At 65.7% G+C, this 52,906-nt stretch carries 66 protein-coding genes (1 of these 66 cut by a window edge); 25 read left to right on the forward strand and 41 right to left on the reverse strand.

The window, feature by feature from the left end; translation table 11 throughout:
* The 35 genes from SSKA14_RS00005 to SSKA14_RS23690 form a co-directional block, all read right to left on the reverse strand.
* Positions 1-2,399 (reverse strand): host specificity factor TipJ family phage tail protein (locus SSKA14_RS00005; protein ID WP_232281346.1); only part of this gene is annotated, 2,399 nt, incomplete at its 3' end.
* Complete coding sequence (locus SSKA14_RS00010; protein ID WP_008266524.1) at positions 2,399-2,794, reverse strand: C40 family peptidase; 396 nt, start codon at positions 2,792-2,794, stop codon at positions 2,399-2,401. The genes SSKA14_RS00010 and SSKA14_RS00005, both read right to left, overlap by 1 nt.
* Complete coding sequence (locus SSKA14_RS00015; protein WP_040006548.1) at positions 2,794-3,255, reverse strand: DUF1833 family protein; 462 nt, start codon at positions 3,253-3,255, stop codon at positions 2,794-2,796. The genes SSKA14_RS00010 and SSKA14_RS00015 overlap by 1 nt, the downstream gene beginning before the upstream one ends.
* On the reverse strand, positions 3,252-3,608 hold the full coding sequence (locus SSKA14_RS00020; protein WP_040006550.1) for a hypothetical protein: 357 nt from the start codon (positions 3,606-3,608) through the stop codon (positions 3,252-3,254). The genes SSKA14_RS00015 and SSKA14_RS00020 overlap by 4 nt, the downstream gene beginning before the upstream one ends.
* Positions 3,609-3,671: 63 nt before the next feature.
* Positions 3,672-7,019 (reverse strand): phage tail tape measure protein, encoded by a 3,348-nt coding sequence (locus SSKA14_RS00025; RefSeq protein WP_008264768.1) that lies wholly within the window; start codon positions 7,017-7,019, stop codon positions 3,672-3,674.
* Between the two features lie 57 nt (positions 7,020-7,076).
* On the reverse strand, positions 7,077-7,433 hold the full coding sequence (locus SSKA14_RS00030; RefSeq protein ID WP_040006554.1) for a hypothetical protein: 357 nt from the start codon (positions 7,431-7,433) through the stop codon (positions 7,077-7,079).
* A gap of 36 nt (positions 7,434-7,469) precedes the next feature.
* Positions 7,470-7,712 (reverse strand): hypothetical protein, encoded by a 243-nt coding sequence (locus SSKA14_RS00035; RefSeq protein WP_232281347.1) that lies wholly within the window; start codon positions 7,710-7,712, stop codon positions 7,470-7,472.
* An 80-nt stretch (positions 7,713-7,792) separates the two neighbouring features.
* Positions 7,793-8,140, reverse strand: coding sequence for a hypothetical protein (locus tag SSKA14_RS00040; RefSeq protein WP_008265925.1), 348 nt, complete (start codon positions 8,138-8,140; stop codon positions 7,793-7,795).
* Positions 8,141-8,143: 3 nt separating this feature from the next.
* A complete protein-coding gene (locus SSKA14_RS00045; protein WP_008266612.1) occupies positions 8,144-8,596 on the reverse strand; it encodes a hypothetical protein in 453 nt (150 codons plus the stop codon).
* A 68-nt stretch (positions 8,597-8,664) separates the two neighbouring features.
* The gene (locus tag SSKA14_RS00050) at positions 8,665-9,003 is read right to left on the reverse strand and encodes a DUF3168 domain-containing protein (protein ID WP_008268262.1); all 339 of its coding nucleotides are present in this window, start codon (positions 9,001-9,003) and stop codon (positions 8,665-8,667) included.
* Positions 9,000-9,401, reverse strand: a complete 402-nt coding sequence (locus SSKA14_RS00055) for an HK97-gp10 family putative phage morphogenesis protein (RefSeq protein ID WP_040006559.1) — start codon at positions 9,399-9,401, stop codon at positions 9,000-9,002. Before SSKA14_RS00055 ends, SSKA14_RS00050 begins: the two co-directional genes overlap by 4 nt.
* Positions 9,394-9,741 carry a head-tail adaptor protein gene (locus SSKA14_RS00060; protein ID WP_040006561.1) on the reverse strand — a complete coding sequence of 116 codons (348 nt, stop codon included), beginning with the start codon at positions 9,739-9,741 and terminating at the stop codon, positions 9,394-9,396. The genes SSKA14_RS00055 and SSKA14_RS00060 overlap by 8 nt, the downstream gene beginning before the upstream one ends.
* Positions 9,741-10,049: a head-tail connector protein gene (locus SSKA14_RS00065; protein ID WP_008267712.1), complete on the reverse strand. Its 309-nt coding sequence runs from the start codon at positions 10,047-10,049 to the stop codon at positions 9,741-9,743. Before SSKA14_RS00065 ends, SSKA14_RS00060 begins: the two co-directional genes overlap by 1 nt.
* Complete coding sequence (locus tag SSKA14_RS23910) at positions 10,049-10,540, reverse strand: hypothetical protein (RefSeq protein ID WP_198283592.1); 492 nt, start codon at positions 10,538-10,540, stop codon at positions 10,049-10,051. Before SSKA14_RS23910 ends, SSKA14_RS00065 begins: the two co-directional genes overlap by 1 nt.
* A 66-nt stretch (positions 10,541-10,606) precedes the next feature.
* On the reverse strand, positions 10,607-11,818 hold the full coding sequence (locus tag SSKA14_RS00075; RefSeq protein ID WP_008265834.1) for a phage major capsid protein: 1,212 nt from the start codon (positions 11,816-11,818) through the stop codon (positions 10,607-10,609).
* On the reverse strand, positions 11,815-12,462 hold the full coding sequence (locus SSKA14_RS00080; RefSeq protein WP_040006564.1) for an HK97 family phage prohead protease: 648 nt from the start codon (positions 12,460-12,462) through the stop codon (positions 11,815-11,817). The genes SSKA14_RS00075 and SSKA14_RS00080 overlap by 4 nt, the downstream gene beginning before the upstream one ends.
* Positions 12,455-13,711, reverse strand: a complete 1,257-nt coding sequence (locus SSKA14_RS00085) for a phage portal protein (protein WP_008267724.1) — start codon at positions 13,709-13,711, stop codon at positions 12,455-12,457. The genes SSKA14_RS00080 and SSKA14_RS00085 overlap by 8 nt, the downstream gene beginning before the upstream one ends.
* Positions 13,708-15,615 (reverse strand): terminase TerL endonuclease subunit, encoded by a 1,908-nt coding sequence (locus SSKA14_RS00090; RefSeq protein WP_232281348.1) that lies wholly within the window; start codon positions 15,613-15,615, stop codon positions 13,708-13,710. Before SSKA14_RS00090 ends, SSKA14_RS00085 begins: the two co-directional genes overlap by 4 nt.
* Positions 15,548-15,781 (reverse strand): hypothetical protein, encoded by a 234-nt coding sequence (locus SSKA14_RS23915; protein WP_232281349.1) that lies wholly within the window; start codon positions 15,779-15,781, stop codon positions 15,548-15,550. Before SSKA14_RS23915 ends, SSKA14_RS00090 begins: the two co-directional genes overlap by 68 nt.
* Positions 15,782-16,615: 834 nt before the next feature.
* The gene (locus SSKA14_RS00100; protein WP_008267637.1) at positions 16,616-16,978 is read right to left on the reverse strand and encodes a hypothetical protein; all 363 of its coding nucleotides are present in this window, start codon (positions 16,976-16,978) and stop codon (positions 16,616-16,618) included.
* A complete protein-coding gene (locus SSKA14_RS00105; RefSeq protein WP_040006568.1) occupies positions 16,978-17,256 on the reverse strand; it encodes a hypothetical protein in 279 nt (92 codons plus the stop codon). The genes SSKA14_RS00100 and SSKA14_RS00105 overlap by 1 nt, the downstream gene beginning before the upstream one ends.
* Complete coding sequence (locus tag SSKA14_RS00110) at positions 17,253-17,456, reverse strand: hypothetical protein (protein ID WP_008265830.1); 204 nt, start codon at positions 17,454-17,456, stop codon at positions 17,253-17,255. Before SSKA14_RS00110 ends, SSKA14_RS00105 begins: the two co-directional genes overlap by 4 nt.
* Positions 17,457-17,511: 55 nt before the next feature.
* Positions 17,512-17,994 (reverse strand): hypothetical protein, encoded by a 483-nt coding sequence (locus tag SSKA14_RS00115; protein ID WP_008267275.1) that lies wholly within the window; start codon positions 17,992-17,994, stop codon positions 17,512-17,514.
* Complete coding sequence (locus SSKA14_RS23920) at positions 17,991-18,434, reverse strand: hypothetical protein (protein ID WP_232281350.1); 444 nt, start codon at positions 18,432-18,434, stop codon at positions 17,991-17,993. The genes SSKA14_RS00115 and SSKA14_RS23920 overlap by 4 nt, the downstream gene beginning before the upstream one ends.
* Positions 18,435-18,442: 8 nt before the next feature.
* Positions 18,443-18,955, reverse strand: a complete 513-nt coding sequence (locus SSKA14_RS00125; protein ID WP_008267306.1) for a glycoside hydrolase family 104 protein — start codon at positions 18,953-18,955, stop codon at positions 18,443-18,445.
* A gap of 71 nt (positions 18,956-19,026) precedes the next feature.
* Positions 19,027-19,791, reverse strand: coding sequence for a DNA adenine methylase (locus SSKA14_RS00130; RefSeq protein ID WP_040006574.1), 765 nt, complete (start codon positions 19,789-19,791; stop codon positions 19,027-19,029).
* Positions 19,792-20,125: 334 nt separating this feature from the next.
* Positions 20,126-20,359, reverse strand: coding sequence for a hypothetical protein (locus SSKA14_RS00135; protein ID WP_040006577.1), 234 nt, complete (start codon positions 20,357-20,359; stop codon positions 20,126-20,128).
* A 31-nt stretch (positions 20,360-20,390) separates the two neighbouring features.
* Positions 20,391-20,894 carry a hypothetical protein gene (locus SSKA14_RS00140; RefSeq protein WP_050413319.1) on the reverse strand — a complete coding sequence of 168 codons (504 nt, stop codon included), beginning with the start codon at positions 20,892-20,894 and terminating at the stop codon, positions 20,391-20,393.
* 46 nt (positions 20,895-20,940) lie between these two features.
* Positions 20,941-21,321: a hypothetical protein gene (locus SSKA14_RS00145; RefSeq protein WP_040006578.1), complete on the reverse strand. Its 381-nt coding sequence runs from the start codon at positions 21,319-21,321 to the stop codon at positions 20,941-20,943.
* Complete coding sequence (locus SSKA14_RS00150; RefSeq protein WP_040006579.1) at positions 21,318-21,863, reverse strand: hypothetical protein; 546 nt, start codon at positions 21,861-21,863, stop codon at positions 21,318-21,320. Before SSKA14_RS00150 ends, SSKA14_RS00145 begins: the two co-directional genes overlap by 4 nt.
* Complete coding sequence (locus tag SSKA14_RS00155) at positions 21,860-22,078, reverse strand: hypothetical protein (RefSeq protein WP_008265933.1); 219 nt, start codon at positions 22,076-22,078, stop codon at positions 21,860-21,862. The genes SSKA14_RS00150 and SSKA14_RS00155 overlap by 4 nt, the downstream gene beginning before the upstream one ends.
* On the reverse strand, positions 22,075-23,508 hold the full coding sequence (locus SSKA14_RS00160) for a replicative DNA helicase (protein ID WP_040006581.1): 1,434 nt from the start codon (positions 23,506-23,508) through the stop codon (positions 22,075-22,077). Before SSKA14_RS00160 ends, SSKA14_RS00155 begins: the two co-directional genes overlap by 4 nt.
* A complete protein-coding gene (locus tag SSKA14_RS22950) occupies positions 23,508-24,296 on the reverse strand; it encodes a helix-turn-helix domain-containing protein (RefSeq protein ID WP_050413320.1) in 789 nt (262 codons plus the stop codon). The genes SSKA14_RS00160 and SSKA14_RS22950 overlap by 1 nt, the downstream gene beginning before the upstream one ends.
* On the reverse strand, positions 24,293-24,568 hold the full coding sequence (locus SSKA14_RS00170) for a hypothetical protein (protein WP_040006583.1): 276 nt from the start codon (positions 24,566-24,568) through the stop codon (positions 24,293-24,295). Before SSKA14_RS00170 ends, SSKA14_RS22950 begins: the two co-directional genes overlap by 4 nt.
* Positions 24,569-24,851: 283 nt before the next feature.
* A complete protein-coding gene (locus SSKA14_RS23690) occupies positions 24,852-25,127 on the reverse strand; it encodes a hypothetical protein (protein ID WP_157635890.1) in 276 nt (91 codons plus the stop codon).
* A gap of 81 nt (positions 25,128-25,208) precedes the next feature.
* Here SSKA14_RS23690 and SSKA14_RS23175 point away from each other — a divergent pair, with 81 nt between their 5' ends.
* The 11 genes from SSKA14_RS23175 to SSKA14_RS00230 all read left to right on the forward strand — a co-directional run bounded on the left by SSKA14_RS23175 (position 25,209) and on the right by SSKA14_RS00230 (position 30,144).
* A complete protein-coding gene (locus SSKA14_RS23175) occupies positions 25,209-25,898 on the forward strand; it encodes an XRE family transcriptional regulator (RefSeq protein ID WP_157635891.1) in 690 nt (229 codons plus the stop codon).
* A 190-nt stretch (positions 25,899-26,088) separates the two neighbouring features.
* A complete protein-coding gene (locus SSKA14_RS00185; protein WP_008267402.1) occupies positions 26,089-26,349 on the forward strand; it encodes a hypothetical protein in 261 nt (86 codons plus the stop codon).
* Positions 26,350-26,634: 285 nt separating this feature from the next.
* Positions 26,635-26,847 carry a hypothetical protein gene (locus tag SSKA14_RS00190; RefSeq protein ID WP_008264857.1) on the forward strand — a complete coding sequence of 71 codons (213 nt, stop codon included), beginning with the start codon at positions 26,635-26,637 and terminating at the stop codon, positions 26,845-26,847.
* Positions 26,848-26,871: 24 nt separating this feature from the next.
* Positions 26,872-27,258, forward strand: a complete 387-nt coding sequence (locus SSKA14_RS00195) for a hypothetical protein (RefSeq protein WP_008266531.1) — start codon at positions 26,872-26,874, stop codon at positions 27,256-27,258.
* Positions 27,251-27,502 (forward strand): hypothetical protein, encoded by a 252-nt coding sequence (locus tag SSKA14_RS00200; protein ID WP_157635892.1) that lies wholly within the window; start codon positions 27,251-27,253, stop codon positions 27,500-27,502. The genes SSKA14_RS00195 and SSKA14_RS00200 overlap by 8 nt, the downstream gene beginning before the upstream one ends.
* Positions 27,499-27,759 carry a hypothetical protein gene (locus SSKA14_RS00205; protein WP_232281352.1) on the forward strand — a complete coding sequence of 87 codons (261 nt, stop codon included), beginning with the start codon at positions 27,499-27,501 and terminating at the stop codon, positions 27,757-27,759. Before SSKA14_RS00200 ends, SSKA14_RS00205 begins: the two co-directional genes overlap by 4 nt.
* Positions 27,756-28,070: a hypothetical protein gene (locus SSKA14_RS00210; RefSeq protein ID WP_157635893.1), complete on the forward strand. Its 315-nt coding sequence runs from the start codon at positions 27,756-27,758 to the stop codon at positions 28,068-28,070. Before SSKA14_RS00205 ends, SSKA14_RS00210 begins: the two co-directional genes overlap by 4 nt.
* The gene (locus tag SSKA14_RS00215; RefSeq protein WP_040006588.1) at positions 28,048-28,527 is read left to right on the forward strand and encodes a hypothetical protein; all 480 of its coding nucleotides are present in this window, start codon (positions 28,048-28,050) and stop codon (positions 28,525-28,527) included. Before SSKA14_RS00210 ends, SSKA14_RS00215 begins: the two co-directional genes overlap by 23 nt.
* A complete protein-coding gene (locus SSKA14_RS00220; protein WP_040006590.1) occupies positions 28,527-29,126 on the forward strand; it encodes a hypothetical protein in 600 nt (199 codons plus the stop codon). The genes SSKA14_RS00215 and SSKA14_RS00220 overlap by 1 nt, the downstream gene beginning before the upstream one ends.
* Complete coding sequence (locus tag SSKA14_RS22955) at positions 29,117-29,752, forward strand: hypothetical protein (RefSeq protein ID WP_157635894.1); 636 nt, start codon at positions 29,117-29,119, stop codon at positions 29,750-29,752. Before SSKA14_RS00220 ends, SSKA14_RS22955 begins: the two co-directional genes overlap by 10 nt.
* Entirely contained in the window at positions 29,749-30,144 is a 396-nt protein-coding gene (locus SSKA14_RS00230) for a hypothetical protein (RefSeq protein WP_040006592.1), read from the forward strand. Before SSKA14_RS22955 ends, SSKA14_RS00230 begins: the two co-directional genes overlap by 4 nt.
* 300 nt (positions 30,145-30,444) lie before the next feature.
* Here SSKA14_RS00230 and SSKA14_RS00235 read toward each other — a convergent pair whose 3' ends face one another.
* Positions 30,445-31,644: a site-specific integrase gene (locus SSKA14_RS00235; protein ID WP_008267382.1), complete on the reverse strand. Its 1,200-nt coding sequence runs from the start codon at positions 31,642-31,644 to the stop codon at positions 30,445-30,447.
* A gap of 369 nt (positions 31,645-32,013) precedes the next feature.
* Here SSKA14_RS00235 and pyrE point away from each other — a divergent pair, with 369 nt between their 5' ends.
* The 8 genes from pyrE (at position 32,014) to SSKA14_RS00275 (ending at position 41,467) form a co-directional block, all read left to right on the forward strand.
* Positions 32,014-32,673 (forward strand): orotate phosphoribosyltransferase, encoded by a 660-nt coding sequence (gene pyrE / locus SSKA14_RS00240; RefSeq protein ID WP_008268115.1) that lies wholly within the window; start codon positions 32,014-32,016, stop codon positions 32,671-32,673.
* Positions 32,674-32,692: 19 nt separating this feature from the next.
* On the forward strand, positions 32,693-33,358 hold the full coding sequence (locus SSKA14_RS00245; protein WP_040006594.1) for a hypothetical protein: 666 nt from the start codon (positions 32,693-32,695) through the stop codon (positions 33,356-33,358).
* 174 nt (positions 33,359-33,532) lie between these two features.
* Positions 33,533-33,625, forward strand: a complete 93-nt coding sequence (locus SSKA14_RS00250; RefSeq protein WP_005407770.1) for a potassium-transporting ATPase subunit F — start codon at positions 33,533-33,535, stop codon at positions 33,623-33,625.
* A gap of 11 nt (positions 33,626-33,636) precedes the next feature.
* The gene (gene kdpA / locus SSKA14_RS00255; RefSeq protein ID WP_040006595.1) at positions 33,637-35,346 is read left to right on the forward strand and encodes a potassium-transporting ATPase subunit KdpA; all 1,710 of its coding nucleotides are present in this window, start codon (positions 33,637-33,639) and stop codon (positions 35,344-35,346) included.
* Between the two features lie 10 nt (positions 35,347-35,356).
* Positions 35,357-37,414, forward strand: coding sequence for a potassium-transporting ATPase subunit KdpB (gene kdpB / locus SSKA14_RS00260; RefSeq protein ID WP_008264829.1), 2,058 nt, complete (start codon positions 35,357-35,359; stop codon positions 37,412-37,414).
* Positions 37,411-38,061, forward strand: coding sequence for a potassium-transporting ATPase subunit KdpC (gene kdpC / locus SSKA14_RS00265; protein WP_008265300.1), 651 nt, complete (start codon positions 37,411-37,413; stop codon positions 38,059-38,061). The genes kdpB and kdpC overlap by 4 nt, the downstream gene beginning before the upstream one ends.
* Positions 38,062-38,112: 51 nt before the next feature.
* Positions 38,113-40,773, forward strand: a complete 2,661-nt coding sequence (locus SSKA14_RS00270) for a sensor histidine kinase KdpD (protein ID WP_040006597.1) — start codon at positions 38,113-38,115, stop codon at positions 40,771-40,773.
* Positions 40,754-41,467 carry a response regulator transcription factor gene (locus tag SSKA14_RS00275; protein WP_008267517.1) on the forward strand — a complete coding sequence of 238 codons (714 nt, stop codon included), beginning with the start codon at positions 40,754-40,756 and terminating at the stop codon, positions 41,465-41,467. Before SSKA14_RS00270 ends, SSKA14_RS00275 begins: the two co-directional genes overlap by 20 nt.
* Before the next feature lie 95 nt (positions 41,468-41,562).
* On the opposite strand, the gene SSKA14_RS00280 is transcribed toward SSKA14_RS00275, so the two are convergent.
* The 3 genes from SSKA14_RS00280 to coaBC are packed head-to-tail and all read right to left on the reverse strand — an operon-like array spanning position 41,563 to position 45,683.
* Positions 41,563-43,911 (reverse strand): phosphomannomutase/phosphoglucomutase, encoded by a 2,349-nt coding sequence (locus SSKA14_RS00280; RefSeq protein ID WP_040006599.1) that lies wholly within the window; start codon positions 43,909-43,911, stop codon positions 41,563-41,565.
* Positions 43,912-43,923: 12 nt separating this feature from the next.
* Positions 43,924-44,397: a dUTP diphosphatase gene (dut, locus tag SSKA14_RS00285; RefSeq protein WP_008266385.1), complete on the reverse strand. Its 474-nt coding sequence runs from the start codon at positions 44,395-44,397 to the stop codon at positions 43,924-43,926.
* Positions 44,394-45,683, reverse strand: coding sequence for a bifunctional phosphopantothenoylcysteine decarboxylase/phosphopantothenate--cysteine ligase CoaBC (gene coaBC / locus SSKA14_RS00290; protein WP_008265288.1), 1,290 nt, complete (start codon positions 45,681-45,683; stop codon positions 44,394-44,396). Before coaBC ends, dut begins: the two co-directional genes overlap by 4 nt.
* A gap of 200 nt (positions 45,684-45,883) precedes the next feature.
* Here coaBC and SSKA14_RS00295 point away from each other — a divergent pair, with 200 nt between their 5' ends.
* The 4 genes from SSKA14_RS00295 (at position 45,884) to SSKA14_RS00310 (ending at position 50,016) form a co-directional block, all read left to right on the forward strand.
* Positions 45,884-46,510: a response regulator transcription factor gene (locus tag SSKA14_RS00295; RefSeq protein ID WP_008264742.1), complete on the forward strand. Its 627-nt coding sequence runs from the start codon at positions 45,884-45,886 to the stop codon at positions 46,508-46,510.
* A 70-nt stretch (positions 46,511-46,580) separates the two neighbouring features.
* Positions 46,581-47,285, forward strand: a complete 705-nt coding sequence (gene radC, locus SSKA14_RS00300; RefSeq protein WP_049457357.1) for a DNA repair protein RadC — start codon at positions 46,581-46,583, stop codon at positions 47,283-47,285.
* Positions 47,286-47,400: 115 nt separating this feature from the next.
* A complete protein-coding gene (argS, locus tag SSKA14_RS00305) occupies positions 47,401-49,089 on the forward strand; it encodes an arginine--tRNA ligase (protein WP_008265083.1) in 1,689 nt (562 codons plus the stop codon).
* A 21-nt stretch (positions 49,090-49,110) separates the two neighbouring features.
* Positions 49,111-50,016, forward strand: coding sequence for an SPOR domain-containing protein (locus SSKA14_RS00310; RefSeq protein ID WP_008266685.1), 906 nt, complete (start codon positions 49,111-49,113; stop codon positions 50,014-50,016).
* Between the two features lie 127 nt (positions 50,017-50,143).
* Here the strand turns inward: SSKA14_RS00310 and SSKA14_RS00315 are convergent, their stop codons facing one another.
* Positions 50,144-50,896, reverse strand: a complete 753-nt coding sequence (locus SSKA14_RS00315) for an SDR family NAD(P)-dependent oxidoreductase (protein WP_008265780.1) — start codon at positions 50,894-50,896, stop codon at positions 50,144-50,146.
* A gap of 113 nt (positions 50,897-51,009) precedes the next feature.
* Here SSKA14_RS00315 and SSKA14_RS00320 point away from each other — a divergent pair, with 113 nt between their 5' ends.
* Entirely contained in the window at positions 51,010-51,477 is a 468-nt protein-coding gene (locus SSKA14_RS00320; RefSeq protein WP_008265228.1) for a DUF1456 family protein, read from the forward strand.
* Here SSKA14_RS00320 and SSKA14_RS00325 read toward each other — a convergent pair.
* Positions 51,446-52,333, reverse strand: a complete 888-nt coding sequence (locus SSKA14_RS00325) for a LysR family transcriptional regulator (RefSeq protein ID WP_008268218.1) — start codon at positions 52,331-52,333, stop codon at positions 51,446-51,448. The two genes, SSKA14_RS00320 and SSKA14_RS00325, sit on opposite strands and share 32 nt — an antisense overlap.
* A gap of 50 nt (positions 52,334-52,383) precedes the next feature.
* On the opposite strand from SSKA14_RS00325, the gene SSKA14_RS00330 reads away from it, so the two are divergent.
* A protein-coding gene (locus tag SSKA14_RS00330) for an MFS transporter (RefSeq protein ID WP_050413322.1) crosses the window boundary here: on the forward strand, positions 52,384-52,906 show its beginning. Its footprint extends 719 nt past the window's final position; the window shows 523 of its 1,242 coding nt (coding positions 1-523); it begins with the start codon at positions 52,384-52,386; its stop codon lies beyond the right edge, outside the window.

A 52,906-nucleotide genomic window follows, 5' to 3' on the forward strand; every position in this document is an offset into this window, starting at 1 on the left:
GAAAACACCGTGTCGCCCTGCACCACCTGGCGCTCGGTGATCCGCAGGTTGCTGGCCACCGGCCGGGTGCCCAGCTGGGAGCCGTTCTCCGGCGGGATGTACTCGCCGGTCTTCACGTAGTGCCAGTACTCCGGGCCCTCGGCCACCACGTCGACCGCGGCGCCCTTTAGATCGTTCTCCGGCTGGATGCCCACCACGCGCACGCGGTAGCCCGGCGTCTGCTTGAAATCGTAGATCCAGATCGTGTCCCATGCCGGGTTGCTGTCGCTGTTGCCCGGCAGCTCGGCATCGGTCGGCCAAGGGTCGGCCAGCTGCAGCTGGTCGCTTTCTCCGGTGAACGGGCGAACCCGCAGGACGCGGTACACCCGCTCGCCCGGGATGCGCAGGCCGATGTAAGCGCTGCCCTGCGCCGGGGCAGGCACCGGCACGTCGAGCTGCAGTGTCACGGCGCGCCCCGGCCCCATCGATGCAAACAGGACCTGACCGCCGAAGCCCCATTGCGTCAGGTCGTGCTGCAACGCCAGCACCGACATGCGGCCGTAGGCCAGATGCTCGATATCGGTGCTGTAGCTGATCGACTTGTACTGGTACAGGCTCTGCGCCAGGTGCCACCGGGCCAGCATTGCGGCATGCGCCTCGCTGGTGACGCCCTCTCCGGTCACCTGTGCCGGATTGAGCATGGTGGTCACGCCTGGCGCAGGCACGCGCAGGGTCTTGGCCTCCCACGTGGCACGGTCCAGGTAGCTGTATTCGATGCCGTCGGCGCCGTTGGCCAAGGTGTACTCGACCTGGAACTGCCCCTTCTTGATCGTGGCCATATTGACCACGCCCGACAGCGGCTGCTCATCGGCGGCCCACACCACGGCCAGTCGACCCTTCGGCCACGCGATCTGGCCGAAGCCTGCCAGCGCGATCGCGTCCATCACAGCCTGGTGGTTTCGCTTCTCGGCCACCTGATAGTCGTAAGTGAAGCCATTGGCCGCGCAGTGCAGCATGAAGGCCTTTAGCGCCTCCACGTCGATCTGGCTGTCGGGCAGGCCCATGCCGGCAATCCGAACGCCCGCCGGCGACTTGATGCCGCGGGCGTAAGCCAGGATCTGTGCGCCCGGGTTGCTGCTTTCTTCGGTGACCCAGCCGATGGCGTCGCCCTTCCACACCGGGATCGGGAAGGAATGCGCCACGCAGCGCAACTCGTCGGGGCTGCCGTTGAGCTGCCCGGAGGCCTTCATGCGGATGCCGATACGCGGGATGCCGTCATAAGTGGCCGTGTCAGGCAGCACACTGACGAGGTTGGTCCAGCTGAAGCTGGCCTGCGCATTGCTCCCGTCGGTGTTCAGACCCGCAGTCCGCACTCGCACTTCGTACTGACCGGGCGGGACATCGAGGCCATAGGTCGCACGGCGGGACTTCTGCGTCCGGCCGGCCACGGTGTAGTTGCCGAACGCGCGCCATCCGCTCTCGCCCACCGCCCGGTACTGGATCTGGATCTGTTCGCGGTTCTCGTAGTCGCGGCCCTTCTTGTCCGCATCGAAGATGCGGAAATCCATGTTCACCTGCAGCCGGATCGCACCCGCCGAGCTGGTGCGCTGGACCCAATTGCTGGGTGTGTGCTTGGGATCGCTGCTGGTGTCCAGGATCACGCCACCGTCGACGCTGCCAGAGTTGCTGTACAGCGGGATGGCCTCATCCGGCATGCCCGGGAAGCCGCTGTGCCAGACCTGCACCCCCTCGTAGCTGCTCAGCAGGGCGTCACCGTTGTACAGCTCGTCCACGCGGGCCACGTTGAGCCCCGGCGTCAGCACCAGCGACAGGTACTGCTCATCGCCCTCATAGTTCATGTAGGGCTTGCTGGCCACGTCCGGCGCGATCCGCACCGTACCGAGCACGAACGACAGCGGCTCATAGGCACGCATCCGGTTGCGTGGCGCCGAGATCGAGAAGAGGGTGTCTGCCGGCGTCGCTGCAGCGGCAGCGGGCAGCTTCGGGCCCAGCACCTTATTGATCAGCAGGCTGCCGGCCGCGTAGACCGCCACGCGTGCAAGCGTCGTCCCCAGCACCGTGGACGTGCCGATGCTGAAGCCGGCAATCGCCGCGCCGCCGAGGGTGAAGTAGGCCAGCGCGACCTGGGCCACCAGCCGGATCGCACTCTTGCCGACCACGCCCCGGATCTCGATCACCTGGCCGTGTTTCGGATACACGTTGCTCCACAGGTGCCGCTCGACCGGGCGGCCGCCAATGGTGACCAGCCACGCCTGCCCGTCCAGACCTTCCACATGGCGCGCAAGGAAGGCATAGAGGCTCTCCCCCGGGCGCAGGTCGGCCTGCAGGTTGCGCTGGCCATCCAGCATCACCGGATGCGGGGTGATGATCAGACGGCCGGCATCGGTAGGCGTGTGCATCAGGCCCATACGTAGTAACCCTCGATTCGAAGCCCGAAGTCGGGCAGATCGCGCACGCGGTGCAGCACGCTGCAGCCGTTGCGCTCGTTGCTGTGAAGAACCCAGCCTTCATGGGCCAGGAAAAAGAAAACCCCGGCGTGGCCGGGGTTTCGGTGTCCCTGATCGATCATCAGGACAAGGTCGCCGTCTTCGGGCGGTCCGTCTCGGCGATGGGCATAGGGCCGCGACAATGCCCCCAGCTCAGCTGCGCCCTGCAGGCCGCGCGGGCGACGCCCCGGTAGGGTGATCGCCCTACCGAACAGCTGCAGCTGCACGAGCACCACCAGGTCGGCGCAGTCGAAGCCGTCTTCGTCGTAGGGGACGCCCACGTACTTCTCTATCTCGGCCAGGCGCATCAGAAGATCCCCGGCAGGGTGAAGGGATTGGCCCGCAACGTCACGGCTTGCTGGCGCGTCAGGAAGTCCACCCCGAGCTGGGCCGATGCCGAGCGGGTGTTCACCACGACCTGCGTCATCGGCAGGTCGTAGCTCGACTCGATCACATTGGCATCGGCGCGGTCGGTAATCATCAGGCGCGCCGTGACCAACTCCCCCGGTTGCAACCGCTCCAGATCCTCGGTGATCGAACGGCCCACATTGTCCAGCACCAGTTGCGCCCGTGGCGCCTGCCCTCCCACGTCGTCAGGCAGCTTGAAGCCGAACGGGAAACCCATGTAAGACTTGCCCTGGCTAACCCAATCGGCCGTGTCGTTGACTATGCGCAGCACCTCCACAAACGACGGGGCGCTCAGTTCCAGCAGAAGCAGGATGCCGGTGGTGTCGTCGGTGCGCTGCCGGCGCTCAGTGAACGTACTCATCGCAGGTACTCCAGCACCAGGTCGCGCTTGGCGAATCGAAACAGCGTGTTGAGCGGCTGCAGCTTGCCGATCTTGCCCCCTTGGAAGCGGGCACGAATGATCTGGCCCGTGCGGGGGTGCTCAATGTTGAACCAGCCGATTCGCTTGAGGCTATCGAAGTACCAGGCTTCGAAGTCAGCCACCGCCTGCGCCGACCTGAACTGCACCGATGCCTCGATGGTCTGTAGGACGTGGGTGTTCAGCAAGCGCTGCCGAGGCACCCCCCGTTCCATTTCCGTACGCTCTACCGCCGGGTCGAATTCCTCTCCATAGTCCGCAAAGCGGATTTCGGCGTAACTGGGGAAAGTTTCCATCTGCTCCTCGCTTCAAACAGTCAATCTCATAGAGGCCGGCGCGGGGATACCGCGCCGGCCCACTCAGCCCATCGCGTCCTGCCACCCGTAGCGGGCCTGGCCTATCCGGCCCCACGAACCGCCATCGAGCTCCTCGTTGCCAATCTGGACGATCAGCTTCCTGATCTCCGATCCATCCGGCAGCGTCTGCGATTCCTCGCGCTGTTGGACCTTGCTGCCGCTGTAGTTGTGGATTTCCACTACCGGCCCGCCTTGACCGCCCTGGCGGCCGCTTAGCGCGACCCGAGCTGGAACCTGCCCGCCGATACCGCCAGCGTCGTAGCCACGTCGCAGTGAGGCGCGTAGCGCCTGGAAAGCCGATGGCCCGCCAAGCGCTCGCATATCGTCTTGGCTGAACACGCCCTCGCCCTTGTGCACGATGCCAGCCGGCTCCAGCCGCCCACCGTGGCCGGTGAAGCCACCGCTATCGAAGCCGGGAATAACAATCTTCTCGCGCTCTACGGCACCCACTGGACCGGCGAAAGCGTTGAACGCCGCATTGAACAGAGCCGACGTCGCCTGCTTGGCCGCGATCCGGGCCAGGTCGGCGATGATCGAGTTGGCCAGCTGGCTGAAACTGAGCTTGCTGGTCATCGCAAAGTTCACCAGCGCGTCTTCCATTCCCTGGAATGCGTTGGTGAATGCCTGATTGCTCAGCTCTGCGCTATTGGCTGCCTGCGCGGAGTAGTCCGCAAACGCGCTGTATGCCCCTTGCGACCAATCGCCAATGTAGCGCTGTCGATGTGCCTGGTACTGCGCTTCCCCCTGCAACGCCTCCTGGTGGTACTTGCCAAGCTCGGCCAACTGCTGCGCATACTGCTCCGCACTGTATCCCGCACCATTGTTGGCACTCGCATTGCGGTCATTCAGCGCAGACAGCCGGCGGTCGTACTCTTCCTTGAGCTGCAGCTGGCGACGCATGCGCTCCATCTGCTCGCTGCCAGTGCCGATGCCGGCCAGGTCGATCGCATTGGCCTGCTGCTGGGTAACGGCAGCCTCATTCAGCTCCTTCTGGAGCCGCAGCATGTCCTGTGCGGCCTTCTTCGCCGACTCTTGCGCCGCCAGAGCCTTGCCCTGAGCGACCGCCTCCTCCAACAGTGCCTTGACCCGCTTCTGCTCTTCCGCGCTCAACTTGCTCTTGGCCGAGGCCATCTCGTTCGTGATGACCACCTGGAGCTTCTGCGCCGCCGTCATGTCGTCGGTCAGGCCCATCTGCTCCTTATCCAGAGCGATCTGCCGCTTGATCCGGTCCATGATCGAGGTGTACTGGTTCTCCTCGGCCTTGTCGGCGGCAATACCAGCGCGGGTGGCCGCAGCGCTAGCCTTCTTCTCTTCCTTCGCCTCCTTATCCGCCGCAGCTTTGTCCCTGGTGAGGCGAATGTACTCCCCACCCGTGCGGATCATCTCCTGTACCTTTGGATCAGCCTGATTGCTGAAATCTACACCGCTCTTGGCCTCAGCTCGGAACCAGTCACGCACGTCCAGTGCAGCAACTTCCCGCGCGCTCTTGCCGATGCGCTCGATCTGCCCGGGCAGGGTGGATATAGCCTCACGGATCTTCTGGCTCGCCGTGCTGGCAGCGTTGCCCATTCCTGTGAGGGCATTGGCGTGGTCGCGGGCAGCGGCCGCACTCGTGGCCTGCTTGCCGGCGAACTGATCCAGTAGCCCACCCTGGCGCTGGTACTCGACTGCCAGGCTGGCAGCAGTGGCAGTTTGGAGGGTCAAGTCTCCAGATATTTGTTTGGCTGCCGGGGATCCCGCGATCATGGCCTTCCATGACTGCTCCAGGCTGGCGGAGAATTCATCGGCGGTTATTTTGCCGGCCTGCAACTGCTGCCGCAGCGCGGTCGTAGACCCGATGAAGGACGAAGCCTTGTCCGCCGTGGCGAAGTTGGAAGCTGCGGCGTTCATCGCCTGGATTGCATCAGCGATGCCGTCATAGTTCGACTTCATCTCCTTCTGCAGCCGCAGAATCTCGCCTGCCTGCTGCTGACGGTTCAGCTCGCGGAACTTCTCGATGGCTTCGGCTGCGGTTCCATTGAAGTCGACCAGCGCGCGGTTGGCCTCCACAGTGTTGTTGCGGAACAGAAGCCAGCTGGCTGCTGCGCTACCTACCATGAAGGCCAGGCCGCCCCAGCCGCCGACGAAGGCCAAGGCGCTTTTGGCCGCCAGCCCCATGCTGCTGGCCGTCGCCGCAACTCCTTGCTGGGACCTCGAGAGACCATCAAGCGCTACCTTGAGCTGCCTGGCTGCCGCCACGCGGTTTGCATCGGCGGCGATGCTCCCGCCGTAGGCCGCTGCCCTTCGAACCTCCATCTCGGCAGAGACGAGGTCGGCGCGAGCCTTTCTCACCTGGGCAGCGGCTGCGGTTTCGGCCGCCATCGCTTGCTCCAGCATCGCCTGCCGGGTTGCTTTGAGGCCTCGGACCCATTCGGCGGCTTGGCCGCCCAGCTTCACCGCCGCAAACGATCCCAGCAGGCCAGTGGCCACCGGGAGAATGGTGTTCATGTTCTCCAGCAGCACCGTGGCTCCGCGCAGGCCCGCCGCCACCGTCTCCGAGAATGCCCCCTCGCTCAGCTCGTTCTTCATGTCCCGCCAAGCGTTGCCGACGCGGTTGGCCTCGGCCTGGATCGACTTCGAGGCATCCTGCCAGCCGGTGGACATTTCGTTGAGCGCCTGAATCATGGCCGGGGTGAACGTCTTGGCGTCCAGCAAGCCGCCCTGCAGCAGCTGGTCAAACGACTTGCCGGCCAAATCGGTGCCCTCGATCATCTTGAGCACTGCATGCTGGAAGCGCGGAACCACACCGGGGAGGGCCTCGCCCAGCTGCTGCCGCAGCTCCTCGGCCTGGAACTTTCCCTTGCCGAACGACTGCGAAAGCGCGGTGATCGCGCGCGACACCTGGTCCGTAGACAGATGCATGGCCGTGGCCGAGCGAGACAGGCCGATGAATAGCTCCCGCTGGGTCGACATAGCGACGCCGTTGGGTGTAGCCGAGGCCGTCAGCTGGGTGAACCCGTCAGCAGCCGTCTTGAGGTCGAGGCCGAGATCCTTGGCTGTCGCCGCGACGAACGCATAGGCATCACGGGCAACCGCGGTGGAGCCGGTGGCACCGCGCAAGGCGTTCTGCATCGCCTCGAACTCCTTCCGAGCATCCACCAGCGCCGACACGCCGCTGCGGATCGACTGGAAGCCCACGAAGGCCACCGCCGCCCTGTTGAGGTTGGCGATAGATGTAGCCGTCTGCGCGGCCTCCCTGCGGATCTGGCCGAGGTTCTGATTCGCCACGCGGGCTGCATCGATCATGCCGGCGCGATAAGCGGCCGTATTCGCGCGCAGTTGCACGTCAATTGTTGCGGCGGTGGAAGCCATGGCACCCTCAAAGAAGAAGGGCCGCCTCTCGGCGACCCCTAATGTGATTTACATGTTCTACCGCTGGAACTGCGGTGGTTCGCCGGAGTATTGCACCCCGTCTACGATGCGTTCGGTCTCGTAGAAAACCGTAAGCATCTTCCATGACTTAGCCTCACTTATGCGGCAAAAAACAATCGCCTCGCCCTTGTCTCGGCCGCGTTCCAACTTGTACCAAAAATCACCACAGCCAGAAACACGATTAACCGCAAGTGTCCTTGCAATCTTGTAGAACGGCGGCCCCTCACCGTGTATCCACTCACCGGGATAGCTCGGACCCCGCGTGCATGCTTTAAACGCAAGCAATATGGAAATCAATAGCCCAAACATGACGATGAGAATTCCGATAGGGATGTTCTTTTCACCCGTGTTCATTCGCTATACCCGTATTCACCAAGCGAAGATCCTACATCAGTGAACCGAGTTCTTTGCCGACGCCGCCTGGAACAGCTCGGCAATCTGTTGTGCACGGGCAGCGCTTTCGTCCACTGGCTGCGGGGGCTCCCGCACCAAGAGGAAGTCCTTCGGGCTCGTCTCGTTGCCGTGGACCCTGGCCAGCACGTCGGTCAGCTGGGCCAGCATCTCCTGCAAGGGCTGGTCCAGCGGCTCAATGCGCGCGAAGGCGTACATCTCCGTCAGCTGGCGGGAATCCATCCCCGCTAGCATCTGGTCTGGATGCGGGAAGCCGAGGCGCCACGCGATGCGAAACTGAAGCCGGCGCTCAGGCCGGCTTGTCAGTTTTTTTCAGCGGCCTCGATGGCGGCATCACCGAGGGCGTTGAGCTTCTGTGCGGCGCGGAACACGCGATCGAGCGCCGCAGCCGACTTCGCACCCAGCTGGGCTACGTCCTTGTCGGTGAACAGGCGGTCGCCCTTCTCATCGACCAGGCACAGCGCCACGAAGCGGGCGCGGAAGTCCTCGGTCTTGGTCTTCTCACCGCCGTAGGTGTCCTGCTCCCACTTGTCGCGGTCGCTGGCCGACATGGTGGAGATTCGGACGGTGCCGCCCCACTCCTTGACCTCCAGGTCTTCGGTCTTGCGGTCGGAGGCGGCGAGGATCTGGCTCTTGTTCAGCAGGGTCATGGCTTATGGTCCGGTCGGGAGGGTGACGATGGTGAAGTCGCGCGGCAGCAGGTCCGCAGTGAAGGTCAGTACTGCGTTGGTGCCCGGGGTGACGTTGAAGCCAGCGACCTTGCCAACGAAGGTGGCGGCGTCGCCGGTTGGCAGCACCATCAGGAAGTACAGATCCTCATCCGGATCCGCATCGCGCAGGATCTCCTGACCGGCCGACTTTCCCACCGGCCAGCGGTGGCCTGCAACCTGCACGGTCTGGCCGCCAGCCAGGCCGGCAATGTTCTCAACCTGCGTGGATTTCAGATTGGTGGCGTCCAGCGTGTTGGCCTGGCCACGGCCGAACGGGAAGCCCGTCAGGCCATCGACCTCGGTATAGCCGGTCGGATCGTTCGGGGTCGTGGGCTCCGTTCCCTTCTTCACGTAGAGCGCAGAGTCCTGCGCGGAGATCGCTTCGTTCTTGGCCATGGTTGGCTCCTTGGGGTAAAGAAAAGCCGCCCGGAGGCGGCCTGTTGGTTGCAGGGGGTAGCGGGGCCTCAGCCCCAGATGGTCACGTCGAAACTCGCGCGGTGGAGCGAGGTGTCGGCCTCGTAATCGTCCGGGTTGTCGGAGAGGTCCCCGACCCTGAGCAAATCCGGCAGACCGTCCTTGAGCTTCTCGGCAAGCTCTCGGACAGCGCCTTTCTTTGCGCCCCATACGTCGATCTGGAAGGTGCCCCGCTCAGCACCGGCGCCAGAGTTGAGGGTGGCGTGTCGCCGGCCGCCAGCACGCTGGTAGGTGACGTACAGCGGTGGCCGGTCCTTCGGAGCGGGAAACGGGTAGAAGGCTGGCGTGATCGTTGCGGCTGCGGCAGTGAGGCGCAGATCCAGGTTCATCGGCGAGCCCTCCGCATTTCGTCCTGAACGGCCTCACCGAGGGCATCGCGCATGGTTCCGACGGCTTCCTCCGTCTTGGACTCAGCTGCCGGACGCATGAAGGGCCACGCCGCCATCTTCGATGTGCCGTACTCGCCGAACTTGCCATAGAAGGCCGAGCGAGGGACCTCCACAGCGAACCGCATCCAGCCCTGGTCGTCGCTCCGCTCCCGGACCCGGATCGAACGCCGGAGCTTACCCCGGGCGATTCGGACACGGTTTCTGGCATCGTTGCGGACCACGATGGCACCGCGCCGCATGCCCTTGCGCAGAGCCCGGCGCGCGGCCTTGTCCGACAACTCCAGCAGTGCCGTTTCAAGCTCGCTCAACCCGGTGATGTGGATATCAAATTCAGACACGCCTGTACCTCGCGATAAGGTTCATCTGGTCAGGGCGTTCACCGTCGCGTACGGCGATGACCGTCATTGGAACACCGGCCCGATCCCCCGTCTGGCGCACTACCTGCCATTCCTCGGCAATATCGCCCCTGTGTCGAATGGTCAACCAGCGCAACACGGGCGCGGTGATCGATCCAGACTCGACTCCGAGGACGGCGGCCGTTCCCCGAAGGGAAAGCGGCTCATCACCGCACATGACCTCGCCTACGTTGACGAACGTCAGCGATTCCTCGCCGTACTCGTCACGTGTCTTCTCGGGGCGCTGCAGCAGAAGCCTCCAGCGCAGTTTTCCAGCACGCATCAGAATGCCTTCCTGTACCAAAGGAGGCGCTCTACGCCGAACTGGATCTCGGTCGAGACCTCGCCGACGATGACCGCCTCGCGGTTGGATACCCAGTGCCCGACCAGCAGCAGAGCTGCCTGCACCACGTCCGGTTCCAGCTTCAGCTGGTCGGGCCCGACAGGCTCACCCTCGACCAGCTTCCGGTCGCAATGCTGCTCGATATGCGCCAACGCAGCTGCCACGTACTGCTGCAGCAGGGCGTCGTCCACGTCGGCAACGATGTTGCACTGCTTGCGCACCAGTTCCAGGTCGAGGGTGACGGCCATTACGCGGGATCCTTCTTCTGGGCTTCAGCCAGCGCCGCTGCCAGGCGGGCAGCGCCCCAACGACGGTCGAACTCGACGCCTGCGGCTTCCAGCTGCTGGATCAGGAGCGCCCGCTCATCGGCACCGCCCTGGTCGGAGGTCGGCGCACTGCCAACGGTGGCATCGGCGGTGGTGGTGGTGGCGGTCTGGCCCGCACCATCGGAGCCTTCACCACCGCCCATCTGCGTGCTTGCTGCGCCTGTCGCGCCGTCGTTGCTGGCTGCGTCGACCACGTCGCGGCCATCGCCCTGCTTGACTTCACTGGGCGCGGCCGGCTTCGTCTCCCGGGGCGCAGCGCCCTCGTGGATCTGCACTACCAGGCCCTTTCCGACCAGCGCGTGTCCGTATTCCGGATCCACGCCGTCGAAAACGTCGTCAGCCTTCACATCGGCGGATGCGGCGTTGAGCTTCGGGGCGTCACCGCGGAAGCCCCAAACAGCTTTGATCTTCATGTTCCTGCTCCGTATCGGAAGAGAGAAGCCGGCGCAATGCCGGCTTCGCTCGGGATCAGCTCGCTATCAAGCCTGCGGCTTGAAGCGTCCCTTCACGAATGCCTCGACGCGGCGCTTGGCCAGGCCCAGGCGCTCTTCGACCAGCAGCACGCGCTGGTTCTTCACGAAGTCGTCGTTGATCAGGCCGACCTTGAACAGGAAGCTCATGCGGTCGTAGATCGTGGCGCCACGCTGGAAGTTGGCGACCAGGAACTCGCCACCGGTGGTGGTGCCGTCGCCCTCGTCCATGCTGTCGGAAGCGACCACCGGGCGCCCCCACAGGATCGGCGTCACGAAGCCCTGCAGGTTGGCGAACAGGTAGCGATTCTGGCTGTCCTTCTCCAGCTCGATGTTCATCCAGTCCAGCTCGGTCATGACCGTGGCATCGGCCGCCAGCTTCGACTGCTGACGCACCTGGTAGATGGCGCGCCGCACGGTGTCGATGGACGTGTCGCCGGCCTTGGACAGGGCCGCATTGAACACCGTGGCGTCGGTCATCAGGCCCGGCAGGTTGTTGCCCAGGCCGTCACCCTTGAGGATCTGCGCCTCTTCTTCCAGCTTCAGGTCGTAGCGCAGCAGCTGCTGCAGGTAGCCGAACAGCTGCGGCACGTCGTCCAGGGCTTCGTCGGTGACCGGGATCCAGACCGCCAGCTTCTTCACCAGGTCGGTCTTCTGCTCGAAGGTGACGTTGCTCTGCGGCTTGGCCGTGCCCTCGCCGACCGGGCCGGCGCCGCGGGTGTGCAGCTTCTCACGGAAGTAGGTGTAGCTCTGGCCGGTGACGGAGATCGACGGGATCATGTCGCGGATGCGCAGTTCCTGGCGGATGCCGGGCTGGATGGTCGGGTCATAGTTCGGAACCACGATGCCGGCGCTGGTGACCGCCTTGGTCTCCTGCATGGCCGCCAGCTCGTCCTTCTTGATCTCGATCTCTGCAGCCGACTTCTCACGGCCCATCAACGACTTGTATTCGTCGTTGCCCTTGATGAAGTCGATGAAGCCCTTCTTCGTGCCGGGCTGGTTGCCCAGGCCGATGCCCTTCTCTTCCAGCTTCAGGACCTTGTCGACAACCTTCTGGATATCGTCGGTGGCGGTCTGGATCTGCTTCTTCAGGTCGGTGGTGACCTGGTTGCCCTTCTCGATCTCGGCCGAGGCGCTGTCGTACTTCTTCTGCAGGCCGGCAAAGCCGTCCTTCAGCTGCTTTTCCAAGCCCTCACGGATATCGCTGATGTTCTCGCTCATTGATGCATTCCTTTGAAAATGGATTCGATGGATGTGCCGAGTTGCTGCAGCTGCTTCACGGTCTCCGTGTCCCCAATGCCACCGTCACGGTGGATCGCGGGAAAGCCGAGCGAGGCGACGGCCGCCGCCTCTTTCTGGGACAGCCCCATGCGTTCGCGCAGGGCCGATTCGAAGGCGCGAACGTCGGACTTGACGCTCATCACCTGTGCTTCCGGGTTCATGCCGAAGGGGACGACCGAGGCCTCCCACAATTCGGCCTTCTTGATGACGCGCACCCGCCGGCCCTCGCGGGTCTCCATGGCGTCTTCCAACGTGTTGAAGCCGACCGACATTTCATCGAGCGTGCCGGCCTTCATCAGCTCGTAGGCGTCCTTGGCGTAGCTGACGTTGAGGTTGACTTTGCCCTTCAGGTGCAGGCCGTTGTCGTCCTGCTTGAACTCGGCATCTCCGATCAACCGCGTCAGGTTGTGGTACAGCGCCAGGCGTAGTCGGCCAGTGCGGGTCGTCTTCACCTTGACGAAGGCACCCGGGACGATCAGGTCCTCACCGAGGTCCACGTTGTTGAACACCGAGGCGTAGCCCTCGAAGTTGCCGGCATCGTCTGCCGCCTTGACCTCGAACGGGCAGGAATACTTGCTAAGCATTGGCGGGATCTCCCGTTGGGTCGCTACTGGAATCGGGTTTATTGCTGGTCCATCGGGTGACCTGGTCGTACTGCTCGCCCTCCAGCACAGGCAGGTTCTCTTTCACCCGAACCTCGTTGATCGTCATCCAGCCCGAGCCGCCTGATCCGCCGAGGGCGGTCTTGTAGTAGGTAGATCGCGCGCCGCTGTCGGCGCGTAGCAGGCCCTCTACAACGGCCTCCACGAACATGTCGCCATCAGCGAACAACTTGTCGTTGATCTCGCTCTCGATAGCGTCCAGGTAGGGCTTCAGGCCGAAGGTGACGAAGCCGCTGGTCTGCTGCTCCAGATTCGAGCCAAGCACGGAAGTGGAGCGGGCGCGGTTCGTCAGGTAGAGCGGGACGCCCCAGATGCCGGCAAGCGCCTCTTCCTGAAACTGCTGCGATTCGATGAACTGGCTGTCTTTCTGGGTCAGGCCGGCCGGCGTGATCGTCGGCCCGCCCTGCAGGATTGCCATCTTGCCCAGGTCGTCCACATCGCCCTGGCGGATATCCGGCAGCTTCGCCTTGATTTGCGCCTGCTGCTCCTTGGTCAGGAACCCCGGATAGATGATGTATCCACCGGTGAAGCCGCCCTTGCGCATGAAGCGGGCCGACCAGTCCTGCGCAGCGCGAGCCAAGCCGATGGTTTCCGCCTGGTACTCGACTGGCGAAAGGCCAACGATGCCGTCCGGACTGAACAGCTTGAAGTGCAGCATGTTCTCCGGAGACACCGGAGTTTCGCTGCCGTTGATGTTGGCCCAGTAGATCAAGCCGTCGTCGGTGTCGATTCGGATGTTGTCCACCGCCACCGGGATCAGGCCAATCCAATCGCCGCTGTAATCGCGTCGAATGATGACGAACGCATTGCCCCGCAAGGCCATGTTCACCACCACCGCTTTGATCAGGTCCAGCCACTTGATGAAGGGGTTGGGCTTGCTCAGCAGGCGCAGGAGCCGCCGCCGCTGCGGGCTGGTTCCCTTGACCAGCGCTCGCACGCCGTTCTTGTCCTCATACAGCTTCCAGGGCAGCCCTGCGGCCGACTCGGTCAGGACCTTGACGCACGACCAGACGATGCTGACCGTCAGTGCATTCTTGGGCGTCACCCGAACGCCCGCCTTCGTGCCGCGGCCACCGGTAGATAGGTCGACCTCCACGTAGTTGCCTGTGGCGGGGTCGTCGTATCCGAGGAACCGCCAGCTCAGCGGGTTGTACCAGCGAAAAGTTGTCATCCGATCAGCCCAAAGAAGCCGTTTTCCAGGTAGTCATCGATGCCGCCGGCATCGGGCGGCATGGCGTGTGCCGCGCCAATGGCCATGCATAGGGCCACCGCGGCGTCGATCTTGTTTGCCGATCTGGCCTTCGACAGCCAGCTGTTGCCCCAGCGGTCCGATTCGATGACGGCGGACATGATTGCGGACACCAGAACGGGGTTCCGGCGCAGGCGCAGGCGGCCTTCCAGCAGCGCCTCTTCCAGCAGACGCAAAGATCCGGGCATCCACATGCCCTCTGGAGCCGGTTGCCCCGACTGCTCCGCGGCCTCGACCGCGGCCTCCAGAGGCTTGCCCTTCTTGCAGCCGCCCTGCGGGTGCTCGGCGAAGGTCACCGACAAGCCAATGTCGTTGACCTCTTCCTCGAACCTGCGGAACGCGTAGCGGTCGTACGCGACCAGCTGCACGTCATACCGGTTGTCGTACTCGGCCATGACCTGGGCCACGTGCCGGAAGTTGATGGCCTGCCCTTGTGGCGCGTGCAGGTATCCACCGTTGACCCACGTGCGGTATGGCAGCTTGTCCTGCAGCTGCCGCGCGTCCAGCGTGTCGCCGGGCGTCCAAGCCTCAATCCAGGCGTCGAACGTCGGCTTCTCGATGACCAGCTTCTCGCCCTCGACTTCAACCTCCACCGGCACTGTGCCGGTCTCCACCACCGCCGCCATCGCGGTGATATCGCGAACCTGCGACAGGTCGAGGCCGAGGTAAACCTTGCGTCCCTCATGCAGGCGCGGGTCGAAGTCGGCCAGCGCCGGTTCCAGCGTTGGACGCGTCATCCAAGCGGTCTCCGCATCGGTCCACACACAGAAGTGCAGACGAAGAATGCCGTTCAGTGACCCGGGGATGGCCTTGGCTTGCGCCACCACGTCCGCCAGGTACTGCTCGGTGATAGTTACCCCCAACAGGGGATTGGCCTTCGCCCAGCAGCTGGGATCCTCAAGCGGGTCGTCCCCGTCGTCCAAGCTGCACACGTAGCTGAAGGTTCGGTCGTCGATCACGTCGCCGACGAAGGTCGGATCATTCACCGCCTCGGTGTGGCCGGCGGCGACCTTGACCGCATGCTCATGCTCTTCCCAGCACACCGAGGTTCGGTCGCTGCCGGAGTTGGTGATCATGAACAGCAGCGGCTCGCGGCGGAACTTGAAGCCGCGCTCCAGCATTTCGATGATTCGCCGGTCGGGAAGCTCGTGCACCTCATCGACCAGCACGAAGAACGGTCGAGGACCAGACCCGGTGCGGCCGGTATCGCGCGACACCGGCCGGAAGAAGCTCGCGCTGGCGTGGTGCGCCATGCTGAACTCACGACCCTCACCGCCAGCGAACTCGATGCGCTTGGCCAGGAGCGGCGACTTCTTGACCATCTTCACCGCGTCGGCGAACAGGATGCCAGCCTGGTCCTTTTTCGCCGCCGCCGAGTAGATCTGTGCTCCAGCCTCGCCTGCGGCCGTCATCCCCAGCAGGCCCAGGCCACCGGCCAGCGGGCTCTTGCCGTTGCCCTTGCCCTGCTCGATGTACGCGCGGCGGAAGCGCCGAAGGCCGTCGGCGCCCTTCCAGCCGAAGAGCGAGCCGATGATGAATGCCTGCGAGGGGTGCAGCTCGAACTTCCGGCCTTCGAACTGCCCCTCGGAGAGCATCAGCACGTTCTCGAAGTACCGGAACGCGTACTCCGCAGCCTCGTGGTCAAAGTAAAGGCCCCTTTCGGGGCCTTCGATCAGATCCTGCAGGTGGCGGCGACAGGCGTTTCGCACGTGCGGCCCGGCAACGATCCGGCCGGCCACCACGTCCAGGGCATACGCCTTAGTGCGGTCGGCCGGCGCTTGGGCCACCGAAGAATTCTTCGCCTTGGTCGTCTTCGTCACCGCCATGCGAGACCTTCGATTCATCCACAGGTGTGGCGCCCAGCTTCGAAAGGATCGAACTGAGCGCCTGGGTTGCTGACACGCCGAATTCGGCTTTGGGGTCTTCCATCCGCGCCGTCCAGAGGCACGCCAGGCGGAGAAGCACCCGGTGGCTGGAGTTGAGCCACGACATTTCCGATGCGAACTCCTTCCACGCCCGCTTCTCGGCCGCGGTCATAGTCTTGAACGGCTCGCCCAATGGGCGCGTGCCTTTCGGTCTCTTCCTCCCGGCATGCCGGCCTGGGTTCTTGATGGCGGCGCCGCTTGTCGCAGCCTTTGCGACGGGCAATCGGGGCCTTGGCATGAATTCCTCGGGAAAATGCGGGATTTCTTGGCAGGAATGGCCCGCTCGAGGGTCGTCCCGTGAATTGTGGATACGCGAATTTAGGGGGACGGTCGGTCTAGCTCGCGGGCGGCGGCATAAATTCGCCCCCCCTACCCTGCGCGACGTGGAACGCGTTGCCGTGGAACCGTTCACGTTCCGACCGGCCACCCGTCGTCGTCGCACCCTCGGACCTGCACCGCACCCCGTTCCAGACGCGCCTGATCGACGTTGTGGCAGTCGGCGCACTGACTGTCGAAGGGTCCAGTCCAGAACATCTCCTCCGTCTCTCCAGGCGGGTGTCCGTTCGTGTGGTTGCATACCGTTGCCACCGTCACATGCCCGCGTGCCTTGCAACGACTGCACAGCGGCTCGCGCTCCAGCTGTGCCTTGCGTGTGCGCTGCCAGCGCGCGGTGCCGTATAGGTGGGCGAAGGCGCTGCCGCCCGTCTGCCGGGTCCTTCGGCCACGAGCCACGCTCACTGGCCAGCCCCTGCAGCCCGGATCACCAAGCCACGGCGTATCCACCACTCCACCCGATCCCAGTTAGGTTCCATGCCCGTTGCCCGGGAGAACCACACCACAGCAGCCAGATACCACCGCAGCCACCAACGCACGCGGACAGACGCGGTCACGGTCGCGTGCATCAGAACTCCTCCACTTCCCAGCCACCACCGTCACGCTTGCGCCTGACCTTCACCGCAATGAAGCGGAACGGGTACATGGCCGCGGCGATCTTGATCTTGGCCCGTGCATCGTCCTGCCAGTGCCCCTTGACCTCGTGGCACTCCATGACCCCGTCGGCAGCCATGACGGCAAAGTCCGGCGTGTAGAACGTGTTGTCTGCCAGCCGCAGCTTCATGCCCTCGAACCGGTGCCACTGGACCCCGCCTGCGGCCTGCAGCGCGCGCAGCCGCTCGGCATACGCGGCCTCGGTCTTGTTCATCTCGCCAGTCTTCAGCCGGCCCAGCGCCAGCACGCGGCGCTCCTGCGCCGTCTGCGGTGCCATCAGCGTGGCTCCGGCACAGGTTTGCCCTGCACCCGGTCAATGGCTTCGAGCTGCGCCTCGTACTGCACCAGGCATCGCTTGCGACCATTGCTCACGTCGAACACCGCCGATGGTGGCGCCTCCTTCACCCATTTGCAGCGCTTGCGCAGTTGGGCATCGATCGGCACGTAAGTGGTCACCGGAACCGTGATGACGGCTGCCGGCGGCGGGTTCGGCTTGGTAGGTGCGGCCTGGCAGGCGACCAGCACCGAAACCGCCAGCAGGAGTGGGAACCTCATGGCGCGATCCTCTTGCCGAGAGTGATGGGCGATTCCAGGGTGCGATCCTCCTGCACGAACGCAGCGGCGATCTCCAGTACCAGGTCCACTGCCATGCACCACAGGTGCAACGCCGGAACCTTCGGGCTGCCGGTCACCTGGGAATCGCTGTCTTCGCGCAACCAAGCAGGTACTCCGAACAGGCGGCCCTCGTGGGTCATCCCGGCCTCAATGGCGCTTTCCCTATCGACGTAGAGCCATAGTGGGAGCCGCATATCAGTACCCCTTCAGTGCTGGGCAGGCGGAATCGAGCAGCTCCAGCGCTGCCTTGCAGGTGTCGGGCCGCTGCTCGTAGCGACCGCGCCAAGTGACGGCCTCCCTCTCGGACGCCTCGATCTTGCCGGCCAAGGCCTGCAACGCAGCCGCGCTCTCTGCCTTCAGGGCTTCCAGCTTCTCGGCTTCAGCTCTCAGCGCGGTGGCGACTTCGGCCAGGCGCTGATCCCGGGTGTCCACGTCGGCCTGCAACCGGGCGGCATCAGCCTGCCAGTCAGCTCGGACCTTGATCACCTGGGCGCTCAAGTCGCGGATCTTCTGCTCCTTCTCCCAGGCAGTCAGCCCGGACACCATGCAGCCGAAGGCCAGCACCGCGCACACCAGCTTGACCTTGCTGCCGGGTTTGCTCAGCCACTGCAGCGCGTCGGCAGCGGCGCCTACGATCAGTGTCCACAGCGCGCGAAGGAATCGAATCACTACGTTCATGGCTTGTCGCCTCCGATGGCGCCGGTGGCTTTCTCCACCATGCGCACGTAGCCGGGCAGCAGCCGGCGGATCAGGACGCCCGAGATGCCTGCCATCGGCAGCTGCGGGGCGCCGGCCAGCTGGGGCCAAATCCATGCCGCGATAGCCACCACCCAGGCCGCAAGGACTGCGTAGGCCACGACCGCAACCGCCAGCGCGGCCCAACGAGCAGCGGTCTGCAGCAGGCGATGCCGGCGAAGTCGACTGGCGTCTGCCGCCACTCGCCCAGCGTCCTTGTCCGGGAGGATCAGCACACCGATCAGGGCGCCGGCCAATGCAAGCAGCAGTACTGACTGCGGAACGCCGAGGATGATTCGCTCGGCCTCACGTAGTGCGTCGGCGGTTGCCGGTGCCACAACGGCGGCAGTGAACGTCCCGACGACGATCTTGAAGGTGCTCACGGGCTCGGTCACGGCGCCACCGTCCCGCCGGCCTTGCGGTACACGCCCAAGAGGTCGGAAAGCGTGTGCTCGGGCTGGCCGTAACCCGCGCCCGGCAGGCTCGCCCAGATGTTTCGAACGCGGGCAATGGCGTCCTCGATCTTGCCGGCCTGGATGAGTGGCAGCGCGCGCCGCTCGCGGATCAGCTGGATCGCCCATAGGTCCTGCGAAAGAGGGCCGAAGTCGGGAAACTTCAGTAGCGACCTGTAGTGGGCATAGTCCTTCAACATGAACTGGTAGCGACCCGATGCATTCGAGGTCAGGCCCTTGCTGTTGATACGCTTGGACTTCCGACCGCGCGAGAAGGGATGCACCGAGTAATCGGTGAACACTTCCGGCACACGATCGGCACCGGTCACGATGACGTCGTAGCCGCGATCCTTCGTCGCCGGACTGGTGCTCGTGCCTTCGGACCAGGCCAGCATGCTGAGGAAGGCCACGACGTTCACGCCGCCAGCCTGTTGGGGTGTGATCTGCGTCATTTCGGTTCCTGCAGAGATTCAACCCCGCCGCATTGGACGGGGCGCGGAATCCCAGCCGGAGCCAATGCCGGCTAGGTTGTGTAGATCAGCTCGCTCCGCGCAACGCCCGCGCCGCCGCCGACCGTGTAGCGGATGGGGACGGAGACCCGGTCGAAGCGATCGAACAGCGCGCGCATGGCGGGATGGTCGTTGATGGTCAGGATTGCCCGGCCTTTGAGCTGGGCCATGACCTCGGCGAGCTGCTCGTATTGATCCATGCCGAACTCGCTTCCATAGCCCGTGGTCTCCCAATAGGGAGGATCCAGGAGGAACAGCGTTTCCGGCCGATCGTACTTCTCGATGCAGCGCTGCCAAGCCAATTGCTCGATCACCACTCCCTGCAGCCGAAGGTGGGCATCACTCAGATCCTGTTCCAGTCGCAGCAGGTTGATGCGCTTGGTCGACGTCGGGCCAACCCCCAGCGTCTGGCCTTCTACCTTGCCGCCGAAGCTGAGCTTCTGCAGGTAGTAGAACCGCGCGGCGCGCTGGATATCGGTCAGCGTGTCGACGTGCTGCAGCTGCGCCCAGCGATACATTTCTCGGCTGGTCAGTGACCACCGGAAATGCCTCACGAACTCGTCCAGGTGATTCGCGACCACCCGGTAGAGCCTGACCAGCTCGCCGTGCATGTCGTTGAGTACTTCAACCTTGGCGGGCGCACGCTCAAACAGCATTGCCGCGCTTCCGGCGAAGGCTTCGACGTAGCAGGTGTGGGGCCGCTCATTGATCAGCGGCAGTAGGTGCTTTGCTAGGCGTGTCTTACCGCCCGGCCATGGGAACAACGTCTTGGTTTTCAAATCTCAGCTCTTGCGACATTAGTTAAGCAAGCTTCACCGGCTCTCCGGAGAGCGGCAGGGCTTGAGCCAATGGCACGCGGCTGAAACGCGTGTACGGCGGCGGCGCTCCGGTGCTTGCAGGCATCGGGGCGTCGCCCTGTTTGTTTCGGAATTGGCGTTGCTGACGGCGGTATGTCCGCCTCTCAACTCCGGGAATCACCGGAATAAAGGGCCAGATACGCGAACGGCCCGCCGATTGGCGAGCCGCGTGGATGGGACTCTCCCCACCTTGCCGAGAACTGTACCAGTTCGTTGGCAACGGTCAAGAGGTGATGGAAGCAAACCCACCCTATGGCTATGCCGATATCAGGGCCGCTTGTAGATCGTCCCGCGCGGTGATGCTGATCTGTCCGGTCAGATAAAGCGCCTTCACGAAACCGAGGCCGAATCCCATGAGGCGCACCGCTTCTTCCCTGTCGTCCTCGCGCCTAGCCGTCCTGCGCTCCGCAAGCAACTCAGCCCAGCGCTGCCGACATGACTCCGGCAACTGCTCGCAGTGATCTTCGATTGGGCGGGGTGAGGCAGGCATGTCGAACTCCTGTTGGTCTGAAATTCAATCGTCACACGAACGGCGGGAACTCCGCGACCCGCTCAAGCGGAAACCCCGCGGTTGGGTCCACGGTGTACTGGTGCTCGCCCAGGTACATGCTGTGCGCCCCAGGCCCGGCAATCACTTCCGCCCCAACCACCGCGCGTAGCAGTACCCCACCGCTGCCGCAGGCATTCAACCCGCTGGCAAACATCTCTGCAGTTTCCCTATCCGGCGTCCATGCGAACCCGAGCTGGCCGAGCCGGAGCCGATCGGTATTCTCGCCCCTGTACAGTTCCAACCGAGCGCCTGCCTCTGCCTTGTAGCGCGGCAGGCTCAGCCAGAGGAACGCGGCCAGCTGGTGATCATCCCCAACCTGCTCTCGTATCCGGTGGCCACCTTCTATCCAGTAGGTGTCGAATGCCGCCTTGTCGAACTGAGGCGCCCTATCCTTCAGTGCACGGGCGACGACGGTTCGCCACCCATTTCCCCCGGTAAGGCGCCTCATCTGCTCGAGCTGCTGGTCGTTGGTCACTGGCGCCCTCCTGGCGGTGCGGGCGCCATTCTACGACTGGAGCGGGTCAGCGAGCAGCAGCGGTTGCCCGCAGTACCCGAAGTGCGCCCGGGCCCAGCTTCTCCCACCGGGCAGCGCCGCGAACCACATCGAGAAACGCCTGGTTGAGCCCGTCCCGGAAGTCGGCGCCCTCGACGGCGTATTCGAAGCGATAGCCCTCCCCGATGACGTAGCGTGATGCCCATTGGCGGCGGAGCCGACGCAAGAGCAGCTTTGCCCTCGATTCGCTCCCTACCCACGCCCACTGTGCGGCAACCACGTTGGGGCGGCGGCGGATGCTGCCCTCGGGGTTTCGGGTCACGCTGATTCGGACTATCCCGTCGGCGCTGCAGGCGGCGCACAGGTACACCGCATCGCGAGCGGTCTGTGCCAATGTCAGATTTCTCATGCGCGCCGCGCCTCCATGAACGCCATCCCCTTGTCCAGCTCTTTCCGGTACTGCCACTTCGTGAACGTGCCCCCCAGCTTCTTCGCTACGGCCGCTGCTCGCTGGGCCTGGCTTCCCCTCCCGGTGAACTCCTCCAGCACCACCAGCGCGCGCAGCATGTTCTGCCGGTAGAGGTCGGACAGCGCGCGATCGATCCACCGATACTCGTCTGGCGAACCCACCATGACGGCGGCGGTGGCTGATCGAGAGACCAACGTGCGAGTTTCGGTGCAGGGGATCGGATCAACCGCCCACGGCGCGACGGGAAGCACGGCGCCGTTGCGATTCACTCGCCCGGCGCCGGCCCCCAACAGCATTCGACGGGCGTGGCCGTCACGAAGCAACGGCGGGCGCTCACGCTTCGTGCCCTGGGCGAACTGCTGAGCGCGTGCCAGCGGGTGTTCGTCCCTGCTTGACGCCTCCTCCGGGGCAAGCGGGGCACAGAACCGATGCTCCTGGTAATGCCCCCAGTGCTTCAATTGCTCCTTCAGCGAGTTGGTCATTTCCGGCCCCCAGCGCGCGCAGCTGCCTGCGTCTCCATCTGTTCCAGCCGCGATGCCTGCTGCCGGGCAAGGGACGCCGACGTGCGGTAGGCCTCGGCAGTGGTTGAGCGCTGCCCGCGATCGCGCCAAAGGAGGCGGTCCCATCTCTCCGCCTGCTGGTCGAGGGTGTCGGCGAAATGCTTGAGCGCCTGGGATCCTGTCGGGATGAAGGTCATCGACCAATCCCCCCGTAGGATCTGCGGCCCGGGCCATAGCTCGTCCGGCGCGACGGCTGGTCATCGTTTGCAGCCTCCGGCTTTCGCGGCAGCGGCCCGTCCCAGTTGTCGATGCGCATCTGGTCGAAGCGATTCTGTAGGCTGATCCTCTCGCCGGCGCGGATATTGCGCCCCTTCGCAAAGTGCATCTCCACTACGCCCTGCAGATGGGTCTTCTGCTCGGGCGTGTCGTAGTAGTCCTCGCGATGCAGCAGCACGACAACGTCGGCCTTTTGCTCGAGCTCTCCAGACTCGCGCAGGTCGGAAAGGGTCGGGCGTCTGTCAGTACGCCCAGTGACGCTCCGATTCAACTGAGCCAATGCCACCAGCGGAATCTTCCACTCCTTCGCTAGGTCCTTGCCCTTCTGTAGGATGCGCCCGTACTCGAAGCGGGCCATGCGCGGATCCACGTCGAAGTCGTGAATGTGGTCAATCACCAGTAGCTGCAGCGGCTTGCGCTGGTGCATGCGCCGGGCGCGGGCCTCGAACTGCCGCACGTTCAGGGAGGCGGTGTCATCGATGTACAAAGGCGCGGATTTAAGGTCGCGGATGGTCGGCGTCATGCGGCTTTGGTAGATCTCGCTGTCCTCGCCGGAATGCCTTGGCCTGGTAACCCACTCGTGGGGAATGTGGCCAACCGACGCGACGTTTCGATCATGGCAGTCGTCGATGCTCATCTCGAGGCTAAACAGCCCGACAGTTATCCCATTGAGCGCGCAGTAGACGGCTACGTTCAGCGCCGCGATGCTCTTGCCCATACTCGGCCGACCAGCGATTAGGTAGGCGGTGGACGGCTGAAGGCCGTGCGTTACGCGGTTGAACTCGGCCCACGGGGTTTCCAGCCCGGTCAGGCCGCCACCGGAGTGATATCGGTCCTCCCAACGCTTGTACCACCCGTACATGGTCTCCCCTGCAAGCCGAAGCCCTCCGCGCTGGGCCGGCTGCAGGCCGGCAATGTCCTGCGTCAGCTCTGCCAGGAGCTCGGGGAATTCGCGGCCATCCTGCTGCCAAGCTGACTCCACCGCCTTGCGACCGACGTCAGCCAACCGGCGGCGCCCGGCGTACTGCACTACAATTTCGGCGTACGCAGCCACGTTTGCAGCCGACGGCGTCGTGCTGGCCAGCTCCGTTATGTAAGTGCCATCGCCCACCAGCTCTAGCTTCCCGCGCGATTCAAACCACTCGCCGATGGTGACCGCGTCGAACGGGCGCTGCTTCTCCGCCAGCGTGCGGATCGACTCGAAGATCAGCTGGTGATCGTGACGGTAGAAGTCCTCGGCGGAAAGTGTGTCCGACACGAGCGGCCAGGCTTCCGGCGCCAGCATCAAGCCTCCCAGGACAGCCTGCTCCGCCTCAACGCTATGCGGCGGCAGATTGGGGTCAAAGCGCATCAGCCTTGCCCCCCATTGCGGTTGTTGTGGTAAGTGCCCTCGACGACCTTCAGCAGGTTCTCCTCAGACTTTATCAACCACGGCAATGACACCTGGAAGCTGTTCACCTTGCCCATGAGGTAGTCGCTGTCCCGCATCCACTTGAACAGACCACGCCACCACTCGAGCGTCTGCCGCGACGGGTCAGCCTTCCAGCGCGCGCGCAGATGCTTCTGGCGAGCGTCACTCCAGCCATGGACGACAGGACAGTTCGGCAACTCCTTGTGGTAAGCCGCAATGATTGCTTCATGAGGGCAGCCAACAGCGGCCTTGCCGCCTAGCAGATCTGCCTGCTCATCCGCTTCATCAATGGCGTCTTCGTCACCGGCAGGTGACGAACCTGTTTCCCCTTCCTGGTTTGATTCCTGGTTTGTAGTGCTGTCAGCCCCCACCCTCGGTGCTGTGTGCCCCGACCCCTCGGAGCAGTCAGCCCCCACCCCCCGCACTTCCGGCACCCACTCTCCAGCCTTTCCAATTCCCACTCGCTCCAAATACAGGTCGTACTGGTTTGGAAGATTAACTCCCTCGTGCGTGCGCCGAACTACACCGAGCAAGCCTGCGGCTTCTAGTGCCGAGATAGCCCGCTTGATGCTGTCCGCACTCATGCCGCAGTCCGTGGCCAGCTTCTTGTGTGCCGGATCGCAGCGACCTGTATCCGCGTTCGTTCGATTCGCGAGCATGATCAGTACCAACTTCTGCTGAGCAGGCAGCTTCCATTTCACTGCCCAGGCCATCGCCTCGAAGCTCATGCCGACGCCCCGGAAACTTCAGGGAACGCCGTGAGCATCAGCGTCGCGAAAGCGCCGAGGTGCTCAGCGGTGATCCATCGCTTGCTGGACATTTGCTGGATCCACTCCAGCGCCTGCTGCGGGCCGGAGCAGTAGAAATCGTAGGTAGGCTCGTCGCCCGGCCGGCTGCGGTCGTAGATCTCGACTGCGATGCGTCCATCGGGGAGGCGCTCCTGCAGGCGGACCAATGGCCTTGCCTGGCGCTCCTTGATCATCTTGAGGGCATCGTTCATGACCGCGCTGATGTGGCGCGGGCCGGAGTTCGGGTTTTCCCGATCAGTTTCGTGTGGCATAGTGGCCTCGCTCTGAACGAAGCCTCCGCAACTGTCTGCCCGACAGCGGGGGCTTCGTCGTATCTGGACGTTGGGTTTCCCACCGAGCGCGTCACGCTCGTAGCGCCAGACACCCACATGGCCACTTCCACATGCAGGGTGGTCGCCGTCCTTGCCCCATCGCACCCGATCCTTCGGGTGAGTTCACGTACGCGCCGCTCCTACAGCGCCGATTGACCGGCTGTCAGGCAGCCGTGTCCGCCTGATCACTATGGGATTCTGAGTCGGCACTATGGCTTGCTTGTCCGACTGCCTCGAACTGCTCGGGGAAGCGGAGCTGAAGGAACTTCCACCAAGGAAGTGGAATGCCCTGTGTCTTCCATTGGCTGACCGCCGAATGGGTGACCTCGCATTCGCGGGCAACGGCGGAAGTCCCGCCGATCGCCTCGATAAGGGCCGCGTCCCGGTGGTCAAAGCCGCGCCGGTAAGACTTCTTTCGAGTGCCGGTGTTGATGTTCATGACCAGAATGTTAGGATCATAATCACCAAAGCGCAATATGCTGACGCCAACTCCCGTCACTTTCCAAACATCATGAGCCAAATGGACTTCGCACAAAGGGTCACGATGGCCCGCCGCCGGGTCGGAATGACCATGGCACAGGCCGCTGAACTAATCGGCTGCTCCCGCCCGCTCCTGGCGCAGTGGGAGTCTGGACGCTCAAAGTCGCTCGGGGGCAAGTACCTGTTAGGGGCAGCGCGCGCCTACAAGGTCAATCCTGAGTGGCTGGCCGAGCTGACGGACGATGACGGCTATCCGTGGGACCCCTCCGCCCGCAAAATCTCCAACGTCTCTGAGACTGAGACGCCGGCGGGATACCTTCGCTTCGATCTGTATGAGGGAGCGGCAGGAATGGGACCAGGAATCATCAACCAAGACTATCCGGAGGTGATCCGTACGCTGGAGGTGGCCGAATGGGAGGTCAGGCGCAAGCTTGGATTCCTGCCTCGTCCCGGGCGGATTCAGATCATCACCGGGCGTGGCCCGTCCATGCGCCCCAAGATCGAAGACGGGGACGTTGTGTGGATCGATACCGCGTGCGACTACTTCGACGGGGATGACTACTACCTGATCAACATCGAGGGCGAGACGTCAATCAAGATGCTGCAGCGGCGCTCCGATGGCGTCTACGTGGTCTCGGTCAACCCGGAATTTCCTGCATGGCGACCCGATCCAGACTCCCTGCAGGTGAAGGGTCGGGCCTTGGTACATGCCGGATTCCGGCGGTTCTAGACGGACTCGCCAGACCACTATGGAACCCCGCCCAGCGCGGGGTTTTCTTTGGCTTACGCCAGAATATAAACAAACACTGAACAACTGTTAGGATTGTGGCGCCTCCGCTTGTTAGGGTATTGACGGTTCGATGTTTGTATTCTAACTTTCCCCCATCAGGCCGGACCCACCGGCCGAGTGGGAGCCAAAGATGGCAACAGCAAGGGAATACTGGCGCAGCAGCTACCGAGAGGCGCGCAAGCTGGCGCGCTTCATCGAAACCTTCCATGAAAAGCTGAGCGCCGTACCGGTCGGGGAGCGGACCTTCCCGCAGTGCAGAGGCTTCGAGTTCTCCCGACTTTCCGGCGACAGCCTTCGATGGATCGGCGACGGCCTGTTCGCACCCAACGTCGAGTGCCAACGCTCGCGGCTGGAGTGCCTCCGCTTTGAGCGCCCGAGGATGCCGGCATGAGGTCCAACTGCCGTCGCAATCAAGCCAGTTACGACCACGAGTCACAGCCGAAGGCATCTACGCTGGTTCGCGTCGGCTGGGTGCTTGTCGCCTGCATCGCAGCCGTAGTCGTGCCTCTCCGCATCGCCGAAATCGTCGCTGCAAACCAGCCTGGGGCAGTTTTTTGCTTCGCTGCTCCGAATGACGCATCTACCCCGACTTTTGCAGTTTCTCACGACAACCTGAACAAAGGAAACCTGAAAGATGAGTAGGGAATTGCCTACCCCTGTTGGAAAACCAATCGTCATGAAGGTCAAAGCGGGAACCACCGTCTTCATCGGAAATGGCGTCCAAGTGCAGCTGCGCGGCGCCCACAGAAACCGAGCCGAAATCCACGTCTACGCCCCATCGAACATGGACGTAGATCGGGCAGTGACCTTCGAGCCCGATTGGAACCTCAAAAACAGTGACGGCCCGAGCGCGGGAACGCTCGAGCCGTCGGCCACGCCGCACCCGTAACCGTCAGATCACAAGGAAGCCAACATGGCGAAGAACAGTGTACCCCCGGCAGCGCCTGCCGAAGCCCCACGCCTCGCAGACGGTGAGCACTACCTCACCTCCATGTGGCGCGACAACCCGCTCTCCGATTTCCTGACCAATAGGCTCGTGAGGGTCGACCGTAACACCAAGGCATCTGTCGCAATCATGTCGGTCCTGCGCCGCGACTTCACGGCAAGTCAGGATGCCCGGGACACCTGCCCGGAGGACGAGCCGGTTCTTCACGACAAGCTGAGTGAACACATCGTGGATGGGCTGATGCTGGCGATTGAGAGCCTGCTGGACGAAACCGAAGCCCTGCTCGACTACGTCCGGGAGAACCAGAACGGCGTGTGCGTCCACCCCCTGAAGAAGGAGACCGGCCGTGTCTGAGACGACCGTGACCAAGGAAAAGGCGTTCAGCATGATTCCGGTGCAGAACAATGCACCGCTGTTCAAGGTCTGCGCCGGGATCGACACCGCTCACTCCGAGCTGAAGGCCAGCATCTACTTCGACTACGTCCAGCGGCAACTGAGCAACCTGGACAGCGACAGGATCACTGACGACGACATGTTCGTTCTCGCTGACCTCCTCGAAATGTGCAAAGCACTGCGATACGCGGGAGGTGGCCGGTGAGCGGCGCGGTGGAAGTACCGAAGACTACTGAGATGGCGATTCCAAACTCGCCGCTCGTGGTGGCCGCTGGCTGTGACCTCGACCTGGCATTGAGCAAGGCGAGGCTGCTCACCGACCACGTGCAGGATCTGCTCTGGCAGGGCATGCGGCAAGCAGATGGGAAGGACGTTTCCTTCGGCTACGACACGGTCGTGACGATGGATTTCCTTCTCGACATTGTGACTGGCCTGTATCGGGCCGCGGGAGCCGAAGCATGAGCATGTTCGATGATCTGCTGGATATGCCCCACGTGGAGCAAGAGCCGGACTTCCTGATTGACGCCAAGGGGGTGCGCTGTATTCGCAGGGCCATTACGTTCGGGCTCCATGCGCTGGTGCAAGTCCAGAAGGCCAAGGAAGTCCAGACCGAAGCGGATGGTGAAGGCCAGTCGTGGCCGGATGATTTTCGTCTCGCTATGCCTGGCGAGTCGTTTGCCTCGAGCATCGAAGAACTGGCCGACGCTCTGCTCTGGATCGAGTACGCCAGCCACGTGAAGGAGGTGCGTAATGACATTGCAGCTGATCACTGAACTGCGGTCCGCCGCTTCCACTCTTCGCCGGCCTGGTGGCACGACCACCGACCGGATCAGCGCCGAGCTACTCGAACGGGCAGCCCAGATCATCGCCGTGCTGCAGCGCGCGCCGCTGCCGGCCACCACAGTGACCGATCTGCTGCCGATCATGCAGGACGGATGGACGCCGGAGGTCTACGGCACCTGGGCGATCCGTGCGGCAGAGCGCGCGCACGGCATCGGCACCAATATCCCGAACCCACCGCCGCCCAGCTGGACAGAGGCGCCGGCCGGCTACAACTACCGGGCGATGGACAGCGATGGCCGCTGGTGCTGGTTCAAGCGCCGGCCCTATACGGAGACCCTCGGCAGCTATGACGGCTGGGATTGCGACGAAGGCATCCGTGAGGCACGCGGGCTGAGCTTCTACCCCGGCTGGGCTGAAACGCTGGAAGAACGCCCGGAGGTGGCCTGATGGGCACTGACGCTGAAACCGAATTGCTGCTCGCGGCCGGCGCGATTGAGGCTCGATTCCGTAGTGGCAACCCAACGCCGTTGGATTGCGTCCGCATCCAACGCAAAGAGTGGGAGCGCCTGAAGGCCAGCATGGTCGCCGTCGCATCAATGGAGGGATTCATCTCGCACCGGGCCGTTCTTGCGGTGGCCACCCGTCTTCGCTCGCTGGCAAGCGCGGCGTGGCCAGCGGGCCGATCCGTGTACATCCGCGCAGCGGAGGCCATTGAGGGGGCGATCAGTGCGGCCCACCAGCCGGGGGAGGCAAGTCCGGCAGTAGAGCTCGCACCGGTTTCCGGTGGACTCACCTGGTTCTTTGCCGCAGAGAGGCTTCCGGAGCGGTCAGGCGATCGGGTTCTCGCTCACGTGGTCACTGCTGCAGGTAGCAAATACGCAACTCTTGCCGGCGAGCCAGAGGGTTGGCAGGCCATCGACATGGCGACGTTCTGGCGTAGGACCGATGGAACCCATGAATGGCAGCACGAAACCGCCGGTGACGTTGTGCGCTGGGCGTACTTCGACACCACCAGCCTGATTCAAGGGGGCGAGCCATGGGTCTGACCGGGAATCAATCGACACGGAAATCGGCAAGTCAGTTGAAGCCGAACCTCACGCAGGCCCAAACCAACCACCTCCGGAGGCTGTTGGCATGGGTTCGTGGCGAAGTCGGCCAGACGCCGCAGGAGATGGTGGAAACGCTCAGAGGTCTCGGGCCGATGCCGGAGCCCAGCGCCGAGGCAAAGGCGCGCTTGGTGGACAGCTACAAGCGGGCCGAAGCGGTGCCTAAGTACGTGCGGGCCGCAGTCAAGGCGCTGGAGAAGCTGCTGCTCAAGCAGGAGGGCACCATCGTGGATGTTGAAGCCGCCCCCGGCTTCGACGCCGCGTTCGAGGTGGGCGCCACACGCCACGGACCACTGCCAGCCCTGTCCGGCGCGCAGCCAGGTTCAGCGCCACCGCTTGGCATCTCATCCGCGCAGCCGTGGACAGATCAAGCGCCGACGGAGCCGGGCTGGTACAGGTTCACCTGCGAGGAAACTGACGGCGCCATCGAACGCGTACTGGTGGTAGCAGACAGGCTGACTGGACAGCTCCGCGCGGTGGATACCGGGATGGGAACGCTCGACCTCCGGGACTACCACGACGGCCTGACCAATCCGCTCTGGAAGAAAGTGGAGGCTGGATCATGAGCAACGTCATCCAGCTTCACGCGCCCCGCCCAGGATCGGGTAATGACCCGAATGCGGTGTTCCTGGCGAAGGTCCTTACCACCGGATCACCGGCAGTTTTATCCAAGCTTCGGAGCCGCCTCTGGGAGGATCGGCCGAAAGAGCGGGACGGGCGCTTCGCCGTGGTTGGCCACACGCTCTTTCACCTCGCTGGGTGGAGCACCTGCCAGGTAACGGTCAACGTTATGAACGCATCCATGGACCTCGATGTCCCTGATGAGGCCGACGAAACGGTACAGCTGCGGCAATGGCCCTATGACGTGTCGGGCTGGCCATGCGTGAAACTGTCAGATGCGCCCGACCCCTGGCACCTGCCGAAAGATCAGTGGGAGGAACTACATGCCAATTCGTGACCTCCTCTGGCGTATCAGCGCACGCAACTGGCTGGGCTGGCCGACAGAGCGCCGCCACCGGCTGACCGGCCGCTACCAGCACATTCGCTATAACGAAAACGGCCGTTGGAAAGACGGCCGGCTACCGCAAGAAGGAGGCCCGAATGGCCGCTGATACGATCGACCCTATTCTCAAAATGCCCGCAGTAGTGAAGATCACGGCCCTGTCCGAATCCTCGATCCGCCGCGGCATGCGCAATGGCACGTTCCCGGCCTGCAAGCGGCTCGGGCCCCGCGCCATCGGCTGGCCAGAGTCGGTGATCAGGGCTTGGGTTGCCGGGACTGACGCTGCTTCTGCTTCGCCAGGTGATCAGCCCATCGGTCCATCATCTTGATCCGATCGGGCAGGAACTCGGCGTGGTTGTAGGCCGCGCCGGTCTTGTTGGTCTTGGCATGTGCAAGCTGCATGTCCACCACGGCCGACGGGTAGCCGGCCTCGTGCAACCAGGTCGAGGCGGTCGCGCGGAAGTCGTGGCCAGAGATCTCATCCATACCGAGGTACTTCAGGCCCATGTTCACCGCCTCGCGTGACATGGGCTTCTTCGGATCCCGCTGATTGGGGAACAGATAGGTGCCGGCGCCGGTGATCTCTTGCAGTTCACGGAGGAGCGCGACAGCGCGCGGGGCCAGAGGGACCCAATGCTTGCGGCGCTTCTTCATCTCGCCGGCATCGATCTTCAACAGCGGCGACTCAGCTTCCCAGTCAATGTTCGCCCACTTGGCGGTCCGCAGCTCCTTGGTGCGCACGAACGTGAGCGCCAGCAACTCGATCGCAATGGCCGTCACTCGGTTCCCGGGGTATGTGTCCAGGCCGGCCAGCAGCTTGCCCATTGTCGCGGCGGAGTGCGCCACAGCGTGCATCACGGGTGGCTTCTTGATCGCGCGGCGTACTGGGTGTGTCGGATCTGCGTCGGCGCGCAGGTTGACGATCGCATGCTCGAACACGGACGAAAGCGTCTGTCTGGTGACGATGGCCACGTGGGGACCGGCCTTCTCTGCTTTGCGCAGCAGCTTCAGCACATCAGCAGGCGTCACCTCGCGAATCGGCCACTTCCCAATGTCTGGCAGGATCCGCTGGTCTAGGTAGCGCCTTGCCCGATCTCGATGCGAGGCTGACCAACTCTTCTCCGCGCCCGAGTACCAGTCCTCAGCGTTCTCCGCGACCGTGTTGAGCGCGCTCTCTTCGCTGCGGGCCTTGGCGATTTTCCGTTGTAGCACTGGATCTTGCCCAAGCTTCACCTGCGACTTGGCCTGGCGCATCGCAGCGCGCGCGTCCGCCAAACTCACGTCCTGCAGGCTGCCGATGGCCAGCAACCGCTGCTTGGAATCGAGGCGATAGGCGTACCGCCACAGCTTCGATCCGTTGGGCCGGATTTCGAGGAACAACCCACCACCATCGCTCAGTCGATAGGGCTTCTCTGCCGGCTTTGCGCCGCGAATCTTGAAGTCTGTAAGAGCCATCGAACGTCGTCCGTCCCTGTACGCATTGTGGGGCAGATGATACCAACATCCGTACCAACAATTTCGTGCGCTCTTGTGACGGCTCGTGATTCTTGCTGAATACAGAAATCAACCGGAAGGCCTTAAAACACGCCACTTTCAGCAAGTTGGTGACGGCTCGTGATTTCTCGTGATTGCCATGACCACATTCAAACTGATGATGCGCATGCGGGGGACCTGCGGCGGGAAACCGGGCAAGCATACCGGTTGCCCGCAGGGCTGCGCAGTCCGCCAGAGGGGGCCGCAACGCCCCTCACACAGGGCCGGACGAGCGCGAAACGCCCAGCTGGATTAGGATTTATGCTCCAAATGAAGATGAATCGAGTTTTGATGAGCGACCACCGCCACCGTTTCCTGCAGCTGGCCCTGACCGCCGACGCCCTGCGCTTCGGCCAGTTCACCCTGAAGTCCGGCCGGCTGAGCCCCTATTTCTTCAACGCCGGTCGTTTCGACTCCGGTTCGCTGCTGTCGCAGCTCGGCGCCTGCTACGCCGATGCCATCGACGCCACCGGGATCAAATACGACGTGGTGTTCGGCCCGGCCTACAAGGGCATTCCGCTGGCCACCGCGATGGCCTGCGAGCTGGCCCAGCGCGGCCGCGACCTGCCGTTGTCGTTCAACCGCAAGGAAGCCAAGGACCATGGTGAAGGCAGCCAGCTGATCGGCGCCGACCTGAATGGCAAGCGCGTGCTGATCGTCGACGACGTGATCACCGCCGGTACCGCGATCCGCGAAGCGCTGGGCATCATCCGCGCCGCTGGTGGCACGCCGGCCGGCATCGTGGTGGCGCTGGACCGCCAGGAGATCGCCTCGGAATCCGATCGCCGCTCCGCCGCGCAGTCGGTGGCCGAAGAAGCCGGCATTCCGGTGATCGCCGTGGCGTCGCTGGCCGACCTGCTTGATTTCGCCTCCGGCAACCCGGAACTTGTGGGTTACCGGCAGCCGCTGGAAGCCTACCGGGCCCAGTACGGCGTCCGTTCGACCCGCTGACCGACCCAGGGGAAAGGTCATGTCCCGAGTTCCTGCTGTGCTCTTTGCCGGCCTGCTGCTGGCCGTGCCGTTCACCGTTCCGGCGCAGCCGCGGGGCGGTGGCAAGGTGGAGAAGAAGCTGTACTGCTGGAACGAGGGCAAGGAGCGGATCTGCAGCGATGCGCTGCCGGCCGACGCGGTCAACCATGCCCGCGACGAGTTCAACGCAAAAAGTGGCCTGCGCAATGCGCAGGTCCAGCGCGCGTTGACCGACGAGGAACGCGCCGCCGCCAGCACGGAAGCGGCGCAGCGGCAGCTGGACCTGATGGCCGCGCAGACCCGCCAGCGCACCGAGCAGGCGATGCTGACCACCTATGGCAGCGAGGATGACCTGCGCCGGGTGTTCGCCGAACGCCAGGAAGTGCTGGACAACAACCTCAAGACGGCCGAGTACAACGTCACCAGCCTGCGTGAATCGCTGGTGGCACTGCTGGCGGCGGCCGGCGATCGCGAACTGGCCGGCGGCAAGGTGGCCGGCAAGCAGGCCGAAGCGATCCGCCAGCGGCACGTGCAGCTGCAGGCGCAGCAGCGGCTGCAGGCCGGGTTCGTGCAGCAACAGCAGGCCCTGAAGGCCGAGATCGACAGCAGCCTGCAGCGCTATCGCGAGCTGAAGGGGCTGGCGCCGGCGGCAACACCGGCCGGCTGACGACGCTCCCACTGCCGGGCGTGGCCCGGCGCTACCCGGGGCCTGGTTACGGGTTGGCCCACCGAATTTATGCACTCTTTACGCGTCGGCCCGGTCCGGCGCGTAGTGCGTTTATGGGGGGCAGGACGACGATGGCGGCCTGAGGTGGAGGGGTTCCACCAGGACGCTATTGCAATGTCCCCCTGGCTGTCGTTGTTGTGTGGCGTGCTGGTGCTGGTCGCCGCCGCCTATCTTCTCTATGTCGTGCTTCGGCCCGAGTCGTTCTGACGGAGCCGACCATGACTGAGATGCTTGTCATTATTGCTGCCAGCCTGCTGCTGGCGTGGCCGCTGGGCCTGTACCTGGCGCGCGTGATGCGCGGTGCGCCGATGAAGGTCGACGTGCTGTTCCATTGGATCGAGAAGCCGCTGTACAAGGTATTCGGCGTCGATCCGTCGCGTTCGATGTCCTGGCGCGGCTATGCGCTGGCCTTCGTGCTGAGCAACGTAGTGGTCGCGGTGCTGACCCAGGCGGTGTTCATGACGCAGGCCTGGCTGCCGTTGAACCCGGACCAGATCCCGAACATGCGCTGGGACACCGCGCTGCACACGATGATCTCGTTCCTGACCAACACCAACCAGCAGCACTACTCGGGCCAGGCGCAGCTGTCCTATCTCTCGCAGATGACCGGTATCACCGGCCTGCAGGTGGTGACGCCGATGATGGGGCTGGCGTTGGCGGTGGCGACGCTGCGCGCCTTGTTCGCGCGTGCGCCGCAGGCTGCGGCGGCGACCGGTACCGGCGATGACCGCCAGGTGGCGGTGGGCAACTACTACGCGGACGTGGTGCGCCTGTGCGTGCGCTTCCTGCTGCCGCTGTGCCTGGTCTGGACCCTGCTGCTGACCAGCCAGGGCGTGCCGTCGACCATGGCCGGTGGCCCTCAGGCCACGCCGATCGACGCCAGTGCCGGCATGGCCCAGCAGAAACTGCCGCTGGGCCCGGTCGCGGCGATGGTCGCGGCCAAGCAGCTGGGCGCCAACGGCGGCGGCTGGTACGGCCCGAACAGCAGCTTCCCGCTGGAGAACCCGACCCCGCTGTCGAATGCGCTGGAGATCGTCGGCATCCTGTTGGTGCCGATGGCGGTGATCTTCATGATCGGTGCCTTCACCGGCCGCCGCCGCTTCGGCGCCCTGGTGTTCAGCTGCATGCTGGGCATGTCGCTGCTGTCCACCGGCGCGATGATGTGGAGCGAAGGACACAGCGCCAGCGCCGCCACTCCGCTGCTGATGGAAGGCAAGGAGGTGCGCTTCGGCGCCGATGGCACCGCGCTGTGGGCGGCGGTGACCACCCAGGTCTCCAACGGCTCGGTCAACGGCATGCACGATTCGCTGGCACCGCTGAGTGGCGGCATCGCGATGGTCAACATGCTGGTCAGTGCGATCTGGGGCGGCATCGGCTGCGGCCTGCAGCAGTTCATCGTCTACCTGCTGCTGGGCGTGTTCCTGGCCGGGTTGATGACCGGGCGTACGCCGGAACTGTTCGGCCGCAAGCTGGAGACACCGCAGGTGCGCCTGCTGGCCCTGCTGGTGCTGCTGCAGCCGATCACCCTGCTGGTGTTCACCGCGATCACCCTGGCCGTGCCCGGCCTGGCCGGCACCTCCAACCCCGGCTTCCATGGCATCAGCCAGGTCTTCTACGAGTACGTGTCGGCCTATGCCAACAATGGTTCCGGCTTCGAAGGCCTGGGTGACGCCACGCTGTGGTGGAACCTGAGCTGCTCGCTGGTACTGCTGCTGGGCCGCTTCCCGCTGCTGATCATTCCGCTGGTGGTGGCCGCACAGCTGGCTGCCAAGCGCCAGGCGCCGGAATCTGCCGGCAGCCTGCAGATCGAAACCCCGACCTTCGCCCTGACCCTGGTCTCGGTGATCGTCATCCTGACCGTGCTGCAGTTCATGCCGGCGCTGGTACTCGGCCCGATCGCCGACCACCTGAGCCTGGGACTGCACTGAGGACACCCCCATGAGTAGTCATGCAAGTTCAACCCGTAGTCCCCATGCGCCGCGCCCTGCCCTGCTTGATGGCGCCGGCCTGCGCCGTGCACTGGTCGAAGCGGTGCGCAAGCTGTCGCCGATGCATCTGGTGCGCAGCCCGGTGATGGCAGTGGTGATGGCCGGCACGATCGTCGCCGCCATCGTCACCCTGACCGGCAATGCGCCGCTGGGCTTCGGCCTGGCGGTGACCGCGATCCTGCTGGTGACCGTGTTGTTCGGCAATTTCGCCGAAGCCGTGGCCGAGGCACGTGGCCGCGGCCAGGCCGCCTCGCTGCGCCGCGCCCGCCAGGACCTGGTGGCGCGTCGGCTGGCGGCGCCGCAGCCAGGCGCCGCAGAAGCCCAGGTGCCGGCCGCCGAGCTGCGCCCGGGCGACCATGTGATCGTCAGTGCCGGTGAACTGGTGCCGGCCGATGGCGAGATCGTGCAGGGCCTGGCCACCATCAACGAAGCGGCGGTGACCGGCGAATCGGCACCGGTACTGCGCGAGGCCGGCACCGACCGTTCCGGCGTGATCGGCGGCACCAAGGTGCTGTCCGACCAGATCATCGTGCGGGTGACCGCCGAGCCGGGCCACAGTTTCCTGGACCGGATGATCGCGCTGGTGGAAGGTGCCAACCGGCAGAAGACCCCGAACGAGGTCGCGCTGACCCTGCTGCTGGCGGCGATGACGCTGACCTTCCTGGTGGTGGTGGCGACGCTGCCGGCGATCGGTGCTGCGGTCGGCGTCAAGGTCGATCCGCTGCTGCTGATCGCGCTGCTGGTGTGCCTGATCCCGACCACCATCGGCGGTCTGCTGCCGGCCATTGGCATCGCCGGCATGAACCGTGCGCTGGCCGCCAACGTGCTGGCCAAGTCGGGCAAGGCGGTGGAAGTGGCCGGCGACGTCGACGTGCTGCTGCTGGACAAGACCGGCACCATCACCTACGGCGACCGCCAGGCCAGCCATTTCCATCCGCTGGCCGGCATCGACGCCAGCCAGCTGCGTGAAGCGGCACTGCTGTCCTCGCTGGCCGACCCGACGCCGGAAGGCAAGTCGATCGTGCGCCTGGCCCGTGAACAGGGCTGTGCCACCGCCGAGCCGGACCATGCCGACTACCTGGCCTTCAGTGCCCAGACCCGCATGTCCGGCGTGGACCTGGAGCATGGCCGGCAGATCCGCAAGGGCGCACTGGATGCGATCCGCAACCATGTGCAGGCGCTGGGCGGCACGGTGCCGGCCGAGCTGGCCGGTCGTGTCGAACAGGTGGCGCGCAATGGCGCCACCCCGCTGGTGGTGGCCGAGGGGCGCCACGTGCTGGGCGTGATCGAGCTGTCGGACGTGGTCAAGCACGGCATGCGCGAGAAGTTCGCACAGCTGCGCGCGATGGGCATCCGCACGGTGATGATCACCGGCGACAACCCGCTGACCGCTGCCGCCATTGCTGCCGAGGCCGGCGTGGATGACTACATCGCCGAGGCACGCCCGGAAGACAAGCTGGCGCGCATCCGCCAGGAGCAGGCCGGCGGCCGCCTGGTGGCGATGGTGGGCGATGGCACCAATGACGCCCCCGCACTCGCCCAGGCCGACATCGGCCTGGCGATGAACTCCGGCACGCAGGCGGCGAAGGAGGCCGGCAATATGGTCGACCTCGATTCGGACCCGGCCAAGCTGCTGGCGGTGGTGGAAGTGGGCAAGCAGCAGCTGATCACCCGCGGCGCGCTGACCACCTTCTCGCTGGCCAACGACGTCTCCAAGTACTTCGCGATCCTGCCGGCGCTGTTTGCCGCTGCGGTGCCGACCATGGCTGCCTTGAACGTGATGCAGCTGTCGAGCCCGCGCAACGCGGTGCTGGCGGCGCTGATCTTCAACGCGCTGGTGATTCCTGCGCTGATCCCGCTCGCCCTGCGCGGCGTGCGCTTCCGCCCGGCCACGGCCACCGCGCTGCTGCGCCGGAACATGCTGGTGTACGGCCTCGGCGGCGTGCTGCTGCCGTTCGCGGCGATCAAGCTGATCGACCTCCTTCTTGTCCTGGTATTCGGCGCATGAACCGTTCTGCTTCCACTTCGTCTTCCCTGTCCCGCGAAGCCAAGGCCGAGGCCCGCGTGGCCGGCCTGCAGGATGGCGCCAGCTGGCGCCCGGCCATCGGCCTGGGCGTGGCCACGCTGTTGCTGGCCGGCGCGGTCTACGCCGGCATCGCCACCGGTTTCGCCGGCCTGGCCTACCCGACCCAGGCCGAAGGCAGCCTGCTGCGTGATGGCAGCGGCCAGGTACGCGGCTCGGCGTGGCTGTCGCAGCCGTTCACCGGTGACGGCTACTTCCAGGCTCGCCCGTCGGCCGCCAACTACGATCCGATGGCGGCGGCCGGTTCCAACATGGCGCGCAGCAACCCTGCGCTGGCCGAACGCGTAGCCGCCAGCACCGCGGCGGTGGCCGCACGCGAAGGCGTAGCGCCGGCACAGGTGCCGGCGGACCTGGTCACCCAGTCCGCAGGTGGCCTGGATCCGCAACTGTCGCCAGAGGCGGCACAACTGCAGGTGGCGCGCGTGGCACGTGCCCGTGGCCTGCCGGTTGAGCGCGTGCAGGCGCTGGTGCAGGCGCATACCGAAGGTCGCCAGTGGGGTCTGTTCGGCCAGCCACGGGTGAACGTGGTGACGCTGAACTTCGCACTGGACCACGCCGCCAAGGCGCCGTGATGCCAGCCTGCACCCGCTGCGCGCACAATGGCGGCCATGACAGCGGCACCCATGACTGATGCACGTACCCGCCAGGCCGATGCCCTGGTCGAAGGCCTGCAACGCGAAGCCGGCGGCAAGTTGACGGTGTTCCTCGGCGCGGCGCCGGGCGTGGGCAAGACCTACACCATGCTGACCCGCGCGCAGGAACAGCTGCGCCGCGGCGTCGACCTGGTGGTGGGCCTGGTGGAAACCCATGGCCGCGCCGACACCCAGGCGTTGCTGGAAGGCCTGCCGCAGCTGCCGCTGAAGGAAGTGCCCTACCACGGCCACACCCTGCAGGAGATGGACCTGGATGCCGTGCTGGCACGGCATCCCGCACTGGTGCTGGTGGACGAACTGGCCCATCGCAACGCGCCTGGGAGCCGCCACGAGCGGCGCTGGCAGGATGTGATGGAACTGCTGGATGCCGGCATCGACGTCTGGACCACGGTCAACATCCAGCACCTGGAAAGCCTCAACGACGTGGTGATGCGCATCACCGGCGTGCGTGTGAGCGAAACCGTGCCGGACGGCGTGCTCGACCGCCTGCATGACATCGTGCTGGTCGACCTGCCGCCGCGCGAACTGATCGCGCGCCTGCAGCAGGGCAAGGTCTATGTGCCCGAGCAGGCCACGCAGGCCCTGCAGGCGTTCTTCTCGCCGGCCAACCTGACCGCCCTGCGCGAACTGGCGATGCAGGAAGCCGCCGATCGGGTCGACAGCAGCCTGCGCGAAACCCGCGCCGCACGCGGTGAAGGCAACCTGCCACTGCGCCGCGGCGTGCTGGTGGCCATCGATGGCGGCGGCCAGAGCGAGTACCTGGTGCGCGTGGCGCGTCGCATCGCCGAGCGCCGCGATGCGCCGTGGACGGTGGTGACCGTGCAGGGGCGTCGCCAGGATGACGCGACCCGCCGCGAGATCGATGCGGCCTTCGCGCTGGCGCGGCGCCTGGGCGGCGATGCTGAACTGCTGCATGGATCGAGCATCGCCGATGCCCTGCTCGACCATGCTGCTCACAACGGCGTGTCGACCCTGGTGCTGGGCCGCACCCGCGAGCGACCGCTGGCGCGGATGTTCAACCGCACCCTGACCCAGCAGTTGATCCAGCGCGGCGCGCACTACGAGATCACCATCATCAGCACGCCGCAGGCACGTGCACGCTCGCGCCGCGAGGGGCTGATGCCACCGGTGCGTGGCTTCAGCCACGAGCCGGTGCAGGCACTGATCGCCACGGCGCTGGCGTGCGTGGTGGCCTGGCTGGCCGAGCGTTGGGTGGGCATGGCCGACCTGTCGATGGTGTTCATCGTCGCGGTGGTGCTGGTGGCCGCACGCACGCGTGCCAGCGTGGCGGTGATGGCGGCGATCCTGTGCTTCCTCGCCTACAACTTCCTGTTCATCGCGCCGCGCTTCACCTTTGCCATCGGTGCGCGCCAGGGTGTGATCACCGTGTTCCTGTTCCTGGCCGCCGCCCTGGTGGCCGGACGCCTGGCCTCACGGCTGCGCATGCAGGTGATCGCGCTGCGCGCGGCCAACCGCCATGCGCGCGCGCGCCAGCAGCTGGGCCGGCAGCTGGCCAGCGCCGCCGGCAACGGCGAGGTGGCACAGGCCGGCCGGCATGCACTGGAACAGGCCATGGATGTGCCGGCGTGGCTGCGGATCGGCACCGATACCGCGGCCGGTGGCCGCAGCCAGCCCGGCGACACCGATCTGGCCGCCGCCGACTGGGCGCTGCGCCACGGCCAACCCAGCGGACGCTTCACCGACACCCTCGCAGGGGCGCAATGGTGGTTCCTGCCGCTGCTGGATGGCGAAGACCATGCGATCGGCGTGGCCGGCCTGTACCTGCCCGGCGCGCAGGCACGCCTGCTGCCCGAGCAGCGGCAGCTGGCCGAAGCGATGGTCGACGACATCGCCCAGGCCGCGCTGCGCACGCGACTGGTGGCAGAGCTGGAGCAGGCCCATGTGAGCAACGAGACCGAGCGGCTGCGCTCGGCGCTGCTTTCATCGGTATCGCATGACCTGCGTTCGCCGCTGGCGGCGATGATCGGCTCGGCCGACAGCCTGGCCAGCTACGGCGCGGCGATGGACACGACCGATCGCCGTGCCCTGCTCGATACCATCCTGGTCGAAGGCGAACGCCTGGACCGCTACATCCAGAACCTGCTGGACATGACCCGGCTCGGCCACGAAGGGCTGAAGATCAATCGCGACTGGATCGGCGTGGACGAACTGATCGGCTCGGCGGCGCGACGCCTGCAGCGCTACCAGCCCAAGGTGCGGCTGGAGCTGGACATTCCGTCCACGCTGGCGCCGATCTGGGTGCACCCGGCGCTGGTGGAACAGGCCGTGTTCAACGTGATGGAGAACGCCGCCAAGTTCTCGCCGCCCGACGCCGCCGTGCAGGTGCAAGCGCGCGAGCTCGATGGCCAGCTGCGCATCGACGTGATCGACGCCGGCCCCGGCATTCCCGACGACGAGCGCGCGCGCATCTTCGACATGTTCTACAGCGTGGAGCGCGGTGACCGGGGCCGCCACGGCACCGGCCTGGGCCTGACCATCTGCCAGGGCATGATCGGCGCGCATGGCGGCAGCGTGCAGGCGCTGCCCGGACGCGACGGTCGCGGTACCCTGATCCGCATCACCCTGCCCCTGCTCAAGCCAGCCTCCCACGATGAGCCCGACCCTGATTGATGCCAGCGTGCCGGCCGCGCGCGTGCTGGTGATCGACGATGAAACCCAGATCCGCCGGTTCCTGGACATCAGCCTGCGCGCGCAGGGCTACCAGGTGCGGCAGGCGGCCACCGGCCAGGAAGGCCTGCAGCTGGCCGCCAGCGAGGACATGGACCTGGTGATCCTGGATATCGGCCTGCCGGACATGGAAGGCCACGAGGTGCTTGAACAGCTGCGGCAGTGGAGCCAGGTGCCGGTGATCATGCTGACCGTGCGCGCCGGCGAGGCCGAGAAGGTGCGGGCGCTGGATACCGGCGCCAATGACTATGTCACCAAGCCGTTCGGCACGCAGGAACTGATGGCGCGGGTACGGGCGCTGCTGCGCACCCGCAGCGTGCCCAGTGATGGCACGCCACCGGTGTTCGATGACGGCCACCTGCACGTGGATCTGGTGCGCCGCGAAGTGGCGCTGGATGGCGAGCCGGTGGCGTTGACCCGCAAGGAATATGCATTGCTCTCGCTGCTGCTGCGCAATGCCGGGCGGGTGGTGACCCAGCCGCAGATCCTGCAGGAGATCTGGGGACCGACCCATCAGCAGGACACCCACTACCTGCGCATCCTGGTCGGCAAGCTGCGGCACAAGCTGGGCGATTCGGCACTGGATTCGCGCTACCTGTTCACCGAACCGGGCGTGGGCTTGCGGTTCAAGGGGTAGTGCCGGCCGCTGGCCGGCAACCTCATGAACCCCTGATCCATCCTGTGGTTGCCGGCCAGCGGCCGGCACTACCCGATCGATCCAATCCCGATCAATCAGAACCCCAGCGGGGTATCGCCCAGCACCGGTTGCAGCTGGCTGCGGAACAACGCCTGGATGCGTTCCAGTGCAGCCTCATCGTTGCCCTCGAAACGCAGCACCAGCACCGGGGTGGTGTTGGAGGCACGCACCAGGCCCCAGCCATCGGGGAAGTCCACGCGCAGGCCATCGATGGTCGACAGTCGGCCGCCCACATAGGGGTTGTCCGGCGATTGCGCCGCTGCCACCAGCATCGCCACCAGCGCGTGCGGCGTGCCCTCGGCCACCGGCACCTTCAGTTCCGGCGTGGCCACCATCTCCGGCAGCTCGCCCAGCACCTCGTCCGGCGTTTCCTCGCGCTGCGCCAGGATCTCCAGCAGGCGCGCGGCGGCGTACAGACCATCGTCGAATCCGAACCAACGCTCCTTGAAGAAGAAGTGGCCGCTCATCTCGCCGGCCAGTTCGGCATCGGTCTCGCGCATCTTCGCCTTCATCAGCGAATGCCCGGTCTTCCACATCAGCGGGCTGCCGCCGTTGCGCAGCACATGGTCGGACAGCTTGCCGGTGCACTTCACATCGTAGATCACCATCGCGCCCGGGTTGCGCATCAGCACATCAGCGGCGAACAGCATCAGCAGGCGATCGGCGTAGATGATCCTGCCTTCGCCGGTGACCACGCCCAGGCGGTCGCCATCGCCATCGAAGGCCACGCCGAGATCGGCACCAAAGCGCTTGACCGTCTGCACCAGGTCTTCCAGGTTGGCCGGTTCGCTGGGATCGGGATGATGGTTGGGGAAGCTGCCGTCGACATCGCAGTACAGCGGAATCACTTCGGCACCGATCGCTTCCAGCAGCTGCGGTGCGAGCGCGCCGGCGACGCCGTTGCCGGCGTCGGCCACCACCTTCAACGGGCGGTCCAACTGCACGTCATCGGCAATGCGCTGGATGTAGTCGGCGCTGACATCGCGCTGCTGGTAATCGCCCGGTTCAGAGGCCTGCACCAGCCGGCCTTCAATGATGCGCTGGTAGAGATCGGTGATGGCATCACCGGACAGCGTCTCGCCGCCGATGACCACCTTGAACCCGTTGTACTCGGGCGGGTTGTGGCTGCCGGTGACCGCCACGCAGGTGCCGGTGCGCAGATGGAAGGCGGCGTAGTACACGAGCGGGGTCGGTGCCAGGCCGATGTCGATCACCGCACAGCCGGCACGGCGCAGGCCTTCGGCCACGCCCGCGGCCAGCTCCGGCCCGGACAGGCGGCCGTCGCGGCCGATCACCACCTCGCGCAGGCCCTGCTCCAGCGCCACGGTGCCGATGGCCTGGCCGATCAGCGCTGCGGTCTTCGGCGTCAGTTCGCTGCCGACCACGCCACGGATGTCGTAGGCGCGGAAGATGCCAGCCGCCAGTTCCTCGGCCGGTACCGGTGGCGGTGGCGGGGGCGCGCCTTCCTCGCTGGCGGCGGCGGTGGCCACCGGCGGCGGTGCCATCTGCAGGCTTTCGCTCAGCGTCGGACCCTGATCGGCGTCCGCCGCCGCAGCGCGACGCGGCAGCGGCAGCGCCTTCGGCAGGCGGCCACGACCGACCACCAGCAGCACCGCGATGAACGCCAGCAGCAGCGCGACGATGGCACTGGCCAGCGCCCCCAGTCCCAGCGGACCCGGTTCGACGTTGGGCACCGCGGCCACCAGCCGCAGCGGGGTGCCGGCCACCGGCCGCGCCAGCGCCTCGGCACTCTCAGCCAGATGCGCGTTGCCCTGGGTCACCAGGTCGTGCGAACCCTGGCGCAGGCCGAGGAAGCCGGTGGACGGCGCGCTCACCTGGTCCAGCGGTGAAGTCAGGCGCAGCAACGGTTGGCGCACATAGAGCACCGCCGGCCCAAGGTTGCCCAGCTCGACCGGTGCGGCCAGGCCAAGGCGGTTGCCACCGCCGTCGCGGACCACGCGCAGGCGCGGCTTGCCGTCGGCCAGTGCGGATTCCAGCAGTGCCAACCGGGCATAACCGAAGGTGGCCGGGTCGGCGTAGGCATTGGCCAGATCCGCAGCCAGCACGTCCACCTGCTCCACGCCGGTCCAGCTCTCGCGCACGGCCAGTGCTGCCGCGGCGGCATCGCCGGCCTGCAGGGCCTGCTGCACGCGGTCACTCTTCAACTGCTGCTGAAGCTGCTTGAGCTGGCCAGCGGCGGCATCCTGCAGCCCCTGCACGGCCTGGTCACGCGCGTGTTCCAGTGCCTGGCCGTTGGCCTCCTGCCGCCATTGCTGCACCGCGCTCCATCCGAACCAGCCGGCCAGCAGGACCAGCAGCACCCCCAGTAGTGGCGCGCTGCGTCCCAACGACCGTCCCCGCTGTCCTTCCCCGATGCCGCTCATCGATGTCCCCTGTCAACGCACCCCGGTATGGCCGAATCCACCCGTTCCCCGCACGCTGTCGGTGAAAGTATCCACCACCTGCAGGCTGACGCGGGCAATCGGCACCACCACCAGCTGAGCGATGCGATCGCCCGGCTCGATGGTGAAGGCCTCGCGGCCACGGTTCCAGACGCTGATCAGCAGCGGCCCCTGGTAGTCGGCGTCGATCAGGCCGGTACCGTTGCCGAGCACGATGCCGTGGCGGTGGCCCAGCCCCGAACGCGGCAGGATCACCGCGCACAGGTTCGGATCGGCGATGTGGATGGCCAGGCCGCTGGGGACCAGCGCGGTATCACCGGGCTGCAGGGTCAGCGCGGTATCCAGCGCCGCGCGCAGGTCCATGCCGGCGCTGGCTTCGGTGGCATAGGCCGGCAGCGGCCAGCTGTCGCCGAAGCGCGGATCGAGCAGCTTGACCTGCAGCGATTGGGAAGTGAAAGCCTGGGTCATGCCTGGAGTCTCCGCGCGATCAGCGCCAGCAGTTGTTCGGCCAGCTCGCGCTTGGAGGTGGCCGGGAATACCTGTTCACCGTCCTGCCAGAAGGCAGTGGCGGCATTGTTGTCGCTCTCGAAGCCGCCGCCGCTGATGCCGACCTGGTTGGCGATCACCAGGTCCAGGCGCTTGTCGACCAGCTTGCCGCGCGCGTATTTCTCCACGTCGTGGGTCTCGGCGGCGAAGCCGACCACCAGCTTCAGCGCCTGCGTCTGCGCAGCGACCTCGGCCAGGATGTCCGGCGTGCGTACCAGCTCGATCACCAGCGACTGGCTGTCGGCGGTCTTCTTCAGCTTCTGCGCGGCCACCTGGCGCGGCGTGTAATCGGACACCGCGGCGGCACCGATATAGATGTCGGCCGGCAGCGACTTCAGCACGGCATCGCGCATCTGCGCGGCCGAGCGCACATCGACGCGCTGCACGCCGGGCGGCGTCGGCAGCTGTACCGGACCGCTGACCAGCACCACCTGCGCACCCATCGCCGCCGCTGCGGCGGCCAGGGCGAAGCCCATCTTGCCGCTGCTGCGATTGCCCACGTAGCGCACCGGATCGATGTCCTCATAGGTGGGGCCGGCACTGATCAGCAGGCGCAGGCCCTGCAGCGCACGGGTTTCCGGCGGCGCCACGGGGGCCGCTGCGCCGCCGTTGGCGGCCAGCGCGGCGACGATGTCGCCCGGCTCGGCCAGCCGGCCGGGGCCGGATTCGCCTTCGGCCAGCGGACCGTCGACCGGGCCGATCACCTGCGCGCCACGCTGGCGCAGCAGGGCGATGTTGGCCTGGGTCGCCGGATGCAGCCACATGCGGTGGTTCATGGCCGGACAGATCGTCAGCGGCGCGGTGCTGGCAAGGCACAGGGTGCTGACCAGGTCATCGGCGTGGCCCTGGGCCAGCCGTGCCAGCAGATCGGCGGTACCGGGCGCGACCACGATGCGGTCGGCCCAGCGGGCCAGCTCGATGTGGCCCATGGCCTGTTCGGCGGCGCTGTCCCACAGCGTGGTGCGGGTCGGCTGCCCGGACAGGGCCTGGAAGCTGAGCGGCGTGACGAACTGCTGGGCACCGGCGGTCATCGCCACCTGCACCTGGGCCCCCGCATCGCGCAGGCGACGCACCAGCTCCAGCGCCTTGTAGGCCGCGATCCCGCCTCCCACGCACAACAGCAATTTCTGACCTTCCAGCGCGCGGGCCGGCGCGGGGGAAGCGTTGGGGGAGTCAGCCACCTGGAATTCCTGTGCAAACGAGGGCATTAGCTTACCCGATGGCCGGTAATGTCCCGGTGCATGGCGCACATAGCGCACAGCTATCAGCAGATGGAGTCCTCCTGCATCGGCCCGGGATTCACCGGCAACGCTTTCGGACCTTTCCTATACCTCTGTGGCCCTGCCCTTTTGCAGAATCAGGCGTTGGCCGCTGCGTGCAGGGGTCTGTTCGATCTCCGAGGAGCCGCGTGCATCCGCGCATCATCATCGCCGACGATCATCCCGTGGTCCTGCACGGCATCCGCATCGTGCTTCAGACCCACCTGATGGAGATCGTCGGCAGCGCCTGCGACGGCGCCGGGCTGCTGCAGCTGCTGGCCCGGCACGACTGCGATGCGATGCTGACCGACCTGTCGATGCCGGGGGCCGGCCCGGACGGCCCGGACCTGATCGATGCCCTGCGCGCACGCCACCCCGACCTGCCGGTGGTGGTACTGACCGGCGTGCGCCACCCCGGGCTGCTCGATGGCCTGCTGCGTGAAGGCATCAGCGGCCTGGTGGACAAATGCGCCGATTTCGCCGAACTGCCGCAGGCGCTGAACGCGGCACTGGCCGGACAGGTGTTCGTCTCCCAGCAGCTGCGTCACCACCTGCAGGCCCGCGACCTGCTGTTCCCACGCGAGCCGGCGCCGCTGTCGGCACGCGAGCAGGAAGTGCTGGATCTGCTCGCGGCCGGCCTCAACGTGAATGCCGTCGCCGAGCGCTGCGGGCGCAGCCCGAAGACGATCAGCCGGCAGAAGGCCGAAGCCAAGCGCAAGCTGGGCCTGCAGAACAACCAGGAACTGTTCGACTACCTGCAGACCCGGCGCGAGTGAGGCATCGGCCGACCCGGAGCTGCGGCGTGTCCTGATGGGAGCCGGCGGCTGGGTCCGCGATGATGCGCGCATGCCCATCCACGACTGGCCAGAGCAGGAACGTCCCCGCGAGAAGCTGATCGCCCGAGGGCCTGCGGCACTTTCCGATGCCGAACTGCTGGCGCTGTTCCTCGGCTCCGGATTCGGTGGCCGCGATGCCGTGCAGACCGCCCGCGACCTGCTGCAGGCGCATGGACCATTGCGGACGCTGCTCGACCGCCCCGCCGGCGAGATGGCCCGCCTGCCCGGGCTCGGCCCGGCGCGCAGCTGTACGCTGGCGGCCGGGCTGGAACTGGCCCACCGCTACCTTGCCGCCGAGCTGGAGCACGGCGAGGCGGTCGGCAACAACCCCGCCGCGGTCGGCCGCTACCTGCAGCACCGCCTGCGCGGACAGGCCCGCGAGATCTTCATGGCCCTGTTCCTGGACAACCGCCACCGGCTGATCGCCTGCGAAGAGCTGTTCCACGGCACCATCAACGCCGCCCCGGTCTACCCGCGTGAAGTGGTTCGGCGCGCCCTGCTGCACAACGCGGCCGCGGTGATCCTGAGCCACAACCATCCCTCGGGTGACCCGGAACCCTCCGGGGCCGACACCCGTATCACCGATGAGCTGCAGCAGGCGCTGGCGCTGGTGGACGTGCGCCTGCTGGACCACTTCGTAGTGGGCGAGGGCCGCCCCGTTTCGTTTGCTGAACGAGGCCTGCTGTCCCCGCCCCAGCCCCGCCTGTTCGGCTGAGCGCACGCCCACCCGGGGGCCACCGGCCGTCCCCGCAGGCATGTCCTGGTCAGCGTGGTCACTGGTATCTGCGCTAAAATGGGCGATTCCGCCGCTCATTCTCACAGCAGGCCTCGTGAAAAATCTCCTCCGCGCCCTGATCAGCCAAGGCATCGAAGCCTTGCGCGCCAATGGCACCCTGCCCGCCGACTCCCTGCCGCCGGACTTCGTGGTCGAGCGCCCGAAGACCCGCGACCACGGCGACTTCGCCACCAACGCCGCCATGCTGCTGGCCAAGGCCGCGCGCAGCAATCCGCGCGCACTGGCGCAGGCGCTGGTCGAGGCGCTGCCGCGCAGCGAGGACGTGAGCAAGGTCGAGATCGCCGGCCCTGGCTTCATCAACTTCCACCTGGCCCCGGCCGCATACCAGCGCGAAGCCGCGTCGGTGATCAAGGAAGGCCATGACTACGGCCGCAACCTGTCCGGCAATGGCCGCACGGTGGGCGTGGAATACGTGTCGGCCAACCCGACCGGCCCGCTGCATGTCGGCCATGGCCGCGCCGCAGCGATCGGCGACTGCGTGGCGCGCGTGCTCGATGCCAATGGCTGGAACGCCAAGCGCGAGTTCTACTACAACGATGCCGGCGTGCAGATCGAGAACCTGGCGCTGTCCACCCAGGCCCGGATCAAGGGCATCGCACCGGACCAGGACGGCTGGCCGGAAGGTGGCTACCGCGGTGAATACATCGCCGACGTGGCCCGCGCCTACATGGCCGGCGCCAGCGTGGATCTGGAAGGCAGCACCGTGGTCGGCGCCAAGGACCCGGACGACATGCAGGCGATCCGCCGCTTCGCCGTGGCCTACCTGCGCAACGAGCAGAACCTGGACCTGGCCGCGTTCGGCGTCGACTTCGACATCTACTTCCTGGAAAGCTCGCTGTATGCCGACGGCAAGGTGGCCGAAGCGGTGGCCAAGCTGCAGGCCTCCGGCCACACCTATGAGGAAGGCGGCGCGCTGTGGCTGCGCAGCACCGACTTCGGTGACGACAAGGACCGCGTGATGCGCAAGTCCGACGGCACCTTCACCTACTTCGTGCCGGACGTGGCCTACCACCTGTCCAAGTGGCAGCGCGGCTACGAGCGTGCGATCACCGAACTGGGCGCCGACCACCACGGCTCGCTGGCGCGCGTGCGCGCCGGCCTGCAGGCGATGGAAGTGGGCATCCCGCAAGGCTGGCCGGAATACGTGCTGCACCAGATGGTCACCGTGATGCGCGGCGGCGAGGAAGTGAAGCTGTCCAAGCGTGCGGGCAGCTACTTCACCCTGCGCGACCTGATCGAAGAAGCCGGCCGCGACGCGACCCGCTGGTTCCTGATCGCGCGCAAGCCCGATTCGCAGCTGACCTTCGACATCGACCTGGCCCGCCAGCAGAGCAACGACAACCCGGTGTTCTACGTGCAGTACGCGCATGCCCGCGTCTGCAGCCTGCTGCGCCAGGCGCAGGAGAAGGGCCTGGTGTACGAGCAGGCCAACGGCCTGGCCAATCTCGGCCGCCTGGCCGACGACGCCTCGCTGCTGCTGATGAACGAGATCTCGCGGTATCCGGAAGTGGTGGAAGCTGCGGGCGTGTCGATGGAGCCGCATCTGGTGGCGCAGTACCTGCGTGAATTGGCGCACGCGTTCCACACGTGGTATCACGGGACGCCGGTACTGGTGGATGACGCCGCTGATCGCAATGCCAAGCTGACCCTGGCCTGCGCGGCACGCCAGGTGCTGGCCAACGGCCTCGACCTCCTGGGCGTCAGCGCCCCGGAAAAAATGTAAGCATCAGGAGACGCAGTACTCATGGCAGCACGACGCGGCAAAAGCCAGGCACGACGCAACAGCGGCAGCCAGGGCACACCCGGATGGGTGTGGCTGGTCGCCGGTGTGGCCATTGCTGCGGTGGTGTTCCTGGCGGCGCCGAACCTGTTCAAGGGTGAAGGCGATGGTTTCCTGCGCGCCGGCCCACAGCCGAACCCGAACGCGCAACCGGCCCCGGTCGCCGATGCCGACAGCGATGTCGGCACCCAGCCGGCCGCGCAGCCCGCCACGCCGAAGCCGGCCGAAGCGGAAAAGCCTGCCGCCACCCAGTACGACTTCTACACCCTGCTGCCGGGCAAGGAAGTTGAAATGTCCGACGCCGAACTGGCCGCCAGCGCGCGCGCCGAGGACCAGCGCCGGGCCAAGGCCGAGGCGCAGCGCGCGCAGGCCGCACTGGAAGGCAAGCCGGTACCGCCGGCTGCGGCCACCGCACCTGCACCGGCAGCCACCGCCAGCGTCGCCAGCACCGCGCAGGTGACCGCCACCAACCGTCCGCTGCCGGCTCCGCTGAGCGAGCGTCCGGCCGCGGCAACGCCGCCGGCCAGCACGCCGCCGGCATCGACCAGCACCGCCGCTGCCACGCCGGCCGCGCGCGCGGAAACCGCACCGGCAGCCACCAGCACCGCGGCCACTGCCGCACCGGCCGCGGCGGACAACGCCCGCTACATCCTGCAGGCCGGCGCGTTCGGTGCTTCCGGCGATGCCGAAGCCACCAAGGCCAAGCTGGCGATGATGGGCCTGGCCGCACGCGTGGAGTCGGCGCAGATCAACGGCAAGACCGTGTACCGCGTGCGCATGGGGCCGTATGGCAGCGCCGGCGAGCTGTCCGAGGCCAAGCAGAAGCTGGATGGCACCGGTCTGCAGGCGATGGCGATCAAGGCGCAATGAGCCTTCGGGCCTGAACGGAAAAAGCCGGGCATTGCCCGGCTTTTTTTTGCTTCCGTAGCGTCGAGCCATGCTCGACTGCCGTTCAAAAACAGAAGAGCAGTCGAGCAAGCTCGACTCTACAAGGGCTTCAGCCTTCGCGGGCTACCTGGAAACCGGCGAACGACTGGCTGACCGGCATCAGTTCCAGGCGATTGATGTTCAGGTGCGGCGGCAGCGTGGCCACCCAGAAGATCTGTTCGGCGATGTCCTCGGCGGTCATCGGGTTGGCGCCACTGTACAGCTTGTCCGACGCGTTCTGGTCGCCGTGGGTACGCACTACGGTGAACTCGGTTTCGGCCATGCCCGGTTCGATCGTGGTCACCCGCACGCCGGTGCCGTGCAGGTCCGAGCGCAGGCCCAGCGAGAACTGGCTGACAAAGGCCTTGGTACCGCCGTAGGCATTGCCACCCGGGTACGGATAGACGCCGGCCACCGAGGAGATGTTGATGATCGCGCCCTTGCGCTCCACCAGCTGCGGCAGCAGGCGATGGGTCAGGGTCACCAACGCGGTGATGTTGGTGTCGATCATCGTGGTCCAGTCCGACAGCTTGGCGCCCTGCGCCGGCGCGGTGCCCTGCGCCAGGCCGGCGTTGTTGACCAGCAGATCAATCTCGCCGAACGCGGGGGGCAACGCCAGCAGGGCCGCTTCCATCGCCACCGGATCGCGGATGTCGAAGGCGGCGGCATGCACCACGTCCTTGCCATAGCGCTCGACCAGCGGCTGCAGGCGCTCGCTGCGACGGCCGGTGGCGATCACCTTCCAGCCAGCCTGGGCGAAGCGGTGGACGGCGGCGGCGCCGAAGCCGGAGGTGGCGCCGGTAATCAGGACGGTGCGGGTCATGCAGGCAACTCCGTGGGGACCAGACCCCCATTCTGGCACCGTCAGCCGGGGCTTGCGTTGCCGGATCGGCCAGATCCGGCCCCGCCTGTCGGGGTGACCGGTACAATTGGGCCATGATCAACAACGATGTCCTGCGCAGCGTGCGCTACTCCCTGGACCTGGGCGACCACCACGTGGTGACCCTGTGCCAGATGGCCGATCCGGCGTTCGCCGTGGATACCGAACAGGTCAAGGCCTGGTTGCGCCGCGAGGATGAAGCCGGCTTCGAAGCAATGAGCGACAGCGCGCTGGCGCACTTCCTCGATGGCCTGATCGTGCACCTGCGCGGCCGCGACGAGAGCCAGCCGCAGCGTGCGGTGGAAACCCGCATCGACAACAATCTGGTGCTGAAGAAGCTGCGGGTGGCGTTCCAGCTGCGTGACGTGGACCTGATGGAGATCTTCGCCAGCGCTGGTTTCAAGGCATCCAAGTCGGAAGTGGGCGCACTGTTCCGCCAGCCCGGCCATGCCAACTACCGGCGCTGCCTGGACCAGATGCTGCGCAATTTCCTCAAGGGCCTGAGCCTGCGCCTGCGCGGCTGAGCACGGCTTCGACGAACGCGCGCGCGGCCGGCGTCGGCACCCGCTGCCAGACCAGGTGCACGCGGCGGGTCGGGGTGGGTTGCAGCGGAATCTGCACCACGCCCTCGAAACCGTCGGCAATCAACGCCGGCACGATGCCGACCGCCAACCCGTGGCGGACGAAACGCTCGACCAGTTCCATCAGGTTGACCTCGAAGCGCACCGTGTGCGGCAGTCCCGCAGCAGCGAACGCATCATCGGTCTGGCGGCGCGCGCCGGTACCGCGCGGGAAGTCGACCAGTGCCTCATCCTGCAGTTCGGCCAGGGGCAGCCGCTTGCGTCTGGCCAGCCGGTGCGACGGCGCCAGCACCGCCACCAGATCCTCTTCCTGCAGCATGCGGTGGCAGACGCCGTCCAGGGCCGCCGACGGCGCCAACCCGACCAACGCCACATCCAGCTCGCGCGACTGCACCTGCGCGATCAGCACTTCACTCTTTTCCACCCGCAGCTGGAACTCCACCTGCGGGTGCGCCTGCTGGAAGGCGGCCAGCATCGCCACCACATCGATGTCGGTGAGCGACGAAATCTGACCGATCGCCAGCAGCCCGCGTACTTCACCACTGACGGCGGCCACGTCGGCGCGCAGGTGGCGCAGGCTGGCCAGCACCTGGCGCGCGTGCACCAGCAGCGCCTCACCCGCGGCGGTCGGGCGCACCTGGCGCGGCAGGCGCTCGAACAGCGGCGTGCCCAGTTCCTGCTCCAGGTAGGCAATCTGGTGGCTCAGCGCGGACTGCACCACGTGGCAGCGCTCCGCGGCACGGGTGAAGTTACCCTCCTCGGCCAGGGCCACGGCGAATTCGAGCTGCTTGAGATTCACGCAACCATCTCATTTCCAGATGACAGGGATGATGATGATTCATTTCCATCATGACTGCAGCAGGCGGACACTGTGCACCCCGCTTTCTGGAACATCGCGTGAGCCCCACTCTCCCCCCACTGCATCGCTGGCAGGTGCTGATGATGTCGGTCGCCACCGGTGTCGCGGTGGCCAGCAACTACTACGCGCAGCCACTGCTGCACACCATCGCCGATGCCTTCGGCGTGCCGTTCGGCCAGGTCGGCATGGTGGTCACCGCCGCGCAGCTGAGCTACGCGGCCGGACTGATCCTGCTGGTGCCGCTGGGTGACCTGTTCGAGCGCCGCCGCCTGATCGTGGTGATGAGCCTGCTGTCGGCGGGCGGCCTGGTGATCAGCGCCTGCGCACCGTCGCTGACCTGGCTGCTGGTGGGTACCGCGATCACCGGCCTGTTCTCGGTAGTGGCGCAGGTGCTGGTGCCGTTCGCCGCCACGCTGGCGGCGCCGGAGCATCGGGGCAGGGTGGTCGGCACGCTGATGAGTGGCCTGCTGCTCGGCATCCTGCTGGCACGCACCGTGGCCGGCCTGCTTTCAA

Source organism: Stenotrophomonas sp. SKA14 (genome assembly GCF_000158575.1).
In the GTDB taxonomy this organism is placed as follows: domain Bacteria; phylum Pseudomonadota; class Gammaproteobacteria; order Xanthomonadales; family Xanthomonadaceae; genus Stenotrophomonas; species Stenotrophomonas forensis.

Excerpts from the sequence above, each read along its gene's own strand:
- SSKA14_RS00010 (WP_008266524.1), bottom strand. The coding sequence starts at position 2,794 with ATGCGCCTGGCCGAGATAGAGAAGTACGTGGGCGTCCCCTACGACGAA.
- SSKA14_RS00015 (WP_040006548.1), bottom strand. The coding sequence starts at position 3,255 with ATGAGTACGTTCACTGAGCGCCGGCAGCGCACCGACGACACCACCGGC.
- SSKA14_RS00020 (WP_040006550.1), bottom strand. The coding sequence starts at position 3,608 with ATGGAAACTTTCCCCAGTTACGCCGAAATCCGCTTTGCGGACTATGGA.
- SSKA14_RS00025 (WP_008264768.1), bottom strand. The coding sequence starts at position 7,019 with ATGGCTTCCACCGCCGCAACAATTGACGTGCAACTGCGCGCGAATACG.
- SSKA14_RS00030 (WP_040006554.1), bottom strand. The coding sequence starts at position 7,433 with ATGAACACGGGTGAAAAGAACATCCCTATCGGAATTCTCATCGTCATG.
- SSKA14_RS00035 (WP_232281347.1), bottom strand. The coding sequence starts at position 7,712 with ATGGATTCCCGCCAGCTGACGGAGATGTACGCCTTCGCGCGCATTGAG.
- SSKA14_RS00040 (WP_008265925.1), bottom strand. The coding sequence starts at position 8,140 with ATGACCCTGCTGAACAAGAGCCAGATCCTCGCCGCCTCCGACCGCAAG.
- SSKA14_RS00045 (WP_008266612.1), bottom strand. The coding sequence starts at position 8,596 with ATGGCCAAGAACGAAGCGATCTCCGCGCAGGACTCTGCGCTCTACGTG.
- SSKA14_RS00050 (WP_008268262.1), bottom strand. The coding sequence starts at position 9,003 with ATGAACCTGGATCTGCGCCTCACTGCCGCAGCCGCAACGATCACGCCA.
- SSKA14_RS00060 (WP_040006561.1), bottom strand. The coding sequence starts at position 9,741 with ATGCGTGCTGGAAAACTGCGCTGGAGGCTTCTGCTGCAGCGCCCCGAG.
- SSKA14_RS00065 (WP_008267712.1), bottom strand. The coding sequence starts at position 10,049 with ATGGCCGTCACCCTCGACCTGGAACTGGTGCGCAAGCAGTGCAACATC.
- SSKA14_RS23910 (WP_198283592.1), bottom strand. The coding sequence starts at position 10,540 with ATGAAGATCAAAGCTGTTTGGGGCTTCCGCGGTGACGCCCCGAAGCTC.
- SSKA14_RS00075 (WP_008265834.1), bottom strand. The coding sequence starts at position 11,818 with ATGAGCGAGAACATCAGCGATATCCGTGAGGGCTTGGAAAAGCAGCTG.
- SSKA14_RS00080 (WP_040006564.1), bottom strand. The coding sequence starts at position 12,462 with ATGCTTAGCAAGTATTCCTGCCCGTTCGAGGTCAAGGCGGCAGACGAT.
- SSKA14_RS00085 (WP_008267724.1), bottom strand. The coding sequence starts at position 13,711 with ATGACAACTTTTCGCTGGTACAACCCGCTGAGCTGGCGGTTCCTCGGA.
- SSKA14_RS00090 (WP_232281348.1), bottom strand. The coding sequence starts at position 15,615 with ATGGCGGTGACGAAGACGACCAAGGCGAAGAATTCTTCGGTGGCCCAA.
- SSKA14_RS23915 (WP_232281349.1), bottom strand. The coding sequence starts at position 15,781 with ATGTCGTGGCTCAACTCCAGCCACCGGGTGCTTCTCCGCCTGGCGTGC.
- SSKA14_RS00100 (WP_008267637.1), bottom strand. The coding sequence starts at position 16,978 with ATGGCACCGCAGACGGCGCAGGAGCGCCGCGTGCTGGCGCTGGGCCGG.
- SSKA14_RS00105 (WP_040006568.1), bottom strand. The coding sequence starts at position 17,256 with ATGAGGTTCCCACTCCTGCTGGCGGTTTCGGTGCTGGTCGCCTGCCAG.
- SSKA14_RS00110 (WP_008265830.1), bottom strand. The coding sequence starts at position 17,456 with ATGACCCACGAGGGCCGCCTGTTCGGAGTACCTGCTTGGTTGCGCGAA.
- SSKA14_RS00115 (WP_008267275.1), bottom strand. The coding sequence starts at position 17,994 with ATGAACGTAGTGATTCGATTCCTTCGCGCGCTGTGGACACTGATCGTA.
- SSKA14_RS00125 (WP_008267306.1), bottom strand. The coding sequence starts at position 18,955 with ATGACGCAGATCACACCCCAACAGGCTGGCGGCGTGAACGTCGTGGCC.
- SSKA14_RS00135 (WP_040006577.1), bottom strand. The coding sequence starts at position 20,359 with ATGCCTGCCTCACCCCGCCCAATCGAAGATCACTGCGAGCAGTTGCCG.
- SSKA14_RS00145 (WP_040006578.1), bottom strand. The coding sequence starts at position 21,321 with ATGAGAAATCTGACATTGGCACAGACCGCTCGCGATGCGGTGTACCTG.
- SSKA14_RS00150 (WP_040006579.1), bottom strand. The coding sequence starts at position 21,863 with ATGACCAACTCGCTGAAGGAGCAATTGAAGCACTGGGGGCATTACCAG.
- SSKA14_RS00155 (WP_008265933.1), bottom strand. The coding sequence starts at position 22,078 with ATGACCTTCATCCCGACAGGATCCCAGGCGCTCAAGCATTTCGCCGAC.
- SSKA14_RS00160 (WP_040006581.1), bottom strand. The coding sequence starts at position 23,508 with ATGCGCTTTGACCCCAATCTGCCGCCGCATAGCGTTGAGGCGGAGCAG.
- SSKA14_RS22950 (WP_050413320.1), bottom strand. The coding sequence starts at position 24,296 with ATGAGCTTCGAGGCGATGGCCTGGGCAGTGAAATGGAAGCTGCCTGCT.
- SSKA14_RS00170 (WP_040006583.1), bottom strand. The coding sequence starts at position 24,568 with ATGAACGATGCCCTCAAGATGATCAAGGAGCGCCAGGCAAGGCCATTG.
- SSKA14_RS23690 (WP_157635890.1), bottom strand. The coding sequence starts at position 25,127 with ATGAACATCAACACCGGCACTCGAAAGAAGTCTTACCGGCGCGGCTTT.
- SSKA14_RS23175 (WP_157635891.1), top strand. The coding sequence starts at position 25,209 with ATGGACTTCGCACAAAGGGTCACGATGGCCCGCCGCCGGGTCGGAATG.
- SSKA14_RS00185 (WP_008267402.1), top strand. The coding sequence starts at position 26,089 with ATGGCAACAGCAAGGGAATACTGGCGCAGCAGCTACCGAGAGGCGCGC.
- SSKA14_RS00190 (WP_008264857.1), top strand. The coding sequence starts at position 26,635 with ATGAAGGTCAAAGCGGGAACCACCGTCTTCATCGGAAATGGCGTCCAA.
- SSKA14_RS00195 (WP_008266531.1), top strand. The coding sequence starts at position 26,872 with ATGGCGAAGAACAGTGTACCCCCGGCAGCGCCTGCCGAAGCCCCACGC.
- SSKA14_RS00210 (WP_157635893.1), top strand. The coding sequence starts at position 27,756 with ATGAGCATGTTCGATGATCTGCTGGATATGCCCCACGTGGAGCAAGAG.
- SSKA14_RS00215 (WP_040006588.1), top strand. The coding sequence starts at position 28,048 with ATGACATTGCAGCTGATCACTGAACTGCGGTCCGCCGCTTCCACTCTT.
- SSKA14_RS00220 (WP_040006590.1), top strand. The coding sequence starts at position 28,527 with ATGGGCACTGACGCTGAAACCGAATTGCTGCTCGCGGCCGGCGCGATT.
- SSKA14_RS22955 (WP_157635894.1), top strand. The coding sequence starts at position 29,117 with ATGGGTCTGACCGGGAATCAATCGACACGGAAATCGGCAAGTCAGTTG.
- SSKA14_RS00230 (WP_040006592.1), top strand. The coding sequence starts at position 29,749 with ATGAGCAACGTCATCCAGCTTCACGCGCCCCGCCCAGGATCGGGTAAT.
- SSKA14_RS00235 (WP_008267382.1), bottom strand. The coding sequence starts at position 31,644 with ATGGCTCTTACAGACTTCAAGATTCGCGGCGCAAAGCCGGCAGAGAAG.
- pyrE (WP_008268115.1), top strand. The coding sequence starts at position 32,014 with ATGAGCGACCACCGCCACCGTTTCCTGCAGCTGGCCCTGACCGCCGAC.
- SSKA14_RS00245 (WP_040006594.1), top strand. The coding sequence starts at position 32,693 with ATGTCCCGAGTTCCTGCTGTGCTCTTTGCCGGCCTGCTGCTGGCCGTG.
- SSKA14_RS00250 (WP_005407770.1), top strand. The coding sequence starts at position 33,533 with ATGTCCCCCTGGCTGTCGTTGTTGTGTGGCGTGCTGGTGCTGGTCGCC.
- kdpA (WP_040006595.1), top strand. The coding sequence starts at position 33,637 with ATGACTGAGATGCTTGTCATTATTGCTGCCAGCCTGCTGCTGGCGTGG.
- kdpB (WP_008264829.1), top strand. The coding sequence starts at position 35,357 with ATGAGTAGTCATGCAAGTTCAACCCGTAGTCCCCATGCGCCGCGCCCT.
- kdpC (WP_008265300.1), top strand. The coding sequence starts at position 37,411 with ATGAACCGTTCTGCTTCCACTTCGTCTTCCCTGTCCCGCGAAGCCAAG.
- SSKA14_RS00270 (WP_040006597.1), top strand. The coding sequence starts at position 38,113 with ATGACTGATGCACGTACCCGCCAGGCCGATGCCCTGGTCGAAGGCCTG.
- SSKA14_RS00275 (WP_008267517.1), top strand. The coding sequence starts at position 40,754 with ATGAGCCCGACCCTGATTGATGCCAGCGTGCCGGCCGCGCGCGTGCTG.
- SSKA14_RS00280 (WP_040006599.1), bottom strand. The coding sequence starts at position 43,911 with ATGAGCGGCATCGGGGAAGGACAGCGGGGACGGTCGTTGGGACGCAGC.
- dut (WP_008266385.1), bottom strand. The coding sequence starts at position 44,397 with ATGACCCAGGCTTTCACTTCCCAATCGCTGCAGGTCAAGCTGCTCGAT.
- coaBC (WP_008265288.1), bottom strand. The coding sequence starts at position 45,683 with ATGCCCTCGTTTGCACAGGAATTCCAGGTGGCTGACTCCCCCAACGCT.
- radC (WP_049457357.1), top strand. The coding sequence starts at position 46,581 with ATGCCCATCCACGACTGGCCAGAGCAGGAACGTCCCCGCGAGAAGCTG.
- SSKA14_RS00310 (WP_008266685.1), top strand. The coding sequence starts at position 49,111 with ATGGCAGCACGACGCGGCAAAAGCCAGGCACGACGCAACAGCGGCAGC.
- SSKA14_RS00315 (WP_008265780.1), bottom strand. The coding sequence starts at position 50,896 with ATGACCCGCACCGTCCTGATTACCGGCGCCACCTCCGGCTTCGGCGCC.
- SSKA14_RS00320 (WP_008265228.1), top strand. The coding sequence starts at position 51,010 with ATGATCAACAACGATGTCCTGCGCAGCGTGCGCTACTCCCTGGACCTG.